This window comes from Streptomyces sp. A5-4 (assembly GCF_051131715.1).
Classification (GTDB): domain Bacteria; phylum Actinomycetota; class Actinomycetes; order Streptomycetales; family Streptomycetaceae; genus Streptomyces.
In genome coordinates this window covers 6580738-6635892 of record NZ_CP178591.1, presented here as the reverse complement: position 1 = coordinate 6635892, position 55155 = coordinate 6580738, and the positions used below count along the sequence as shown (strand labels likewise).

At 69.6% G+C, this 55155-nt stretch carries 68 protein-coding genes (2 of these 68 cut by a window edge); 44 read left to right on the top strand and 24 right to left on the bottom strand.

What is annotated here, in order from left to right; all coding sequences use genetic code 11:
• From ACLLJJ_RS31175 to ACLLJJ_RS31165, 3 genes are all read right to left on the bottom strand, one after another.
• Nucleotides 1–765: the 5' portion of a DUF317 domain-containing protein gene (locus ACLLJJ_RS31175; RefSeq protein ID WP_185298062.1), read on the bottom strand. It extends 57 nt beyond the left edge of the window; only the first 765 of its 822 coding nucleotides appear in the window; the start codon lies at nucleotides 763–765; the stop codon falls past the left edge of the window.
• 15 nt (nucleotides 766–780) lie between these two features.
• On the bottom strand, nucleotides 781–1071 hold the full coding sequence (locus tag ACLLJJ_RS31170; protein ID WP_185298063.1) for a hypothetical protein: 291 nt from the start codon (nucleotides 1069–1071) through the stop codon (nucleotides 781–783).
• 99 nt (nucleotides 1072–1170) lie between these two features.
• Entirely contained in the window at nucleotides 1171–1524 is a 354-nt protein-coding gene (locus ACLLJJ_RS31165; RefSeq protein ID WP_185298064.1) for a DUF317 domain-containing protein, read from the bottom strand.
• Nucleotides 1525–1748: 224 nt separating this feature from the next.
• On the opposite strand from ACLLJJ_RS31165, the gene ACLLJJ_RS31160 reads away from it, so the two are divergent.
• Complete coding sequence (locus tag ACLLJJ_RS31160) at nucleotides 1749–3062, top strand: hypothetical protein (RefSeq protein ID WP_185298065.1); 1314 nt, start codon at nucleotides 1749–1751, stop codon at nucleotides 3060–3062.
• 150 nt (nucleotides 3063–3212) lie between these two features.
• Nucleotides 3213–4736, top strand: a complete 1524-nt coding sequence (locus ACLLJJ_RS31155; protein WP_258049748.1) for a gamma-glutamyltransferase — start codon at nucleotides 3213–3215, stop codon at nucleotides 4734–4736.
• A 187-nt stretch (nucleotides 4737–4923) separates the two neighbouring features.
• Here ACLLJJ_RS31155 and ACLLJJ_RS31150 read toward each other — a convergent pair whose 3' ends face one another.
• On the bottom strand, nucleotides 4924–5154 hold the full coding sequence (locus tag ACLLJJ_RS31150) for a hypothetical protein (protein WP_185298067.1): 231 nt from the start codon (nucleotides 5152–5154) through the stop codon (nucleotides 4924–4926).
• Nucleotides 5155–5725: 571 nt separating this feature from the next.
• Between ACLLJJ_RS31150 and ACLLJJ_RS31145 the strand changes: the two genes are divergently transcribed.
• Nucleotides 5726–7015 (top strand): tyrosine-type recombinase/integrase, encoded by a 1290-nt coding sequence (locus tag ACLLJJ_RS31145; RefSeq protein WP_219732120.1) that lies wholly within the window; start codon nucleotides 5726–5728, stop codon nucleotides 7013–7015.
• Nucleotides 7012–9489: a site-specific integrase gene (locus ACLLJJ_RS31140; RefSeq protein WP_258049749.1), complete on the top strand. Its 2478-nt coding sequence runs from the start codon at nucleotides 7012–7014 to the stop codon at nucleotides 9487–9489. Before ACLLJJ_RS31145 ends, ACLLJJ_RS31140 begins: the two co-directional genes overlap by 4 nt.
• A 110-nt stretch (nucleotides 9490–9599) precedes the next feature.
• Here the strand turns inward: ACLLJJ_RS31140 and ACLLJJ_RS31135 are convergent, their stop codons facing one another.
• From ACLLJJ_RS31135 to ACLLJJ_RS31040, 20 genes are all read right to left on the bottom strand, one after another.
• Nucleotides 9600–10229, bottom strand: a complete 630-nt coding sequence (locus ACLLJJ_RS31135) for a class I SAM-dependent methyltransferase (protein ID WP_185298068.1) — start codon at nucleotides 10227–10229, stop codon at nucleotides 9600–9602.
• Nucleotides 10230–10312: 83 nt separating this feature from the next.
• Complete coding sequence (locus ACLLJJ_RS31130; protein ID WP_434597422.1) at nucleotides 10313–10567, bottom strand: GFA family protein; 255 nt, start codon at nucleotides 10565–10567, stop codon at nucleotides 10313–10315.
• A 290-nt stretch (nucleotides 10568–10857) separates the two neighbouring features.
• A complete protein-coding gene (locus ACLLJJ_RS31125; RefSeq protein WP_185298069.1) occupies nucleotides 10858–11913 on the bottom strand; it encodes a SpaA isopeptide-forming pilin-related protein in 1056 nt (351 codons plus the stop codon).
• A 36-nt stretch (nucleotides 11914–11949) separates the two neighbouring features.
• The gene (locus ACLLJJ_RS31120; RefSeq protein WP_185298070.1) at nucleotides 11950–12747 is read right to left on the bottom strand and encodes a DUF317 domain-containing protein; all 798 of its coding nucleotides are present in this window, start codon (nucleotides 12745–12747) and stop codon (nucleotides 11950–11952) included.
• 59 nt (nucleotides 12748–12806) lie between these two features.
• Nucleotides 12807–13295 (bottom strand): hypothetical protein, encoded by a 489-nt coding sequence (locus ACLLJJ_RS31115; protein ID WP_185298071.1) that lies wholly within the window; start codon nucleotides 13293–13295, stop codon nucleotides 12807–12809.
• Nucleotides 13296–13325: 30 nt separating this feature from the next.
• Nucleotides 13326–14198 carry a DUF317 domain-containing protein gene (locus ACLLJJ_RS31110; RefSeq protein WP_185298072.1) on the bottom strand — a complete coding sequence of 291 codons (873 nt, stop codon included), beginning with the start codon at nucleotides 14196–14198 and terminating at the stop codon, nucleotides 13326–13328.
• Nucleotides 14195–15421, bottom strand: a complete 1227-nt coding sequence (locus tag ACLLJJ_RS31105; RefSeq protein ID WP_185298073.1) for an ATP-grasp domain-containing protein — start codon at nucleotides 15419–15421, stop codon at nucleotides 14195–14197. Before ACLLJJ_RS31105 ends, ACLLJJ_RS31110 begins: the two co-directional genes overlap by 4 nt.
• 47 nt (nucleotides 15422–15468) lie before the next feature.
• Entirely contained in the window at nucleotides 15469–15771 is a 303-nt protein-coding gene (locus ACLLJJ_RS31100; RefSeq protein WP_185298074.1) for a hypothetical protein, read from the bottom strand.
• Between the two features lie 36 nt (nucleotides 15772–15807).
• Nucleotides 15808–17043 carry an MFS transporter gene (locus ACLLJJ_RS31095; RefSeq protein ID WP_185298075.1) on the bottom strand — a complete coding sequence of 412 codons (1236 nt, stop codon included), beginning with the start codon at nucleotides 17041–17043 and terminating at the stop codon, nucleotides 15808–15810.
• Complete coding sequence (locus tag ACLLJJ_RS31090) at nucleotides 17040–17552, bottom strand: regulator (RefSeq protein ID WP_185298076.1); 513 nt, start codon at nucleotides 17550–17552, stop codon at nucleotides 17040–17042. The genes ACLLJJ_RS31095 and ACLLJJ_RS31090 overlap by 4 nt, the downstream gene beginning before the upstream one ends.
• Nucleotides 17549–18400: a winged helix-turn-helix transcriptional regulator gene (locus tag ACLLJJ_RS31085; RefSeq protein ID WP_185298077.1), complete on the bottom strand. Its 852-nt coding sequence runs from the start codon at nucleotides 18398–18400 to the stop codon at nucleotides 17549–17551. The genes ACLLJJ_RS31090 and ACLLJJ_RS31085 overlap by 4 nt, the downstream gene beginning before the upstream one ends.
• Before the next feature lie 43 nt (nucleotides 18401–18443).
• Nucleotides 18444–18854 carry a hypothetical protein gene (locus ACLLJJ_RS31080; protein WP_185298078.1) on the bottom strand — a complete coding sequence of 137 codons (411 nt, stop codon included), beginning with the start codon at nucleotides 18852–18854 and terminating at the stop codon, nucleotides 18444–18446.
• Nucleotides 18855–18864: 10 nt separating this feature from the next.
• Nucleotides 18865–19314 carry a hypothetical protein gene (locus tag ACLLJJ_RS31075; protein WP_185298079.1) on the bottom strand — a complete coding sequence of 150 codons (450 nt, stop codon included), beginning with the start codon at nucleotides 19312–19314 and terminating at the stop codon, nucleotides 18865–18867.
• Nucleotides 19311–19799: a hypothetical protein gene (locus tag ACLLJJ_RS31070; protein WP_185298080.1), complete on the bottom strand. Its 489-nt coding sequence runs from the start codon at nucleotides 19797–19799 to the stop codon at nucleotides 19311–19313. Before ACLLJJ_RS31070 ends, ACLLJJ_RS31075 begins: the two co-directional genes overlap by 4 nt.
• 105 nt (nucleotides 19800–19904) lie before the next feature.
• A complete protein-coding gene (locus tag ACLLJJ_RS31065) occupies nucleotides 19905–20249 on the bottom strand; it encodes an SH3 domain-containing protein (protein ID WP_185298081.1) in 345 nt (114 codons plus the stop codon).
• 147 nt (nucleotides 20250–20396) lie between these two features.
• Entirely contained in the window at nucleotides 20397–21116 is a 720-nt protein-coding gene (locus tag ACLLJJ_RS31060) for a hypothetical protein (protein WP_434595858.1), read from the bottom strand.
• A gap of 24 nt (nucleotides 21117–21140) precedes the next feature.
• Nucleotides 21141–21842 carry a hypothetical protein gene (locus ACLLJJ_RS31055; protein WP_434595856.1) on the bottom strand — a complete coding sequence of 234 codons (702 nt, stop codon included), beginning with the start codon at nucleotides 21840–21842 and terminating at the stop codon, nucleotides 21141–21143.
• Nucleotides 21843–21861: 19 nt separating this feature from the next.
• Entirely contained in the window at nucleotides 21862–22347 is a 486-nt protein-coding gene (locus ACLLJJ_RS31050) for a hypothetical protein (RefSeq protein ID WP_434595854.1), read from the bottom strand.
• Nucleotides 22344–22904, bottom strand: a complete 561-nt coding sequence (locus ACLLJJ_RS31045) for a DUF4913 domain-containing protein (RefSeq protein WP_185302565.1) — start codon at nucleotides 22902–22904, stop codon at nucleotides 22344–22346. Before ACLLJJ_RS31045 ends, ACLLJJ_RS31050 begins: the two co-directional genes overlap by 4 nt.
• Before the next feature lie 251 nt (nucleotides 22905–23155).
• A complete protein-coding gene (locus ACLLJJ_RS31040) occupies nucleotides 23156–23911 on the bottom strand; it encodes a DNA-methyltransferase (protein WP_434595853.1) in 756 nt (251 codons plus the stop codon).
• A gap of 510 nt (nucleotides 23912–24421) precedes the next feature.
• Here ACLLJJ_RS31040 and ACLLJJ_RS31035 point away from each other — a divergent pair.
• The 40 genes from ACLLJJ_RS31035 to ACLLJJ_RS30840 all read left to right on the top strand — a co-directional run.
• The gene (locus ACLLJJ_RS31035; protein WP_434595851.1) at nucleotides 24422–25555 is read left to right on the top strand and encodes a C40 family peptidase; all 1134 of its coding nucleotides are present in this window, start codon (nucleotides 24422–24424) and stop codon (nucleotides 25553–25555) included.
• A gap of 147 nt (nucleotides 25556–25702) precedes the next feature.
• Nucleotides 25703–26017, top strand: a complete 315-nt coding sequence (locus ACLLJJ_RS31030) for a DUF6112 family protein (protein WP_185298087.1) — start codon at nucleotides 25703–25705, stop codon at nucleotides 26015–26017.
• Nucleotides 26017–26703, top strand: coding sequence for a hypothetical protein (locus tag ACLLJJ_RS31025; RefSeq protein WP_185298088.1), 687 nt, complete (start codon nucleotides 26017–26019; stop codon nucleotides 26701–26703). Before ACLLJJ_RS31030 ends, ACLLJJ_RS31025 begins: the two co-directional genes overlap by 1 nt.
• 36 nt (nucleotides 26704–26739) lie before the next feature.
• A complete protein-coding gene (locus ACLLJJ_RS31020) occupies nucleotides 26740–28110 on the top strand; it encodes an SCO6881 family protein (RefSeq protein ID WP_185298089.1) in 1371 nt (456 codons plus the stop codon).
• A gap of 81 nt (nucleotides 28111–28191) precedes the next feature.
• A complete protein-coding gene (locus ACLLJJ_RS31015) occupies nucleotides 28192–29664 on the top strand; it encodes an SCO6880 family protein (protein WP_185298090.1) in 1473 nt (490 codons plus the stop codon).
• 129 nt (nucleotides 29665–29793) lie between these two features.
• Nucleotides 29794–30258 (top strand): DUF6238 family protein, encoded by a 465-nt coding sequence (locus ACLLJJ_RS31010; protein WP_185298091.1) that lies wholly within the window; start codon nucleotides 29794–29796, stop codon nucleotides 30256–30258.
• 28 nt (nucleotides 30259–30286) lie between these two features.
• Complete coding sequence (locus ACLLJJ_RS31005) at nucleotides 30287–31801, top strand: VirB4 family type IV secretion system protein (protein ID WP_185298092.1); 1515 nt, start codon at nucleotides 30287–30289, stop codon at nucleotides 31799–31801.
• Nucleotides 31802–31816: 15 nt separating this feature from the next.
• Nucleotides 31817–32377 carry a hypothetical protein gene (locus tag ACLLJJ_RS31000; RefSeq protein ID WP_185298093.1) on the top strand — a complete coding sequence of 187 codons (561 nt, stop codon included), beginning with the start codon at nucleotides 31817–31819 and terminating at the stop codon, nucleotides 32375–32377.
• A 119-nt stretch (nucleotides 32378–32496) separates the two neighbouring features.
• The gene (locus ACLLJJ_RS30995) at nucleotides 32497–32673 is read left to right on the top strand and encodes a hypothetical protein (protein WP_185298094.1); all 177 of its coding nucleotides are present in this window, start codon (nucleotides 32497–32499) and stop codon (nucleotides 32671–32673) included.
• Nucleotides 32663–33616, top strand: a complete 954-nt coding sequence (locus ACLLJJ_RS30990; RefSeq protein ID WP_374940072.1) for a hypothetical protein — start codon at nucleotides 32663–32665, stop codon at nucleotides 33614–33616. Before ACLLJJ_RS30995 ends, ACLLJJ_RS30990 begins: the two co-directional genes overlap by 11 nt.
• Nucleotides 33617–33650: 34 nt before the next feature.
• Nucleotides 33651–34418: a hypothetical protein gene (locus tag ACLLJJ_RS30985; protein WP_185298095.1), complete on the top strand. Its 768-nt coding sequence runs from the start codon at nucleotides 33651–33653 to the stop codon at nucleotides 34416–34418.
• 51 nt (nucleotides 34419–34469) lie between these two features.
• Nucleotides 34470–35012: a hypothetical protein gene (locus ACLLJJ_RS30980; protein WP_258049752.1), complete on the top strand. Its 543-nt coding sequence runs from the start codon at nucleotides 34470–34472 to the stop codon at nucleotides 35010–35012.
• 290 nt (nucleotides 35013–35302) lie between these two features.
• Nucleotides 35303–36100: a hypothetical protein gene (locus tag ACLLJJ_RS30975; RefSeq protein WP_185298096.1), complete on the top strand. Its 798-nt coding sequence runs from the start codon at nucleotides 35303–35305 to the stop codon at nucleotides 36098–36100.
• 102 nt (nucleotides 36101–36202) lie between these two features.
• Nucleotides 36203–36949 (top strand): hypothetical protein, encoded by a 747-nt coding sequence (locus tag ACLLJJ_RS30970; RefSeq protein ID WP_185298097.1) that lies wholly within the window; start codon nucleotides 36203–36205, stop codon nucleotides 36947–36949.
• 27 nt (nucleotides 36950–36976) lie between these two features.
• Nucleotides 36977–37150: a hypothetical protein gene (locus ACLLJJ_RS30965; protein ID WP_185298098.1), complete on the top strand. Its 174-nt coding sequence runs from the start codon at nucleotides 36977–36979 to the stop codon at nucleotides 37148–37150.
• A 58-nt stretch (nucleotides 37151–37208) separates the two neighbouring features.
• Complete coding sequence (locus ACLLJJ_RS30960; protein WP_185302568.1) at nucleotides 37209–38372, top strand: IS701 family transposase; 1164 nt, start codon at nucleotides 37209–37211, stop codon at nucleotides 38370–38372.
• A gap of 151 nt (nucleotides 38373–38523) precedes the next feature.
• Entirely contained in the window at nucleotides 38524–38967 is a 444-nt protein-coding gene (locus tag ACLLJJ_RS30955; RefSeq protein WP_185298099.1) for a hypothetical protein, read from the top strand.
• Between the two features lie 47 nt (nucleotides 38968–39014).
• Nucleotides 39015–39809, top strand: coding sequence for a glycosyltransferase family 2 protein (locus ACLLJJ_RS30950; protein ID WP_185302569.1), 795 nt, complete (start codon nucleotides 39015–39017; stop codon nucleotides 39807–39809).
• 16 nt (nucleotides 39810–39825) lie between these two features.
• Nucleotides 39826–41016 (top strand): hypothetical protein, encoded by a 1191-nt coding sequence (locus ACLLJJ_RS30945; RefSeq protein WP_185298100.1) that lies wholly within the window; start codon nucleotides 39826–39828, stop codon nucleotides 41014–41016.
• 24 nt (nucleotides 41017–41040) lie between these two features.
• Entirely contained in the window at nucleotides 41041–41493 is a 453-nt protein-coding gene (locus tag ACLLJJ_RS30940) for a hypothetical protein (RefSeq protein ID WP_185302570.1), read from the top strand.
• Nucleotides 41494–41576: 83 nt separating this feature from the next.
• Nucleotides 41577–42674, top strand: coding sequence for a hypothetical protein (locus tag ACLLJJ_RS30935; RefSeq protein WP_258049753.1), 1098 nt, complete (start codon nucleotides 41577–41579; stop codon nucleotides 42672–42674).
• 27 nt (nucleotides 42675–42701) lie between these two features.
• The gene (locus ACLLJJ_RS30930) at nucleotides 42702–42830 is read left to right on the top strand and encodes a hypothetical protein (protein WP_434597418.1); all 129 of its coding nucleotides are present in this window, start codon (nucleotides 42702–42704) and stop codon (nucleotides 42828–42830) included.
• Entirely contained in the window at nucleotides 42818–43972 is a 1155-nt protein-coding gene (locus tag ACLLJJ_RS30925) for an MFS transporter (RefSeq protein WP_185302571.1), read from the top strand. Before ACLLJJ_RS30930 ends, ACLLJJ_RS30925 begins: the two co-directional genes overlap by 13 nt.
• A gap of 49 nt (nucleotides 43973–44021) precedes the next feature.
• Nucleotides 44022–44519 (top strand): hypothetical protein, encoded by a 498-nt coding sequence (locus ACLLJJ_RS30920; RefSeq protein WP_185298102.1) that lies wholly within the window; start codon nucleotides 44022–44024, stop codon nucleotides 44517–44519.
• Between the two features lie 100 nt (nucleotides 44520–44619).
• On the top strand, nucleotides 44620–45045 hold the full coding sequence (locus ACLLJJ_RS30915; RefSeq protein WP_185298103.1) for a hypothetical protein: 426 nt from the start codon (nucleotides 44620–44622) through the stop codon (nucleotides 45043–45045).
• Nucleotides 45042–45896: a relaxase/mobilization nuclease gene (locus tag ACLLJJ_RS30910; protein ID WP_185298104.1), complete on the top strand. Its 855-nt coding sequence runs from the start codon at nucleotides 45042–45044 to the stop codon at nucleotides 45894–45896. The genes ACLLJJ_RS30915 and ACLLJJ_RS30910 overlap by 4 nt, the downstream gene beginning before the upstream one ends.
• Nucleotides 45897–45909: 13 nt before the next feature.
• The gene (locus tag ACLLJJ_RS30905) at nucleotides 45910–46605 is read left to right on the top strand and encodes a hypothetical protein (RefSeq protein WP_185298105.1); all 696 of its coding nucleotides are present in this window, start codon (nucleotides 45910–45912) and stop codon (nucleotides 46603–46605) included.
• 23 nt (nucleotides 46606–46628) lie between these two features.
• Nucleotides 46629–47387 (top strand): hypothetical protein, encoded by a 759-nt coding sequence (locus ACLLJJ_RS30900; RefSeq protein ID WP_185298106.1) that lies wholly within the window; start codon nucleotides 46629–46631, stop codon nucleotides 47385–47387.
• 58 nt (nucleotides 47388–47445) lie between these two features.
• The gene (locus tag ACLLJJ_RS30895; protein WP_185298107.1) at nucleotides 47446–47853 is read left to right on the top strand and encodes a hypothetical protein; all 408 of its coding nucleotides are present in this window, start codon (nucleotides 47446–47448) and stop codon (nucleotides 47851–47853) included.
• 113 nt (nucleotides 47854–47966) lie between these two features.
• The gene (locus ACLLJJ_RS30890; RefSeq protein ID WP_185298108.1) at nucleotides 47967–48128 is read left to right on the top strand and encodes a hypothetical protein; all 162 of its coding nucleotides are present in this window, start codon (nucleotides 47967–47969) and stop codon (nucleotides 48126–48128) included.
• Between the two features lie 33 nt (nucleotides 48129–48161).
• On the top strand, nucleotides 48162–48551 hold the full coding sequence (locus ACLLJJ_RS30885; protein ID WP_185298109.1) for a hypothetical protein: 390 nt from the start codon (nucleotides 48162–48164) through the stop codon (nucleotides 48549–48551).
• Complete coding sequence (locus tag ACLLJJ_RS30880) at nucleotides 48548–49351, top strand: DUF317 domain-containing protein (protein ID WP_185298110.1); 804 nt, start codon at nucleotides 48548–48550, stop codon at nucleotides 49349–49351. The genes ACLLJJ_RS30885 and ACLLJJ_RS30880 overlap by 4 nt, the downstream gene beginning before the upstream one ends.
• Before the next feature lie 29 nt (nucleotides 49352–49380).
• On the top strand, nucleotides 49381–49737 hold the full coding sequence (locus ACLLJJ_RS30875; protein ID WP_185298111.1) for a hypothetical protein: 357 nt from the start codon (nucleotides 49381–49383) through the stop codon (nucleotides 49735–49737).
• On the top strand, nucleotides 49728–50546 hold the full coding sequence (locus tag ACLLJJ_RS30870) for a DUF317 domain-containing protein (protein WP_185298112.1): 819 nt from the start codon (nucleotides 49728–49730) through the stop codon (nucleotides 50544–50546). The genes ACLLJJ_RS30875 and ACLLJJ_RS30870 overlap by 10 nt, the downstream gene beginning before the upstream one ends.
• A 309-nt stretch (nucleotides 50547–50855) precedes the next feature.
• Entirely contained in the window at nucleotides 50856–51137 is a 282-nt protein-coding gene (locus tag ACLLJJ_RS30865; RefSeq protein WP_258049756.1) for a hypothetical protein, read from the top strand.
• Nucleotides 51138–51139: 2 nt separating this feature from the next.
• Nucleotides 51140–51910, top strand: a complete 771-nt coding sequence (locus ACLLJJ_RS30860) for a DUF317 domain-containing protein (RefSeq protein WP_258049757.1) — start codon at nucleotides 51140–51142, stop codon at nucleotides 51908–51910.
• 34 nt (nucleotides 51911–51944) lie between these two features.
• Nucleotides 51945–53732, top strand: coding sequence for a type IV secretory system conjugative DNA transfer family protein (locus ACLLJJ_RS30855; RefSeq protein WP_185298114.1), 1788 nt, complete (start codon nucleotides 51945–51947; stop codon nucleotides 53730–53732).
• A gap of 46 nt (nucleotides 53733–53778) precedes the next feature.
• Nucleotides 53779–54165, top strand: a complete 387-nt coding sequence (locus tag ACLLJJ_RS30850) for a hypothetical protein (protein ID WP_434597413.1) — start codon at nucleotides 53779–53781, stop codon at nucleotides 54163–54165.
• Between the two features lie 301 nt (nucleotides 54166–54466).
• Nucleotides 54467–55060: a hypothetical protein gene (locus ACLLJJ_RS30845; RefSeq protein ID WP_434597412.1), complete on the top strand. Its 594-nt coding sequence runs from the start codon at nucleotides 54467–54469 to the stop codon at nucleotides 55058–55060.
• Nucleotides 55057–55155, top strand: partial view of a hypothetical protein gene (locus ACLLJJ_RS30840; protein WP_434597410.1) — the 5' portion only. The gene runs 171 nt beyond the window's last position; 99 of the gene's 270 nt are visible here — the first part of the coding sequence; the start codon lies at nucleotides 55057–55059; its stop codon lies beyond the right edge, outside the window. The genes ACLLJJ_RS30845 and ACLLJJ_RS30840 overlap by 4 nt, the downstream gene beginning before the upstream one ends.

The following is a 55155-nucleotide window of genomic DNA, read 5'->3' as shown; positions in this document are numbered from 1 at the left end:
CAGGACCGGTGCGGTCGAGCTGAGGGAGGTGGCGAACGCCGCGACGAGGTCGTGGGGCACGCTGGCGCCGAAGGACACCGCCCACAGGCAGGGCGTGCCGAGCACGGGCTCGGCCCATGCCTGCCATCCGGCCAGGGCCGCCTCGTCCACCTGGCTGGTCAGGGCATGCGGGTTGGCGTCCTGGATGAGGGGCGGTACCTCGCCAAGGCTGAGGTACGAGCTGAACGTGGGGTCCGTCGCTCCGCCGGTGGGCTGGTCGATGTCCCGGAGCCAGCCGTGCGCGGTGACGGCGTCGAGGACCAGCTCGGGGCCGGCGAGCGAGACGGCGGGCTGGTCGCGGGCGTCGAGCGCGACGAGGAAGTCGGCCAGAACTTCCCCGGGGACGTCGGAGGTGAAGTACGCCGACCACGCGGCGAGCGGGCTGCTCGTGTCCGCGCGAGCGGAGACCTGCCAGGCGATCGGCAGTTCCCCCAAGTGGAACGGCTCGTCCGCCAGGACCCACTGGGCCCAGCTCAGGGTGTCGGGGCTGATGTGCAGGACGGTGCTGCGCAGGACCTGCCGGGCCTCCGGGGCCTCGTCCGGCTCGTGTCGCCCGCGGACGATCGTCAGGCTCGTCCAGCCGAGGCCAGCAAGCGTGTCGGCGACGGCGTCGTAGAGGCGTCCGTCGTCACCGGCCAGGTGCCGGGGGCCTACCCAGTACGCGGACTGGGCGCTGGTCGGGGTGGACGGGTCGAGGGGGAAGTCGGGGTACAGGGGCGCCTCCAAAGGCTAGGTATGGGTCTACTTGCCGCCGGCGGTACGGCGGGCGCGGCGCGGGGGTGCCTGGACTGGGCCGTGCCAGGTCAGGGCGACGGCGACCTCGGGCGGCAGATGACCGAGCTGCGCGTCCGTCTCCCGCCCTTCGGCGAGGTAGACGACGGGCTGACCGGTCTCGTCCACGGACTGCACGACCCGCTCCACCTGGTGGGCCATCGGAAAGAACGGGTTCATCGCAAGGCGCACCGGCAGATCACGGTCGCAGGCGGTCAATAGGTCGATGAGATCGCCGACGGTCATTTCCGTGTGCGGCATGGACAGCCTCCTTGTGTGGGGGAAAGCGGTGAGCGGTGGAACTGTCATTCCCACGGCATTCCTGAGCACCGCCGAGACTTCCAACTCGAGTCTCTGACGTCAGACACGCCGGGAGGTTTCCAGCACGCGCGCCACTGCGGCGGCGACGACTTCGGCCGGCGTTTCGGTGTCGAAGGACAGGTGGTAGCCGCGTACCTTGGCCGTGCCGGTGACGGCGACTTTCCATCCCTCGCCGTTGGTGCCGGGGCGGCCGATCGGAAACCAGCCGAGATAGAAACGGCCATCACGGCTACTAACGTGCACGTCCGCACGGTCGTCCACGATCAGGTGGAAATCCTCGGCGGAGAACTGGTCCAGGACGAGCGTGGGCTGCCCCGGACCAAGTCGCCAATCACGCAGACGCAGGGCTTTGGTGGTGGTGGAAAATCCCGGGCTGACAGGCACTACGGTCACGAGCAATCACCTCTCTGACCTGGTGTTTCTTGCAAGGTCGTCTACGTTGACATGCCCCTGCCCGCGTTGGCCAGTCTTTCCGCGATTTTTCCTGTCTGCCCCCGGCGAACTGCTATTCCAAGTCACTTCGCGTCGAACTCACGAAGTCACCCCACGGGAAACGGGTGGCCGACCGGGGGCCTATGGGTGCATGCTGGCCCGTTTCCCATCGTGAGGAGAAGCAGATGGACATCCGGCCCCTTGAAGATTTGCGCGCCGCGGACGATCTGTCGCTGGCGTTCAACCCCTATGGGCTCGGCGGCCGTATGAAGCCCGAGGACGCTGCGGAGTTCCAGCAGCGTCAGATCGCCGACTGCGACCTGGCGGCGGGTGTCGCGGCTGGAACACGCGACTCCTTCGAGCGGCTGCGCACCGTCTTCGCATATGGCGTGCTGTGCTACGACGTGTACACCATGGTCGGCGACCAGGCGCTCCTCATCTACGAGCAGGCGTTGCGCGACCGCTTCATGGAGTGGTGCGCCGGCACTATCACCTTCCGCCTCACCCAGGGCCCGGACGTCTCCTACACCGTCACGTCGTACGACGACGTCAAGAAGCACGCGGGCAAAATGATGCGAGAACGGGCGAAGCTGGTCGTAGCCACCCACGCCATCGACTTCAACGGAATGCTGCACGGGCTCCGTCTGTGGGCGCGTGCGGCGGGTCTGCTCCGCGGGCGGCGCAGCCGCGGGGTCGAGGACGCGCTCGCCAAGCTGCGTAACTACGTTGCCCATCCCTCCGGCCACCATGTCGACACCCCCGTCGAGGCGGCCCGGACCGTGCGGGATCTGGCGGAGCTGATCAACCAGCTGTGGGGGCAGGCCACTCCCAATGGGCGCCTGTACCCGGCCCCTCTGCGTCGGGAGATCGTCGTGCTGAGCTGGAACGGTTCCGGGCGGGCGCGGATGGAGCCCGCCAGCTCTCTCACCGCCCCCGACCTCATGGAAGATCAGGAGGCCGATGCGTACCAGCACGTCGTGGTGCGGGCCATCCCCTTCGTATCGGGCAGTCGCTGGGATGACGCTCACTGGGCGGAGTTCGACACTCGCTACGAGACCACACGGTTCCCGACGGATTACCTGTGGGGGCCGGGCACCCGAGAGGAGGCCCGGGTGTGGCTGGAGCAGGAGCGCCCCGAGGGGGACAGCGTCGACTTCACCGACCGGGTGTTCCTCGTCCAGGACCACGAACGCCTGATGCCGCCGATGCGGCCGGCGGTAGCGGCTGGGCTGCCCGACGACAAACGCGTCGGGGTCTGGCATGCCGTTCGGGCCGACTTTCCCGACGACGCCTTCGCGCACGTCCGAGGCTCCGGGGACCGCAGCGCCGGCCATGCCCGCCGCCCCGGTGATTGTTCTGCCTGTTCTGCTGAGGTCCTTGGACTCGGCTCCTACGACGAAGCCCTCCACGCTGCAGCAGCCGCTCTCGGACCGATCCAGGCGGTACGGCTGCCCTCCGTCCGGCTGCCTCCGTCGATTTTCTGGCCCGACCGACCCTGAGCGGCGCAACGCGGCGAGGCGGACGGCAGGCCGACAACATCCATCGCCATCGGACATGGCCGCGACTGCGCCATGGCGACGGGAGTCAGCAGATCGGCGGCCCGTTGCACGGCGCCCGGAAGGGTCCAGACCCGTGCCAGAGTGATCCTCATGATCCCTGCACACATCGTCGACGAGCCGCCGCTCACCTACGCCGACAGCTTCGACGTACCGGTCCTGTTCCGTAACGGACCCGCGAACAAGCCCAAGAGGCAGTGGCGCACGGCGAAGCATGAGGCGTGGAGCGCGTCGGACGGGTTCCCGGCAACTGACGGCTGGTACGCCCCGACCACCACGTGGCGGGAAATCATCAAGGCCGCCACCGAGGTCGGCCGCGACGTCACCCCGCACCTGCAGAACCAGCCCCGGTACGCGCATGGGGAACTCGTCGCCCGGGTCTCCCCGCTGTACGCCTACCTTGGCGCGCACCCCGTCACACCCCGGCACCCCATACCGGGCGCAAAGGGCCAGCGCCTGACCCTGAACCCGGTGTACGAGCACGGCACCGAACGCACTGCGAAGAACGCCGCCGCCTACCGGCTGGGCATGACGATGACCGAGTGGGCGTGCCGCTCCCTGCTGGGACTCGGACAGACCCACCACCTCGAACTCGGCGGCCCCATCCCCGCCCTGAGCGGCACGTTCAAGGACCCGAAGAGGACGCTGCCCGACCTGTGGGGACGGCACGAGGCGGAAGAGATGTACTGGCTGATCGAGGCCAAGGGCGGCAGCGTCGGCGTCGGCGAGCTCCGCAAGGGGTGGGCACAACTGGAGGCCGGCAGCAAGATTCTCGGCTCCTACAAGCACCGCATCGTCCTGGTCGGGGCGTCCGTTCGGCCCGGAGACGACCTCTTCCTCACGATCGACCATGACCTGTACTCCGGCGAGCCGCCCCTCCCCCCGGCCGGATCCGGCGCTGACGACGCAGCGGTCGGCCCCGGCAACCTCGAAGACCACCTCGGGGACAGCGACGATGCGCTCATCGGTGCGGCCCGTGCCCAGATGCTCGCTTACCTGGCGCTGCGCTCCGCTCCCTCCTCTCAGTTGCGCACGGTACCGGTACCGGCCGACCGCGCTTCCCGCCACCGGCGTTCCGGGCTGACCACCCCCTTGGAAAACGACGACCTCACCCTTTCCATGCGTGCGGACGCCCGCGGAGCGGCGCTCCATATCGAGTCGCACACCCTGCGCGCCCAGATCCGCTCCTGGGGGCTCGACGACTTCCTCACCTGCCGCATCCCTGGAACCGAGGTCCACCTCGGCATGTCCAGAAAGCTGTTCGCCGCCTGCGCACGCCTCCACGAAGAAGATCTGGCCATCTCCCAGCGCACCCCGGGACTGCGCGCCGAGGATCAGCTGGCCCTCGACCAGGGGCTCAGCGACGAAGACCAGGAAGTACAACGACTCACCCAGCGAAGGATCTTCCGCGAGCAGCAGGAGGAAGCCCGCCCACGGCTGCGCCCCCTACTCCGCGACGCCTACGAGCGGGGAACGACGAGCGACTGGAGCGACCTGCTGCGCCGTCCCCAGGAGCCGAAGCTCGACCTGGAAGGCGACGAGGGTCTCCTCGAAGCAGCCACGCCGGAAACGTACCTGGCCGTCAGCCGCTACGACCTGCCTCCCGCACGCACCTAGTCCGGCCCGGGCGGCGTCCGGGGTGCCGCGTCTGTGGGTGGTCTGCCGTGTGGACGGGCACCGGCCGTGGCGCATCAGCGTGGACGTGCTCCCCGACCAGGATGTCCTCGCCGGCATCGGGTAGGCGGGGCCGGCTCGGACGATGGCGACTGCTTGGCAGCGCAGCATTACCCGGCCGGCCCATGGTCTAGCAGGCTTCGGCAGTTCCGCCCTCGGGCCTGAAGAAGGCAACGACGGCCCTGCGCAGCTGCGTAGCCAACTTGCGGGCGTCGCGTAGGTGGCTGCGTGCTGCTTCGGCTTCCTTGTACGTCTTGGTCACCCCGCGCAGCGTTCTCGTCACCTTCTCGCTGAACTGGGCGAGACGCTCGAGAAGCTCGATGCATGAGGACACGATGGAGGGGCGGGGTTCTGTAGCCATGCGATCAGTCTTATCGCCTGTTGGGCGTCTTGTCCGGGACTTGCGTAATGAGACGCCCTCAGCCCGAACGGGGTGGGAGCATCGCCCTGAATAGGCGTTAGGACGGCAGCAGGTAGCGTCGGAAACGGTTCGTCCGAACCGTTTCCGGGATTTCCGGTCGAGCCGCGGTAAGGCGTTCAGGAACTGGTTCGGTCGAAGTGTCAGAGCTCCCAGTCCGCCGAGGCAAAAGGTGGCCTCGCTGATCGCAGATGAGGGCTGCAATGCCCGCGGGGACGCGCCGATCTCGTACCGGGGCTCAGCGCAAACCGTCATGTCCGGCGCTGCGGGTCGGGCGCGAGCGTGATAGCCATCCAAGGCGCCGCCTCCTCGCGGTAGCTGTATCCGACCGGGGCCAGTTCAGCGCTGCGGGAAAGACTGAAGATCGCAACCATGATCATGTCCGAGCCGTCCGCGACGGAGGTGAGCTGGGTGCGGCAGCGCTGGCAGGACCCTCGATGAAGCGTCGGGCCTGTTAACCGAACTAACTCAGCTGTCTTCGCAGGTCAGAACAGGTATCTGCTAGCTTCCCGATGTGCTTGATGAGCAGCGGTCCGGAAGGGACCTGAAGAACTTTGTCCTGCCAGAGTTAGGCCAGTTGCTGAAGACGGGAGATCCCTGGGAGCCGTACAGGGTGCTGGATGGACGCGGGAGGCCGGTCGAGCCCGCTGCGCTCTACCTCAAGGAGCTGATGGCGAGGGACAGCTCGCCGTTGACGCCACGTTCGTACGGCATGGATCTGCTGCGCTGGTTCCGGTTCTTATGGGCGCTCGGGATCGAGTGGGACCGTGCGACCCGGGAAGACGCCCGGGACTTCATGTTGTGGATGAAGGTGGCGGACAAGCCAAAGCGTGTCCATTGGCGCCATCGCGGCAAGGCTCTCTCCAAGGTCCCGCCGCCTCGCATTGACAGGCCGACACCGGGGACGCCGAATCCGGTGACTGGTAAACCCACGGTCGGGACCAAGTACTCGCCGGCAACCCGTGCTCATTGCGAGACGGTGCTGCGGGAGTTCTACAACTTCCATCTGGATGGAAACACCGGTTCGTTGCTGGTGAACCCCTTCCCGTTGGCCCGTGGGCGCCGCTCGTCCCAGCTCGGGACACAGCGTGATGGTGGGCAGAAGCACCGGAACCGACGCACGGGCCTCTACCGGCCGACCGTTCCGCAGCGGGTCCCGCGGCGGATTCCTGACGAGATGTTCACCAAGGTCTTTGCCGGGCTCCGCTCTCATCGTGACCGCGCCTTGCTGGCCTTCTGGGTCGCTACTGGCGCCCGCGCCGAGGAGCTGCTCACGGTCAAGCAGGGCGGCGCGGTTGTCGGCGAGCAGACCGTCAGTGTGATCCGCAAGGGCACCCGCGACTACCAGGACCTGGCCACCACCCCGGACGCGTTCGTCTGGCTGCGGCTCTACCAAGAGTCCGCCTGGAAGAAGGGCGTCCCTCGAGGCCGTCACCATCCGCTGTGGTGGACGCTGCGGCGCCCATGGCGGCCGCTGGAGTACGACGCGGCACGCATGATGTTCAACCGCGCCAACGATCTCCTGGGCGCCAACTGGACCCTTCACGATCTGCGGCACACGGCGACGTTCCTCATGCTCGATGACCCGAACATGCCGCCGGTCTACGTGCAAAAGATCCTCGGCCACAAGTACCTGTCGACCCTGGACATCTACAACCGTCCGACCAGGGACGACGTCATCAGAGCCGGCCTTGCCCACCACGCCCGTCAGGAGAAGCGACGCGAGGAGACTCCTGTGCCTGTTGACGAGCCGTCCTACAACCCCGATTCCTTGTCCATCCTCTTCGGCCGGGACGCGTCATGACGAGCACTGCGACCCACGTCGGCTCGAGCTTCGTTCCGCGGGTCACAAGCATGGTGGGCGCCGAAGCGCTCACGCTGATGAACCGATTCCCGTATCGGGAACGACCAAGCACGTGGGAAGCGACCTCGGTCACGCGTGAAGAGGTCCTTAAGCGGCTGATTCGCCCACCGCTACGAGCTGTGGAACCCAGCGCCCAGGCGAATCGGATGTTCGGGGCCCGTCTCCTCCTCGACTGGCTAATGACTTTTCCGGGAGAAACCTGGCAACAGCGCTGGCAGAAGAGCCCTGCCCACGGCCAGCACATTGCGTCGCAGGGGTGGCGGGATGCCTTCGCAGCCTGGGCCCGCCCGGAAGGGCGAGTATCTCGCCGTGAAACGCTCCTCGTCGGGCTGCTGGCGCTGCTCTGCGCGGATGCCGTCAGACCCGACCCGGAATTCCTCATCGGGTCAAGATCGCGGCATCTTCGGCCGGCTCTGGAGACCACACGCGACCCCGAGGGGTTCGCCCGCTTGAGGGCTTCACTGCCGACGAACATCTCGGCTGCGAATATCTCGTCCGGACTGAAGACCATCGCGGAGATCTTGGCCTGCCGAGGCGGTGCCATCGAGGACATCGTCGTCGGCGATCTGCTGCTCTGGCAGAGCAAGAATCCGAGCAACAGCAATGGACGAATCCAGCTCGCCTACACCTGGCTACGCGACTTGGGTCTCTTTCCAGCAGACGCACCGCACACACTGTTCCGGATCTCGAACCGCACCGGGCAACTCACCCCAGCGGACCTTGTCGACCGCTACGAACTGCAGTGCCGTCCGATCCGCGACCTCTTGGTCGCCTACCTCTCCCATCGGTCCGTAGGGCTCGACTTCACGACACTGCAGGCGCTCACGATCTCGCTGGCGCTTCGGTTCTGGGGCGACCTGGAGCGGCATCATCCGGGCATCGACTCTCTTCGGCTTCCTGCCGAGGTGATCACTGCCTGGAAGGTCCGCCTCGCCACGAAGACCGTCCGCAAGCGTCTGCCCGACGGATCATTTCGTGAGTTCACAGAGCCACGCCGAGGTGCAATCGGGATCAAAACCCAGGTCAGAGCCTTCTACCTGGACCTGGCGGAGTGGGCAGTGGAAGACCCCGGCCAGTGGGCTGCCTGGGTGGCGCCCTGCCCGATCAGCGAAGCCGAGTGCTCGGGAAGAAAGGCTGAGAAGCAGCTCAAGGCCCGCATGGACCAACGTACTCGCGAGCGCCTGCCGGCGCTGCCCACGCTGGTGAAGACGGCTCACCGCCTGCTGAAAGAGGCCACGATGCGTCTCGATGCACTCAACGCTGCCCCGCTCGGTTCGGATTTCAGCGTGCTTGGTGAGACGTTCAGGGTTCCGCGCTTCAGTAAATGCGCTGACGGGCGTCCGATCCATGCCTGGGATGCGAAGGGCACCCGGCGCTCGTTCGCGGGTGAGGAGCGCAGCGCATTCTGGGGGTGGGCTGCCATCGAGATCTTGCGGCAGACCGGCATCCGCATCGAGGAACTCCTCGAGCTGGGGCATCACAGCATCGTCACCTACAAGCTCCCTACCACCGGACAGACCGTTCCACTCTTGCAGATCGCCCCGTCGAAGACGGATCAAGAGCGACTTGTCTTGGTCACGCCGGAGCTGGCGGACGTGTTAAGCACGGTCGTCTCTCGAGTCCGAGGCTCGGACGGAAGAGTCCCTGTTCTTCGTAGCTATGACCACTATGAACGGGTCTGGAACCCGCCGATGCCTCTCCTGTTCCAGGATCGCTCTGGTGGCTACCTGCGTCCGCTGTCACGAGCGACGATCCGTCGGGGACTCGACGTCACCTTGTTGGCCTCAGGTCTGACGGACAGCGCGGGTGACCCCCTCATCTTCCAGCCCCACGACTTCCGCCGGATCTTCATCACGGACTCCATCCTCAACGGCCTGCCACCTCACATCGCCCAGGTCATCGCTGGTCACGACCACATCGGAACGACGATGGGATACGCCGCGATCTACCCCACTGATGCCATCGAGGCACATCGAGCGTTCATCGCCCGGCGCCGGGCTCTGCGGCCTGCCGATGAATACCGCACCGTCACACCTGAGGAATGGGGAGAGTTTCTCGGACACTTTGAGCGCCGCAAGCTCGCCCTGGGCGACTGCGGCCGTGCATACGGAACTGACTGTGCTCACGAACACGCTTGTGTCCGATGCCCCGTCCTGATCGTCCACGCGACAGAGCGTCCCCGGCTTGTCGAAATCCGCGACAACCTCCTCGCGCGCATCTTGGAAGCCGAAAGGGAAGGCTGGTTCGGCGAGATCGAGGGGCTGCAGAGCAGCCTGACCCACGCCGAGGAGAAGCTTGCCCAACTCGACGCCCAGATCTCCCAGAAGCAGGAGTCTGTCGACCTGGGGATTCCTACCTTCCGGGAGATCGCTGCTCGTACCAGTGGGGTGGCAACCCCGCCGGGGCCTGCGTGACTGAATGGCATTACTCCGGCGTGCTCAGCGGACACCGCCGCAGAGCGCGGCGCTTGGACGGCTTCAGCCACGGATAATCTACGCCTCCTCGGCCCCACCACGGGCCAGTTCTACGGGCTGCGGGCCAGTAGGTGGGTGTCGAGGAAGCCCCGCTCTGACGCCGGGTCGTGGAGCAACCGAGCCACCATGACGAGTCCGGCCCCGGTCAGCAACTCGGCAAACTGGTCCGCCGGCCAGCTATAGGCAGGCGCCACCTTGTGGTCGAAGCGGACAGGCTCCGGCCCCTCGGTTCCGAAGAAGGACGCCAGGAGCAGGCCCCCTGGTGCCAGGACACGCACCAGCTCATCGAGTAGCGCGGGCAATTCTTCAGGCGGGGTATGGATCATCGCGTAGTGGGCCAACACTCCACCAAGCGCGCCGTCCTCGACCGGCAGGGCCTCCATTCGTGCTTCGTCGAACCGCAGCCCCGGATGGGCCCGCCGGGCGTGGGCGACCATAGCCGGGGAGAGGTCAAGCCCGAAGGAGTCCAACCCCAAGTCGTGCAGCATGGCCGTCAAGTGGCCGGGTCCGCACCCGACGTCGGCTGCCCGTAGGTTCCCCGTGCCACGCACGAGCTCGGCGAAGGTGCCGATCATGTTCCGCGCGAACGGCTGCGTCTCCAACCGATTAGCGAACAGCGATGCATACAGTTCGACGACCCCGTCGTAGGCCGTCCTGGTCTCGTCCTGGTATTTCCACACGGGGAGGAAGCTAACACCCGCGCCGTTCACAGCAGTTCTCCGGCCCCATACCGGCCCCCTTCCCCGCAGGACTGATCGTCCTGTCACTGACCACGGGACGCCTCGGTAGTTCGGAGAAGCCAAGTGGAGAAGTACGTCGGCGCACCTACCGGGCCCGTCCACTTCAGAGCGTCCCTGTGGAATCCGACCCACGCCATCGCCGGCGCTCCGGACAGGCGCGTGCAGTGCTCGCAGGAGCAGAGGTGGGGGTCGTTCGGAATACCGGTCGCCTGGTACGCGTGGTCGCCACACTGACAGTGCCCGGTCCATAGGTCGGGGACGACGATCGACTCGGCCATGGGTGGCTCCTCTGGTGCGAGAACTCTGATTTCCTGCGGCAGCTTGCCGCACCTCTGCACGCTCGCGCTGGCGTTCGGTATTGCCCGACACCAAAGAGGCGGCAAGTCCACCCCTGACGGTGAACGCGCGTACGAGTCTTCACGGTTCGGCGATACCCAAGGGCCATGCATGGGCGGGCGGGTGAATCGGCCGCATTGCACACCGCCTCCGCTCGCATCGGATACGCATCCACGACAGAACCCCCGGGATCGAATGATTCCGGGGGCTCTGCGTCATACCGTGAGTAAGGTCAGCTCTCGCTAGGTCCGTCGTCGGTGGAACTGTCCGTGCGTCGGCGGCGAGCCGCGATGAGGGCGGCGCTGCCCGCGACGACGAAGAGTCCGCCACTGCCGAGGATCCACGGGGTCGCGTCGGCTCCGGTATGGGCGAGGGAGCCGGTCGGGGTCTTCGGCGTCGTTTCCTCGGTCGCGGTTGCCTCCGGGAGAAGTGAGGATTCGGCGTCCGGTGTGGCGGAGTCGGCGGGGGTGGGCTGCGCCCCGTCTGAGGGGATGTCGGTCGTCTTGTCCGTCGGCTTCTCGGAGGGGTCGTCGGGCTTCGGCGTGGGCTTGTCCGTCGGCTTCTCGGACGGGTCGGGCTTCGGTGTGGTTGAGGTCTTGGCGTTGGTGACGGTCACGGTGACCGGGGCACCGGGGCCTGCGGCGAAGGTCTTCGCGGGCTTGTAGAGGTCGTAGCCCTGGGGAGCCTTGACCTGCTTGACCCAGAACTCAGTCTTTCGGCTGGTCATGGGCAGCTCACCCGTGGCCGTCCCCTGCGACCCGGTAGTGAGGGTGAGCAGCGTGTCGCTGCCCGTTCCGATGTTCACGGTGGAGCCGGGCAAGAGCTTTCCCGTCTTGTCGTCCTTGGCCTGGAGGAGGACCTTGGCGGCTTTGAACGGGTCGGTGATCGTCAGCCGCGCGGTCGCGCCTGGGGTGACGATGACGTCTTGGTCGGCAACGACCTCGTGGAGCGGGCTTCCGGAAAACGTTTCCTTCAGCCGATAGATGCCGGGAGGGAGGTCGGGGAAGGTCAGCTTCCCCTGTGCGTCGGTCTTCCCGCGCCCGGTCTCTTGACCGGTGGCATCGAGGAGGAGGAACGCCGCGCCCGACAGAACGTCCCCGGCGGTGTCCTTCTTGGTGATCGCGATGCTGCCTGCGTCCGGAGCGGGGGTCTCGATGGGAGAGGTGGAGGCGGAGGGTGTCGGCTCGGACGGCTGGGCGGATGCGGTTGGCGCCCAGGTGAGGGTGCCGGTCACCGCGGCGGCGAGGGCAGCCGATCGGACGGCGCCGCGGACGATACGAGCATGCACAGGGAAGGGGCTCCTTGATCAGGTGGGGTGGAGAAGTCATCGAGGACGGCCGGCAGCCGAGGCTGCTGGCGGCGGGGCGACGGGTGAGTAGCTGGGCGGTTGCTTGGTTGTCGGGTTGGCGACGCGGAGGTGCTGGCGTGTGGGGAAGGCGATGTCCTGGACGGTGCGCTGCAACGGTTCGGTGGAGATCAGCGAGGCGGTGAAGGCCGCGACGAGTGTCGGGGGCGTGCTGAACGAGAAGCGCGCTTGCCAGTGCGGTCTTGGCTTGGGTCCGCTCCAGGCCAGCCATTGAGGTCCGGCGGAGCCGAGGATTCCGTCGGCCGCATACCAGTGCCGCACGGTGCCGTGCCCATCCGGGGAGCGGAAGGTCTGGGTGCCGTCGGTCTTGATGTCGTGGCTCCAGCCGCGGGCGAGCAACGGTGTGTACGCCTCATGCGGTGCCGTTGTGTCCGCGAACAGCCGGTCGTGGTCGCTGTCGCGGTCTTCCAGGTAGAGGTCGAGAAGGCGGGCGTGGAGGTCGTGCAGCAGCTCGATGGGGGTGGTGGCGTCGAGCGAGATCCGCCAGACCGCCGATTCGAATGGGCGATGGTTTGCAGCGATGGTCCACGTCCCCTTGTCCAGACTTGTGGGGTGCGCGGCGAAGCGGGTCCACAGGCGCAGACACGGGCTGTGGGTATAGGCCGTGTCCTCATCGAGCTGGTGCAGTGCCCAGTTCTCGTCGAAGGGGAAGGGCCAGGCCGTCTTGAGGTCCATAGGACCGGGGCCGGCGAGATGGCGCGGGAGGATCTTCACGGCCTCGGCTGAGTCGAGGCCGCCGAGGGGATCGGGAGACATGCAGGGGCTCCTGCCGGGAAGCCTGCGCGGAACGCTGGGCGGTGGGTTCGGGCTGAGGATCAGCGCGCGCGGCCACCACTGAGAGTGGCGGGCGGGGAGGGAACCGTACGGGCTGCGCGGCCCGCAGATCGGCCCGACGCTGACGCGGGCCAGGCACCGGGGAACCAGACTGCGCTGTACTGCTCGATGGCGTCGCGCAGCCCGGTGGTGACGGCGCCCTCCCACGGTGGCTGGCCGGGGCGGTGGTACGTGTCGAACGTGCCGTACTGCTTGGTGCGCACCATGGTGCGCTGGGCTTCGTCTCGGCGGTGGAAGGTTCCGTGGTCCACGAAGCTGAGGGCCACGGCGTCGATCTCTCCGCGGTCCGCGTGGATGATCGCCAGGCGCAGGCCGCCGTAGGTGTCCGCGTGGATCGTTCCGGTAAAGCCGATCCGCAGACGCAGGGGTGCGCCCGGGGCTGGGGTGGCGTAGTAGGTGTTGCCCACGACGGCGTGGTCGGTGAAGGGGAGGCACAGTTCGGCGAAGAACTCGGGGGCCTGCAGGGACAAGAGGTCTCTCCGGTCGGGGTCGTGCTGGGGTTATCGGCGCGGGCCGGGCAGGGCCGGGCGGCTGGTGGTGCTCCAGCGCGGGACGCTGGGAGGCGGGAGGGCGGCCGGACGGCGTGATGAGGCGGCCCGTTGGAGGTCGAGTGGGGTGGGGGCCGACGGCTCTGAAGGCAGGATGGGAGTGAGGTGGGCCATGCCCTTGATGTAGCTGTAGGTGTCCTGTCGCCACCGGGGAAACGGTGCCGGGTCGGATACGCACTGGGTGACGGCGGCCAGCAGGGCGACTGGGGTATCGGTACTGGCGGTGGCGTACCAGGCGGGCCGGTCGATGGACTTGCCGACCCACAGGTGCCAGCGGGCGTCGCGTGTGGTCAGCTCGGCTTCTGGATCGAGGTCGCCGGTGGTGACCTCCATTCCGGCCAACCGGTCCGGCGACTGAACCGCGAAGATGCCCTGACGGCGACGCTCTATCTCCCAGCCCTGCTGGAAGAGTGGGCCCACGGCTCGGGCGGGGTCGTGCTCGTCGGTCCGGGCGTCCGGCCGGGCGAGGTAGGCGTCCGGCCCCTGTTCATAGGCTCCCGCGAGTGCGGTGGTGAAGGCTTGCACGAATTCGGTGGGGGTTCGGTCGTTGAAGCAGACGCCCCAGGCCGGCGGGCCGAACGCGTCCTTGTAGGCGTTGATGCGCCATAGCCCGTCGTCCTCACCTTCGGGGAGGTAACCCAGGCGCACGCGCCGGTCGGGGGCGGTCACGTAGGCGTTGCCGAGGTCGTCGTGCTGGAGGTCCCAGCCGAGGCCCAGGAGCGGAGCGAGGGCGGGGTCGCCAATCCCGGTCGTAGAGGCGAGATAGCGCGGGGAGACGAAGACATCCCCGTCGATGGCGAAGCGCGGATCGCTCTCCGGGGTCATCGGTCGACCTGCGTGGTGACGGTGATCTCGTCGGCGGCCGTGTCGAGCCGGTCGTTGACCTCGGTAGTGTCGCGGCCGGTGACGATGTAGAACCCGGCCCTGGCAGTGAACAGGTCGCCCTCGGGCGGCAGTAGGAGCGGGTCGCCGACCTTGCGGATCCACTGGACCTGCCGCAGCCAAGGGGTGTGGGCGGCGAACGGCTGGTTGATCTGCCGTTCCGTGAGGGTGCCGGAGGCCGCCGGGTAGAGCATGCGGATTCCCGCAGCCTGCTGACGGCTGGGGGTGATGTCCGGGTTGTGCCCGCAGGCGAGGGCGGCGGCGGCCCGGGGAAGGTCGATGCCGGTGGCAAGGCGGACGAGGTGGCCGATCATGTCGCCGCCCAGACGTGCGTTCACCTCGATCAGCCGGGGCTGGCCGTCGACCATGCGCACCTCGACGTGCTGCACGCCGTCGGTGATTCCCAGGGCCTTGACCGCGGCAGCGGCGACCGGAGCGACCTGGGCGAGGAGCGGATCGCGAGCATCGACGGTGTGCCCGGTCTCGTCGAAGTACGGTGCGGGCCCGAGACTTTTACGGGTCACCGCGACGGCAGTGGTTACGCCACGGTGGGTAACGCATTCGACGGAGACCTCCGGCCCGTCGAGGTACTCCTCGACCAGGACGGCGGTGTCCTCGCGGCTCTGGCTCGCCCCTGAGGCGAACGCGAAGGCGGCGGGCAGTTCCTCAGGCTGGTCGATGCGGATCACGCCGATGCTTCCAGCGAACGCGGTGGGCTTGATGACGGCCGGATAGCCGATGGTCATCGTCGCCAGTCCGGCCTCCAACAGCGTCTGGGCCTTCATTGACGCGGCCGACGGCACCCCGTGGCGGGCGAACAGGCTGCGGGCGGTGGCCTTGTTGCGGCAGGCCCGCATCACCTCCACAGGGTTCGCCGGCAGGCCGAGTCCGCGGGCAAGGCGGGCGGCGGGGACGAGGTGCCACTCGTCCCAAGTGACGGCACCGGCGAGTTCGTGACGTGCCGCCAAGGCCCGGCCGGCCGCCAGCAGGGCGGTGTCGTCATAGAGATCGACGACGGCATGGTCGACGATGTACGGCCTTTCCCACGAGGGCTCGGTGCCGGTGAGCAGGACGACGTCGTAGGCGGCGGCGACCTGCTCAAGACAGTACGAGCGATACGTCTCATCGCCAGGAGAAACGACGAGGACGAGGGGGCGTGCGGACAAGAAGAGGTTCTCCGAATCGGTGGACAGCAGGACGGGGGGAAGAGCTGTCAGTCGGCGCGGCGGCGCCGTAGCTCGAACGCGCTGGCCCACTTGGGGTGTGCGGCGACCAGCTGCCGGGCGTAGAGGGCGGTGAAGTTGTTGTTCAGCCCGGCCACGCCGTACGGGAGCTCTCGGCGCAGGTCCTCGAAGAGGTTCTTGAGGCCGACGCGGGTGGCGCCGGTGGCGAGCTGGCGGGCGGTCATACGCTCCAGCGCGCGGTATACGTGCGGGTGTTGGGCGTGGAAGGCGTGGAACTGATCGGTGATGGTGCGGCTGCGCGCACGGGTCGCTCCGGAACAGGCAAAGGACATGGGGAAGTTCTCCACAAGCTGGGGAAGAGCAGCGGGTCAGGAGCGCAGGGCGGGATCGGTGCGCAGGCGGGCGAAGGCGAGGAACAGGCCGAGGGCCTGCAGGGCGGCGCAAGCGGTGATGACGTGGCCCAGCGCGTCGGGCGGGGTGAGCGCTGTGAGTACGCCGGCGACGGGGAAGGGCAGCAGGAGGATGAGGATGGTGGCGGAGAGGGTGCTACCGAACCGGTCCGGGGGAATCAGGCGGGAGCGCAGCGTGCGCAGGACCACTGTCATGCCGCCCTCTGCGGCCATCAGGATCGCGACCAGGATCAGGTAGGAGAGGTAGTCGGGCGCCTGGGCTGCGGCGAGGCAGGCGAGTGAGGCGACGGCGGCGCAGGTGGCGCCGACCGGCCACAGGCCCAGGCGGTCGATCGCGAACCGGCAGATGGTGACGCTCAGGAGCGTGGCTGCTGCGGCGGCGGACCAGATGAGGCCGACGGCGGTGGTGGACTGCCCGTAGTGGTTGACGACGATCACGGGGCCGGCGGCCTGGAGGAAGCCGGTGGCCAAGTTGGAGAGAGTCAGGCCGGTTACCAGCCAGCCGAGGGCCGGCAGGGAGCGGATGGTGCGCCAACCGGTAAGCAGCCCCGCGCTCGTGTGATCCTTCGGGGCGCGGGCCGGGGCGACCGGTGAGGGTGGTGTGCGCAGCGCGAGCAGCGCGGCGAGCAGGGAGAACACGGTGATCACGGCGAGCATCTGGGGAGGCCCGGCGAGCAGCAGGAAGCCCGCTACCGCCGGGCCCGTCAGGGTGGCGGTCTGATCGATGCCGAGCAGGACGGCCTGGACACGGTGGGCTCGCCCCCCGGCTCGGCGGCCGGCGGCGGCGCCTGCCGTCTCGGCCGCGATGTACGAGAACTCGGTGAGAACGCCGGTGCTGGCGGCGAGCACCATCACCGTCGCACTGGCCACCGTGCCGGACGGGTGGAGATAGAGGGTGACCGCACCGGCGGCGAGGACCACTGCGCGGCCGAGGGACGCGAGGAAGAAGACGACCGACGCGCCTCGCCGGTCAACGATGGCTCCGGCCCAGCCGAAAGCGGCCAGTCTGGGTATCCACTCCAGGGCGAACGCCAGGCCCGTCAGCGCGGCGGAGCCCGTCGTGGCCAGGACCAGGAGCGGGATGCCGTAGGTGGACATGGCGAACGCGAGGGCATCGACCGTGCGGGGCAGATAGATCCCGCGCAGCAGTCCTGCGGTGTGAAGGGCGTGCCGGGGGGTGGTGCCACCGCTCACGCGACGTGCTCGGGCTCAGGGAGCAGGGGGACCTGCGGGTTGGCGTTCAGCCACTGGGCGAGCAGAGCGCGCGCGAGGCCAAGGTCCGCGTCGGGCTCGGGCGGGCTCTCGCCCGCCCGGCGCTGGGAGCCTTCGGCCGGGTCGGCCCCGAGCATGGGCGCCAGGAGAGCGAGGGTGTGCTGGAGGCGGGTGGTGAAGTCGCAGATAGGGGTCGGGTAGGCGTGGCGCCGTGCCCACCGGGCCATGGCGTCGTAGATGTCGGCCAGTTCCGCGCCGGACGTGGTGAGTTCCAGGCCGACCCCGGGTCCGACCCGGACGAGAGCGTGGGCGCGGGCCGCGTCGGTGGCCCGGCGGAGGCGGTGCGCGGAGAGGTCATGGAGTGTGCCGGCCAGCCTGCGCGGCGGTATCGGCCCGTTGTCGTCGATTTCGCTGATCAGACGGATCAGGGCCGTCGAGGACAACAGCGTGAAGGCGTTGCGGAGTTCGGCGGGGGTGAAGGAGGCGTTCATCGGCGCGGGCCTCCCGCCGGGAGTGCTGCCTTCGGGCGGGCCGCCGCGGTGTGCGAGAACAGATCCGGGTTCTGCCATGTCAGGCGGGGGTTCTGCCCAGTCCGGACAGGCGGCGGCGACGGGGCGGGAGCCGGGAGCCTCGATTGGTTGCTGACCCACGTCCGCGGACCGGCCGTTGCCTTCGGGCTTCCCCAGACGGGGTGTTGGGCGGCCCCTGCCAGGGGTCGCCCGGCCGACCACGCGGACAGAGCCCCGAAGAGGGGACCCAGACCGTGGCCTGCGACCGACAGGCGGTAGGGCTGCCCCATGCCGTCGGTGTCGACCAGGCCGTCAGCGACGAGCTGGCGCAGCGGCGGGTACACGTTGGTCCAGTCGCTGCTGGGCATGACGATGTTGGCCAGTGCCCGGCCGCTGACCTGCTCGCGGGATTTCAGCACCCACAGGAGGGCGGCGGCGTGCCGCCGGGTGAGCAGGGTGAGGCTGTCCTCGATCTGCTCGATCGCGGGCAGCGGGTGATCCGCCTTCTCCAGGTGCGCCTCGGCCCAGGTGACGATCATCGGCAGTACCGGCAGGAGGGCTGCGCCGCGCTCTGTGTGGCCGTAGGTGACGTGCCGAGAGCTGTGTTCGGTGCGCTGCACGAGGCCGGCGTCGCAGAGCGACTTGATCTTGGGGTGGAGCTGGCCGCTCTGCAGCCAGGAGACTTTGACCGCGATCTCGCTGTAGCGCTGTGGGGGGCCGGAGAGGGCCAGCAGGATCCGCACGTTCCAGCGCGGGGTGATCATGGCGAGTGCCTCGGTGACCCGGGCGATGTCAGCGTCGGTGTCGGGGGGCAGACCGGTGATGGCCAAGGGAGGAACTCCTGGATGCGTGTAAGGGGGTTACCCGCGGGGCTCAGCGGCTCCGTGCAGTGCTCACGGCCGGAGCGGGTGGGGCGGGAACGGCTGGCGCGGGTACCGGGGGCGGAGCTGGCGCGGTGACGCGGGCCAGGCTCTGGAGAACGGCGGAGGCCGATTGGGCCTGGATGTCCCGGACAGCGACGGCTTCGGCGATCCGGCGGGTGCCGTCGAGAAGGTGGGAGACCTCGTGGCGTCCGATCTGCCGCTCGGGGTGGACGAGTTGGGCGAGGCGGTCGCGGTGGAAGTCGATGCTGCGCTCGGCGAGGGCGAGGCCGTCGTGCATGCCGAGCAGGGCGGAGAGCATGCCGGGCGGCTGGTCCTGGGCGTGGGCTGCGAGGTCGTCGAGCGGTGAGCCGTACAGGTCCGCGATCCGTCCGGCTATCTCTGTGGACGTGAGGTGGGGCAAGCGGGGGCTTTCACGGTCGGCGGGACCGGGCCGCCCCGGCACGCTGCGGTGCCGGGGCGGCGACGGACGGCGGCGGGGTGGTGGCGACCGTCGCCTGCGTCAGGCGGACGGGCCGGGGCTGCTGGTCGGGCGGTGGCATCGTCCGCAACAGCTCGCCGAGCGCGGCGCGGTAGCCGTCGCGGGCATCGAGCGAAGCCTCCAGCCACTGCGAGTCCATCCGCAGGTCGTCCGCTGACAGCTCGTTCATGTCGCGCCCTGGCGCCATGGCTTCGTGCACGCGGTCACGGACACGGGCGACCTGTTCCTCGGCCAGGACGAGGAACGACCGCAGCTCCAGCACACGGGTCAGCGCGGGCGTCGCACTGGGGCCGACCGCCGTCGCGTACAGCTCGGCGACCGGGGCTGCGAAGGACCCTTCGATCTGGTCGTCAAGGGTGCTGGATTTGAAGCGGACGCTCACAGCGCGCCCCTCCCCGCCCGCAGGACGGGCGCGGGTGCAGGTGCGACCGCCGGACGCTGCGGAGGGCTGGTCTGCACCGCCGGGCCCTTGCGAGTCCCGCGGCTGAGACGGGCGAGGCGTTCAGCGGCGAGGCCCTGCTTCCCCGGAGCGGCCGGGTCGAGAAGCCACCGCACGACCATGGCCCGGCCGTCGCGCGCGGTGACGGCTGCGTTGACGCGGTGGGCGAGGCCCATCGTGGGGTCGTCGACCTCGCTGGGCTGCGACTGCAGCGCCCCGAGCAGGTCGTTCTCCGCGCGGTCGAGAGCGGTCTGCGAACCGACGAGAAGCCCGTGCCATTTGACGACATCGGTGGCGTCGGGATGAGCGGTCGGCGCGACGGCGACGGCGGCCTTCAGCTGATCCATGCCCATCTCGAAGTGCGCTTCGATCTGCTCGGTGAGCACGCCCACGACATCCTCAAAGCCGTCGTATATGTCATCGGGCAAGGGGGAACTCCTTTCCGGGTGGCGCAGACACCTGAGAGTTCAGGGGAATCGCCGGGCGATCAGTCAACTCAGCTGGGCAATCAGCGGGTTGCGTTGCTCCAGCTGTCAGTCGAGGCACATTCGGACGTCGCGGAAGACGTAAGTGCCGGAGACCCAGCCCTTTACGCCGGTGGTCTTGTCCGTGATGTAGAGCCAGTTCCCGCTCTTCTTGGCGACGCTGAAACGGTGGCTCTTGTAGAGCACCCCGACCGCCGTGGACTTCGTGGTGGCCTTGGACCGGATGGTCACGGCCTTGGCGTGGACCTCGTACGGGAGCGGCGGGAGGGACGAACAGCTGCTCGCACGGACGGCGGAGGCGACGGGGGCCGCGCTGGCGGTGGTGGCGGAGAGCATCGGCAGAGCGAGTGCTCCGAGTATCGCGGCGGATATGGCAATTCGGGTTGAGCGCATGCGGAAGGAACCTCCGTGCAGGCATAGGGATGGTGTGGAAAGGCGCCGCGTGTTGTTCCGGCGGCTGGATTAAGAGTCCGGAGATTCGCCGGTTTGGCTAACCGGCGATCGTCGGCTATGTTGCGGCGCGCCTGTCGGCTTTGCGGCTCAGTGCGAGCGGCCGGGAGGGCGCGGAGCGGGAGACTTCGGCAGGGCAGCGGGACGGGTGGATGACACTCCTGGGCGGACCGGTGGCAGGGGCCCGGCCGTGCCGCTGATCCGCTCCTGACACCACTGGACGGCCTCTTCGGCGGAGGCGAAGCCGCCCTCGCGCAGGGTGTGCGTCCACGCCTCGGAGTCGACTTCTTCGATCACGACGCGGAACGGGGAAGAAGCCCGCCCATCCAGGGCGCGCAGGGCCGCGACGGTGACCATGTCGTCCGGGCTGTCGTTGGTGTAGGAGTACCCGCACGCGAAGTGGTCTCCGTCCCCCATGAGCCGGCGCTCCAGGGCCCGTGTGGCCTCGTCGGCTGGCGGGGGGCCCAGGTCGGGGTTGAGGTCGATGGCGTCGGGCGGGCAGCCGCGGTTGATGAGCAGGGACTGCGCCATCGACGGCAGGGGCAGCGGAACGTATTCGAAGTGGAAAGTCCGGGCAACCAAGTCTCGTTGGAGGTGGAGAGCGGCGATCTGTGGCTCTCCGGGAATCCCCCAGGTGACCGAGCTGTCGTGCAGGACGTAGAAGCTGTTCCCCCCGGAAGGACTGTGGTGCTCAGCCAGCGGGAGGAGCATGTCCTGGTTGAGGGAGACCGCGTACAGGAATGCTTCCTCCACCTGGGGGTCTGCGGGCTCGAAGTCATCGAGTCGGAGGTCGAGTTCGGGTAGGGGCATAGATCTCCTCGTGGTCACCCGGAGTCAGCGGCGGGGTCGAGTGGGGGCCGCGGGCCAGGTGCCGGGCCTTGGCGGTGCCGGTGCCGCGAAGGGCTGGCGCCTGCGGCTGCCGGCCAGGGCGGTGCGGCCCGCGTCGGTCAAAGCGACGGGCTGCCCGGCCGTCACGGAGTGGTCGGGATCCCGGGAGACCAGGCCGGCGGCTTCGAGCCGCTCCAGGTGGGCGTACGCGACCCTGGTGCCGGAGGCTGTGGGTACGGACATGCGCCCAGTGATCAGGTGCGTGTGCACCTTGGCGCCGCCCGCGATCGACAGCAGCGCCGCCTGGTCGGCGGCCGACAGCCGCTCCGGGACCTCCGGCTGCGATTGCTGGGCCGTGACCTGGATCGGCTCCAACGCGGCCAGCACCTGCCGTGCGGCCAAGTCGCGCACGTCGGCAGCCTCCTCCAGCTGGTCCACGGTGCGGTCGATGCGCTCGAACAGTGCGCCGTCGACGGGAAAGTCGCCGCTGGCCAGGCGGTGAAGGAGGGTGCGGTGGAAGGTCACCCCGGTCTCGGCCCTGGCCAGCTCCCGGTGCCGGTCGACCAGGTCGGTATGCGGTTCGTCGAGGATGCCGCGGTCGCGGTAGGCCCAGAGGGTGTCGACGTCCTGGCCGGTGACGACTTCGATGCGGTGGTCGAGTTGCGTTACGGAGCGCCGGGCTGCTGCCGGCAGGGGGTCTGGGGGCATAGGCGGGGGCTCCGTACGATCAGCGGGTGTGACCGGGCGAGGGGTGGTGCGCGGGGTGGGGAAGGCCCGGCATCGCGGAGGGCGGCGGGCTGGGCCTCGGCGCGGCGCTGCGGGGGGTGAGCTGCGGGGGGCGGGAGCGTGCCGCGTGGGTGCGGGCGCTCAGCGGCCGGCGGGCCATGCCCAGGCGGCGGCCGACCTCGTCGTAGATGTCGTTGCCGGCACGGGGCCGGACCGCGACGACGTGGATCTCTCGCCGTTGCGGGGAGCCCTCGGAGGCCGAGCGGAGTCCGTAGACAACGCGCCAGTCCTTCCGGGAGTCCACGACGATCTTGCGGTAGCCCTCCAGGTCGCCCGTGAGCCGAGGCCCGAAGCGCTCCGCGTTCACGACTTCCTGCAGGTAGGAGAGTGTGAGATCGCGGATGTCGCCGGGTGCCTGGAGGAGGTCGGTCAGGGCTCGGGGGTCGAAGCTCAGGCCGAAGGCCGGCTGCTGATGCCCGCCGGTCATGACGTCGGCTCGTCCGGCTCCGCGGGCTCGGCAGGCGCCGACGCGTCGGCTGTCGCCTTCTCGGTGCGCGCCGACGGCGGCGGGCCGGGAAGGAGCCGGTGGGCGGCACGGTCCGGGGAGGTCATGCAGGCCGACAGCGGCCCGCCCGGTGAACGGATCGCGGCGACGGCGTGGGTGAGGAAGTCGCGGTGCCACACGAACAGCCCTGACAGGCCGGCCTCCGGGTCTTTGTGCTGCTGGTAGGCCAGCCACAGGGCATGCAGCCAGGCCACGACGTCGTCGTGCTCCTGCCACTGCAGGCACCAGGGTGCCGCGGTGGTGACCTCCGCCCCGTAGACCGGCAGGAGGAAGTCGTCGACCCAGTCGGACAAAGCGTCAAGCTCGTCCTCGCGTTCCTCGCCGTCCAGCTCCATGATCGGGCGGGGCTCCGGTGGCGCGGCCGAGGGCGGTCCGCCGAAGCCCGGCATCCCGAACGCCGCGAACGGCGACGGGCTGCCGGGGTCCGGCGCCGACGCCAGACGGTCGAGCTGCTGCTCGTGCTGGGCCTGCCGGTCCATCAGCCGCCGGACCGTGGCCTCTACCCCCTCCGAGTCGGGATCCAGAACTCGGACTGGCTCCAGCTCCCCCTCGGACGAGGGCTCTACGGGTTCAGGCATGAGGAGAATGGCCTCCTAGAAGGCATGGAAATGGGGATGCAGAAGTCACGACGAGTGGATCGCTCGTCGAGCCGCAATAAATGAGTGGCGGGCCGTCGCTCTGAGCCAGAGAGCGATGACCAAATCCGCAGTCGAGAGGTGCGGTTGTAGCGTCAGGTGGTGAGCACCATGGCGTCCCGGGTGAGGGTTTCGCGGATCGTCTCGGTGAGCCGGTCGGCCGCGATCGACGCGTAGTGCTCGGTCTTCTCCACCCCGATGAAGTCGCGGCCTTCCAGCAGGGCGGCGACGCCTGTGGATCCGGAGCCGGCGCAGAAGTCCAGCACCGTGCCGCCCGGCGGGGCGATCTGCACCAGCTGCTGCATCACGGAGACGGGCTTCTGGGTGATGTGCTGGCGCTTGGACCCCGACGGCTGCGAGGCGCTGTAGAGACCGGGCAGATAGACCGGATTCTTAGCGGCGTCGATCTTGCCCTTGGCACCCCAGACGATGTACTCGCAGTCCTGGCGGAACTTGCCCTTCTGCGGCCTGGCCTGCGGCTTGTGCCAGGTCAGGACGCCCAGCCACAGCCACCCGGCAGCCTGGAAGGCATCTGTCGTAGCGGGGAGTTGGCGCCAGTCGGTGAACAGCAGCGCTGTGCCGCCGGTCTTCGTCATGCGGTGCGCTTCGGTCATGATCTGGGTCAGCCAGAGCGTGTACGAGCGCTGGTCCATGTTCTCGCCGGTGAAGTCGGGCAGGGAGTGCTGTGCATCGGCGGAGGTGTACTTCTGCTTCGCGGAGCGGCTCGTGCGCTCCTTCGCAGTCCGACCGCCGGAGTTGTACGGCGGGTCGGTGATGACGGAGTCGACGCAGTTGTCCGGCAGGCCGGCAAGGACGCTGAGAGCGTCGCCCTGGTGCAGGGAAAAAGGCAAAGAGGAACCCCAGTTCAGGCGTGGAAACACGGAAGGGAAAGCCCGTCTCGCAGGCGAGTCCCCGCAGGCCGGAATGGGGCATAGAGATGCCCGGGCCACAGATCGGGGAGAGCGAGGGGGAGTCCAAAAACTGTAGAGGTGAAATCGCCGACGACCAAGAAGTGTGGGCGGAGGGTGCGGTTTCCGATCCCTCGCGCCTACTTTTTGGTCAACCGCCAATTCGGGCCTACTGTTTTTGAACCGCCCGGCGCACACCGCCGCTGGCTACTTCCCACCATGCCTCTCGGAGGTTTCCCCTGCCCCGGCACACCTAGCTCTCGGCCCGGCCATGCGCGGCGAGCGGCAACTCGCCCGCACTGGCCTCCTCGATCGCCCACCACCGGCTGCCGCGCCCTTCCACCACGCCCTGCGTACGCGGCACGCCGGACACCGCACCCCGAAGGACACGTCCATGACGTCTCTCTACCCACCCATGCCCGTAATCGCTGACACGCGAGCGGTCCGCGCCGGTTGAAGGCGCTCGCCGCCGGCATCGGCGTCGTCTTCCTCTCCCCACTCCTGCTCGCCGGAACGGCCATGATGGTGGCCTCCTCCGCCGATGCCGTCCAGACCGCAGCGTTCTCCAGCGGCTGCCTGACCGACATCGATTCCGGCGAGGTCGCCAAGCAGGTTTCCAAGATCCTCGACGGGGCGTCCGGCAAGGACGTCAAGATCAAGGGCCTGGACCTGCCGGCCGAGCAAGTCCCCAACGCGCAGACGATCGTGGCCAGCGGCATCAGCCTTGACGTGCCCAAGAAGGGCCAGATCATCGCGCTCGCCACCGCGATGCAGGAATCGCGCCTGCGCAACCTCAACTACGGAGACCGGGACTCGCTGGGCCTGTTCCAGCAGCGCCCCTCCCAGGGCTGGGGCACGGCCCAGCAGATCCGCGACCCGGTCCACGCCTCCGAGCAGTTCTACAAGCACCTGCTCAAGGTGAGCGGCTGGCAGCAGATGACCGTCACCCAGGCGGCACAGGCCGTCCAGAAATCTGCCCTCCCCGACGCGTACGCGCAGTGGGAGGGCCTGTCGACCGCGCTGCAGAAGGCCATCGCCGCCACCTTCCCAGGCGCCGGCAAGGACAAGGTCGACAAGGCGCCGGACAAGGTCAAGGAGCCGACGGCCGACACCACCGGCTGCGCTCCGTCCAAGGACGGCTCCGGCTTCGGCCGCATACCCGAGGGGAGCGTCCCGAAGGGATACAAGATCCCCAAGGACGCCGACCCGAAGGCCCGCAAGGCGCTGGACTGGGCGATGCACCAGCTCGGAACCCAGTACCAGTGGGGCGGCAACTGCACCGACTCGCACGGCCCCGACCCGATGGGCCGCTGCGACTGCAGCTCGCTGATGCAGCAGGCATACGCCCACACCGGCGTCACCCTCACCCGTACTACGTACACGCAGGTCAACGAGGGCAAGCCGGTCTCACCGAGCAAGCTCCAGCCCGGTGACCTGATCTTCAGCCGCGGCACCGCGAGCCGTCCCGAACATGTCGGCATGTACATGGGCGAGGGCCTCGTCATCGAGGCGCCGCGCACATCGAAGCCGGTCCGGATCACCCCGATCAAGGACTGGGACATTTTGGCCGCCCGCCGCGTCCTCTGACGCCGCCTCTCCCGGACACCGCCCCGCCCGGACAGCACCTCCGGGCGGGCCTGTGCCGCGGCCGTCTCCCGCACCCCGAGCGCTACCTCCCCCCTTCCCCGCCGGCCCCTCGCCTGGCCCGCGTACGCAAGGAGCCCCACCACGCCCATGCCCTTTCCCCTCGCAGACCGCGTCATCCAGCTCGCCTACGACCCAGGCATCAAGCCCCAGGGCGGCGGCCTGCCCGGCCTCGCCGTCCTGAAGAACGTCGTCAACAGCATCAACATGTTCGGAATCATCGCCGTTGTCGGTGCCCTCGCCGTCTCCCTCGGCGTGTGGGCCTGGGGCCACCACACCGGCGGCCACCAGGCCGAAGCCAACGGCAAGAAGGGCGCCGTCGTCGCCGCCGGCGCCGCCCTCGGCCTGGGCGCCGCGAACGGCATCGTCGCGTTCTTCTCGGCCCTCGGCTCGCAGGTCCAGTAATGCAGAAACGATTCCCCTCCGTCTCCTTGTCCTCCTACCGCATCGGCTGGTCGGCCAACAAGCGCATCGCCATCGTCGCGATCGTGGTCACCGCCCTGCTCGCCATCGCCGCTACCGTCGCCTGGCTGAGCGGGAGCAACGAGCAGGGCCAGGAACACGCTTCCCCGTCCCCGGCGAGCAGCCCTTCCTCCTCCGAGGCCGCCCCGAAGCCCGCCGCCGGATCGGGGTCAGTGCTCAAGCCTCCGCAGATCGCCGAGCCCGTCGAGTACGCCAAGGCCGCGGCCCAAATGCTGTGGTCCTACGACAGCCGCAACACCAGTCGTGACCAGCAACTCGCCGGTATGCGCGCGTGGATGACCGAGGAGACCACTTACGCCGACTGGGCGTCGGTCTCCGGCCAGGTCCCCGACCCGGTCCTCTGGTCGCGCATGGCCGACCAGGACCAGCACGCCAGCGCGTCCGTCACCGAGGGCCACTTCCCCTCCGCGTTCAAGGCGGCCCTGGCCGACGACCCGTCCGCGATCACGCAGGCGTACATCTACGTCGTCACCGTCAACGGCAAGCAGCAGATCGCCTGGAAGAAGGGCGGCGGCGGAGCCGAAGAGCGCGCCGTGACCCTCGCCGTGCAGTGCCGCCCCGACCACGACTGTTCCCTGGCCGCCATCGCTCCGAACGTCACCCAGTGACCCGCGCCTGACACAAGAAAGGAGGAACGACTCCCCGTGGGTTTCTGTGACTTCCCCCTGGCAGACAAGCTGTGCTCCGTCGGTGACGCCGTCGACTTCGCCTCCGACCCCGGCAAGGCCATCGGCGACTGGCTCGCGAAGTCAGCCGGCGAACTTGCCGCCGCGGCTGCCGACTTGGCAGCCAAAGCGGTCAACACCACGACCAACGTCGACTTGAACGCCGACTGGTTCCGCGACAACTACGAGATGCTGCTGCCGCTGGGCCTGGTCCTTCTCGTCGCGACATTCTGCGCGCAGCTCGTCAGAGCCGCCATCAAACGCGACGGGCAGGCCCTCACCCAAGCACTGACCGGCACCATATCGGGCGTGATGTTCGCCTTCTGCGCCATCGCCCTGACCACCGTCGCCATCGAGGTGGTCGACGCCATCTCCAACGGGCTGTTCAAAACCGCGCACCTGAACATCGAGACGGCCGTGCGCCGCATCGTGAAGGTCAACCAGATCGCCGGCCTGTCCGGGCTGGGCTGGCTCCTCCCGGTGGTCACCGGGCTCGGCGCCGCCGCCGGAGCCATCCTCTACTGGTGCGTGATGATGGTCCGCAAGGTCGGCATCCTCGTCATGGTCACCCTGGCGATCTTCGCCGCAGCAGGCGGCGGCTGGGAGGTCGCACGCCGCTGGCGCAAGGGCTGGATCGAAGCCACCGCTACCCTCGTGGTCTCCAAGCTCCTGATGACCGTGATCTTCGTTCTCGGCATCGCCGCCATGGGCAAGACCGAGGCCAAGGACGGCGTCGGCGCACTCGCCGACGTCATGGCCGGCATCGTGATCATGGTCTTGGTGTTGCTCTGCCCCTACGCCGTCTTCAAATTCGTGCACTGGGCTGCCGACGGCACCGACGGAGAGTCCATCCACCGCGCCGGTGGTGCCGGAGCCCAGGTCGCCAAGCAGCACGCCGAGAAGGCCGCCCGCAAGGCAGCCTCCGCAGCCGCCACCGCCGGAACCGGCGGCGCGGCGGCCGGAGCGGGAGCAGGCGCAGCCCCGCAGGGCCCCGACGGCGGAGGCGGCTTCCCCGGCGACATCGCCTCCAACCCCACGGAGGGAGGCGGCGGCAAGGAAGGTTCACTCGGCGGCACGGGCGTCTCGCCCGGCGCAGACGCCATCGAGTCCGGTGTAGAGAAGGCAGTCCAGCCCCCGCCGACGAGCGCCTCCGACGACACCAGCGGCCAGGTGGGCGGCAGCTCCGGACCCGGCGGCTCCGGAGCGAGCACCGCCTCCGGTCAGGAGGGCGGATGGCAGTCTGCCCCGCCGACCACGACCCCGCCACCACAGGGCGCACCGCCGTCCTCCGGCTCACAGAACGCCACCACCGGAGGAGCGGCTCCACCGCCGCCGCCGAGCGGCCTCTGATCCTCTGTCCGCTTACCGGGGGCGGGACGCACTCCACGCCTCCCGCCCCCGGGCCCCACCAGAGCTCCCAGGACCTGCCACTTGACTGACCTCTCCGCCGCCCCGGTCACGGTGAAATTCCCGCACCGGTCCCGCCGCGGCATCCTCCTCGGCCTCTCCTTTCCCCAACTCATACTCGTTTCAGGTGCGTTGGCACTGCTGTTGGTGACGGTGGTCTCCACCGGCCTGATCGGCGCCGTCGCCCTGACCCCGCTGTGGGCTGCAACCGGTGCGCTCGTCACGATCCGCCGGCACGGCCGCTCACTGATCGACTGGGCGCCGATCGTCGCCCGCTACGCCCAGCGCCGGCGCGCCGGCCAGACACTCTGGCTCGCCCGGCCCGTCACCCGGCCCCGTCAAGACGGTGTCCTCCATCTGCCCGGCACCGCGGCCTCCCTCAAGGTCGTCACGCCCGGCGACTCAGCCAACGGGGCCGCAGCCGTGCACGACCCGCACCGCCAGACCCTGACCGCCATCGCCCGCGTCACCAGCCGCGCCTTCGTCCTGCTCGACCCCGCCACTCAGAACCACAACGTCAACAGCTGGGGACGCGCACTGGCAGGCATCGCCCGCACCGGGCACATCGCCACCGTCCAGGTACTGGAGCGCACCGTCCCCGACAGCGGAGACACCCTCACTCGCCACTGGGCCCAGAGCGGTCAGCCCCAGGCCCCGGTCGCCGGACAGATCTACTCCGAGCTGGTCGCCTCGGCCGGCCCCGCCGCCGCGCCGCACGAGACCTACCTCGCCATCTCCCTCGACCTGAAGGCCGCCAGGCGCCTGATCTCGCAGGCAGGCGGCGGGTTGCCTGGCGCGTTCACCGTCATGGAGCAGACCACCGCGTCCATCGCCCAGGCCGCCCGGAACTCCGGACTGATGGTGGCGGGGTGGCTGAGCTCGCGGGAGATCGCCGCCGTCGTGCGCACCGCCTACGACCCCAAGGCCCTCGCCGCACTCCAGCAGTGGTCGGAGACCGGCCGCGCCGAGGCGGACCCCGCAGCCGCCGGCCCCGTCGTCCAGTTCGAGGAGTACGACCGCCTCGCCACCGACTCCGCCCGCCACGCCACGTACTGGGTGGAGAACTGGCCGAGGACCGAGATGGGAGCGGGCTTCCTCCACGGGATCATGTTCACGGCCGGAGTACGGCGCAGCCTGTCCCTTATATACGCGCCCCAGGGGCTCGAGTCCGCACTGCGGGACGTCCAGCGGAAGAAGGCTGCGATCATCGCCGACGCGAACGAGCGCGCCCGCAAGGGACAGGTCGACAGCGAAGAGGACTCCGTCGAGTACGCCGACGTCAAGACACGAGAGCGTCAGCTCATCGCAGGACACGCCGACGTCGCCCTGACCGGCCTGGTCACCGTCACCGCCGAGACCGATGCCCTCCTCGACGCCGCCTGCGCACAGATCGAGACCCACGCCGTCACCTCGGGAGTCGACCTGCGACGGCTCAACTACCAGCAGCCCGACGCCTTCGCGCTCACCGCACTGCCCCTCGCCCGGACCGCGCTGTGACCGGGGCACAGCTCACCACCGGTGCCGCTCCGCACCTGGTGGATGAGGTCTTGGCCAAGCCCGCCGCCAGTCGATCGCACTGCGGCGACCGCCACAGCCCCTGTCTCCCGGCAGGAAGGACCGCCACCTTTGACCTCTCCCACGCGTCCGAACGACGCGCATCCCTATCTCCGGGCAGCGAGCGCCGGAGTCCGCCACCACACCCGCGCCCTGGTGCAACCGGGCGTCGCCCCGGCCAAGCCAGTCGACCGTGTGCACCTCGACGTACTCCACGCTCACCTCACCGCCCTGCACCAGCTCCTCGACCGGCTCGCCGAGACCGCCCGGCCGCCGCACCCCGCCGCAGGCCGGCACCTCACCACCGCGCACACGCGCCTCTGGCAGGCCACCACCGAGATCCACTCCGCCTTCCACCTACTGCCCAGCCACACGGCGCCAGAGAGTACCCAGACGAACGAATGCCATCCGGAACGGCTCCCCGACGGACCACCCGTGCTGACTATCTGCCAGCGCCACCTCACTGCCGGACACGTCATCCGGCGCAAGACCACTCCCACCGATCTCCGCTCGCACACCACGGCCTGCGTGCGATGAGCACCACCCGCAGAATCGAGGGCCCCTGATGAACCACCGGCCCGCCCGTCGAGCCCGCCGCGCCAGCGCCAGCCCCCTGTTCACCCCCCACGGAACGGACCGGGCCAGCCGCAAAGAGGCCCGCCGCCAACTCTCCGAAGCCACCGCCAAGGCCCGTGCCGAAGCAAGCACTCATCCGGCAAGCGGCACTCCCGCCGAGAACGAGACTCCCGCCGCGCTCTACCCCCCGAGCGGACGCCCAGGACCCGCCTCGGCCCGCAAGAACCGGCTGAAGCTGCCCGCCCACCGCATGACGACCGCCGTGGCCGCCGGCGCCTACCCCTTCCTCGCCGAAGGGGGCCTCGGCGCCGAAGGCATCTACATCGGCCGAGACGTCCACGCCGAGGCATCGTTCGTCTTCGACCCGTTCGCCCTGTACGGCAAAATCGAAGGTTTCACCAACCCCAACATTTTGCTGGCCGGCGTGATCGGCCAGGGCAAGAGCGCCCTGGCAAAGAGCTTCGCATTGCGTTCGGTCGCCTTCGGCTACCGCGTCTACGTGCCGTGCGACCCCAAGGGCGAGTGGACGCCCGTGGCCAACGCGTTGGGGGGCACGTCCGTTGCCCTCGGCCCCGGGCTCCCCGGCAGGCTCAACCCCCTGGACGCGGCCCCACGCCCGGAGAGCATCGCCGAGGCCGACTGGGTCGGTGAGATTCGCAAGCGGCGCCTCCTCCTCCTCGGCTCCCTCGCCCGGACCGTCCTCGGCCGGGACCTGCTGCCCATGGAACACACCGCCCTGGACATCGCCCTCGACACCGTCGTCACCCATGCCACCGACACCGGCCGCACCCCGCTCCTCGGGGACGTCGCCGCCACCCTCAACAACCCCGTCGCGCTCGACGAGGCCGCCGGGATGATGTCAGGACGACTCGGTGACGCAGCCCGAGACCTGGCCCACGCCATGCGGCGGCTGATTCACGGTGACTTGGCCGGCATGTTCGACGCCCCCTCCACCGTGGCCTTCGATCCCAACGCGCCGATGCTCACCATCGACCTGTCCCGACTCGGCGGCTCCGGCGACGACACCGCGCTCGTCCTGGCGATGACCTGCGCCTCCGCCTGGATGGAATCCGCCCTCACCGACCCCAACGGCGGGCGGCGCTGGATCGTGTACGACGAGGCATGGCGCCTGATGCGCCACGCCGGCCTCCTGCAACGCATGCAGGCCCAGTGGAAGCTGAGCCGCGGCCTCGGCATCGCCAACCTCATGGTCATCCACCGGCTGTCCGACCTGCTCACCGCAGGCGACGCCGGTTCGCAAGGCCGCGCGCTCGCCGAGGGCCTCCTCGCCGACTGCAGCACCCGCATCATCTACCGCCAGGAAACCGACCAACTTCACGCTGCGGCCTCGCTGCTCGGCCTGACGTCCGTGGAGATGGACGCCATCGCGCACCTCAACCGGGGCCGCGGGCTCTGGAAAGTCGCCGGACGATCTTTCATCGTGCAGCACCTCCTGCACAGCCACGAGCTGGCGCTCTTCGACACCGACGCCCGCATGCATTGAAAAGCAAAGGGGCTCATGAATCCCGATATCCAACGCGAACTGATACCCCGCGACGACACCCTCCAACTTATCGGAGCACTCGACGAGATGAGGGCCAAACTCGCTGGCTCCGCCGAACAGTGGCACCTGCTGGACGACACCGGTCACGTGCCCGCCTCGGCCTCATACGCCGACCTGATCCAGCACTCCGAAATCGCACAGTCCCTCGCCCACGGCGTTGTCCAAATGGTCGCCGAGTTCGCCCGGACCCCGCACAGCACGAATCGAGCCGGCAGCACCGTCCTCACCCACCTCGCGACGGCCGCCACCATGTCGAGCTACGCAGCCCCGCACTTCGCCGACACCGCAGAAGCCGCTCTGGCCCTACCCCAGTCCCGCGACAATCAGTTCCTGGAAAACCGCATGGCCGTGCACCACGCCACCGCCCGTGCCTATCTGCGGCGGTCGTCGGAATCGCTCCGTGACGCGGTCAAGGAACTCCACGCCCACCTCGACCTCCACCGCTTCTTCCCGACGTACACCCTCCAGGAAGCAGTAACGCCTCCGCCGCCAAGGCCGAGCACGCGCCACCGATAGCCCGCGCTAGTGCCGATGCCGGCGCCATACAGCCAAGGAGCACCCTGAACCGCCCCGCCCATTACAGCGACGCAGACTGGGCCGAGTACCAGCAGTGCCAAGCCGAACACGATGACCTGATGGATCAGGTCGCCGACCGCGAAGCGCAGATGGAACACGGCCTGATCGACACGTACGACGAGTACGAATTCGACTTCTCCCCGCTACCACCGCCGCAGCAACCGCCGCAGCCCGCACGCCGGATGCCGTCCCTGCGCCGTACGCGTGCCCCGCACGGGAGCAACCGTGCCCGCTGACGGCAAGGGCACCCCGTACGCCGTCCGCGCTGGTACGCGCGACATGCCGGGTGATGCTTCTCCGCTCGCTCCGCTCCCCGACCACCGCGATGTGCACACCTCTCGGTGGGAGGTGCTGTGGCAGCGCCACGCACACCTCACTACACCCCTGCGGCAGCGCGGGCTGGAGTGCGACATCGAGTTCGGCCTCAGTGCCTACATCGTCCGCGTGTCGCTCCCCGACGACAGCTACCTGATCATCAGCCCGCCGCAGGAGCCTCCTCCGGACCGTCTGCCGGGGGACCCGGAGGGGTGGATCGTGACCCGCCAGCACACCGAGCGCCATGAGCTGTTCGAGTTGATCTACGACTCGGCTCCCTCCACCGATCCCAGCGCCCCGGAGCGGCCCGAAGCACGCCACGGTGGCAGTGCCTCACACCTGATCGAGGCCGTCGACCAGCGGCTCATCCAGCTCGGGCTGCTCGCCGTTCCTCCCTCGTCGGCCGGAGACCCGCTCGTGTCGGCAGTCAAACAGCGCGGCGCTCACCAAGCCCAGCACGGTGCGGCCGGGAAGGAGCAACACGGCGCCTACCTCTACGGCGACGCTCTCCTCGCTCTCACCGACCGGCTCAACGGAACCGACTCGCATGTGGAGGCCGCCGAGCTGCTGCACCAGATCCTGGACCCGACGGACGGCCTGCTGGAGCGGCTCGGCGAATTCTTCGAAGCAGCCGGGGAGAAGGCAAAGGAAGCTGAGGAGGACGACGGCTTCGATCTGTCATACGACTTCGCGGACGCCGCTGCCGAGATCAGGAACCTCGGGGAGGTGCTGCACGTGGCCGAGGAACGGATGCGCTCCCTTACCGCACCCCCGCAGCCCCACCGGCCAGCAGCACTCTCGACCCACGCGCCAGCCCTGCCGCCTACCGCCCTTCCTCCCGCCCGTCCACGGCACACACGCTGATGCCGCAACCCATCCGCGTCGCACCCAGGAGCCCATGCCCACGCAACGCACCGACCTCTCCGCCTTCGCCGCCGGCCTCGCCGAGCGCCTGCCCGGCGCCTGGACCAGCACGTACCAGCGCCACGCGGAGTACAAGGACCAGTTCCCCACCACCAACCAGCTCTGGGATTCCGGCCACGTCGGCTACATCGTCAGCACGTACGTTCTCGCTCACGACGCCGTCCTGCATGGCCCCGAGAACCAGCGGCTCTACGTCAGCGACAGGCCCCGGAATCCGCGCCAGTTCGTCGTCGCCCCGCTCGAACCCGACGACGATGACCTCAAGCCCCATCACTTCGACGAGGTCGAGGAACCCCACGGCATCGCCGTCGCCAACGACCCCGCGCGTGCCGCCGCCGACGTCACCCGCCGGGTACTGCCCCGATACGAGCAGGCTCTGCACGAGCTGTTCCGCTACGCGGTGGACCAACCCGAACCCCCGCACCGCCCCGCCCCACCACAGGTCTCCCAGGTCCTCACCCTGACGATGTACGACGACGGAGCCCTGGGCGCTCCGTACAAAAGCGTGCCACCTGATGCCCGTACGACGCTGTACGACGCCGGCTTCAATTACCACCCGCACCAGGCAGCCTTCCTCCTGTCCGCCGAACTCGGCGAGAGCGTGCACGCACTCCGCGTCCAGGCCGTGGCCCAACAGCTCACCGCCAAGGGCATCGGCGTGAACCTCCGCCACTGCGCACCCCGCACCAGCCCCGGGCTTCCGCCTGCGCCACCGCAGACCGCCCGCGCGCACCACCGTTGATCCAGACCGCACGTGCCCCACGGAGTTCCCCTGCTTTCCGAATACGACGCCATGAGCCAACTGCGCGCAGTGGCCGAGCGCATCTACCGGGCGGCCGACGAGATGCCGCTCACCGGCATATCGCAGTTCCCCCGCGACAGCCTCGACGAACTGGACGAAAGCGCCCGCGAGATCGCCGGACTGTTCATCCACATCGCGACCGCCGCCGCGTACGCCGACCGTGAGACGACCGGCCGTCCAGGTCAGACGGACGAGGCAACTCAGCGCCGCGTCACCGCACTGACGCGCGTCGCGGGCACTGTGGGACGCGCCCTCGCCGACCTCGGTGAAGCCGTCGCCCACGCCGGCGGCCTGCACCAGGTTGCCCGCCTACCCCGCTCTTCGGAACGCGCCAAAACCGAGCGTTCCCTGCGCACCGCACTCGACGACCGGCTCGACAGCGCCCGCCGCCACCTCCACGAGGCGGGCCGCCAGCTCTACGCCGACACCGAACGGCTCACCCCGCCGCGCACCCCCCGCAGCGCCCAAGCTCCGTCCCCGGTACCCGTCGCCCCACGACCCGCCACGCCGACCGCCACCCCCCGCACTCACTGATCACCGACCTGAAGAACTCTGGAGCCCCCATCCGTATTGCCCGTCGCACCCTGCCGCTGCTCGGCTCCGCCGTCGCTCTCGCCCTGGCTCTGACCAGCTGCGCCAACGACAGCAACAGCCACGGCAACGAGAAGGGCCCCAGCGCCCGCACCACGCCGAAGCCGACGCCCGCCCTCAGTACCACCCAGGCCCGGGACGTCATCACCCACTACGCAAAGATCAACAACGAGGCCAACGCCACACGCGACCGCGCCCTGCTCGACACTGCCGAGGACGGCCCGCTGTACGCGATGTCCGTCTCGGACTACACCGAGACCGAGGGCCTGCCCAAGGCTGACCGCAAGCCGTACAAGCCGTGGTCCTACGACACCGCGAGCGCCAAGCTGTACATCCCGCGGCTGACCCCGGGACAGGACCGCTGGTTCGCTGCCGCACTCTCGGACCAGAAGGGCAAGGCACCCTCGCGCCTGGCCGTGTTCGCCGAACGACCCCAGAACAAGCGCTGGGAGCTGGTCTCCGTCGTCGACCCTGAAGGCAAGAAGCTGCCCGACGTCGCCCTCGACCAGGACGGCTACGCAACGGCCGTCGCCGCCAACGGCAACAAGCAACTGGCAGCCGGCGCTGACCTTCTGCGGTCCGCGGTCCTCGACAACTTCGCCACCGGCGGCATGAATACCGGCACGAAGGTCTTCGAGCCGACCGTGGCGAGCAAGCAGCAGATCGAGGTCCACGACAAGACCGGCACCCGGTACGGAGACCAGGGCACCACCGTCTTCGCCGGTGCCGCCAACCGCTACAAGGACGCCTACGCGCTCAAAACGAGCGACGGCGGCGCCCTGATCCTCTTCTCCCACACGCACACCCAGACCGACGCCGTCGCGCACTCCGGCCTCCAGATCAACCCCGGCAAGGACGACCGGGCCTGGCTCCACGGCGTGCCGCGCAGCTCCATCCAGTACACGTTCGTGTGCAACGACGCCGCCACCGTCCCCGCGAAGGCCGCCCCGTCCCGGCTCATCGGCTACACCTGCGCGCGCACCGACGCCTCCGGCCCGCCAGTCGCTTCCGGATGGTCGGACCGCGCGTAGGCCATCCCCTCACCCCAGGGCCGAATCGGGCCCGGCTTCCCCCAACCCTCCGGGGCCCCGCCCGCTGGTCCGGGCCCCGGACAGCAGCCCACGGAGATGCCCTTGCCCCACCACAACCTCACCGCATTCGTCCACGCCGTCGGCACCCGACTGCCCGGCCGCTGGCAGGCCGAAGCCCACCCCACGTCACTGGCAGAAGACCCGGCCAGCGACCGCATCTGGAACTCCGGCCCCCTCGCCTACACCGCGCACCGCAGCTCCCCGACCCACCGGTCGGTCCTCACCTCGGCCAGCGGAATCCAGCTGTACGTCACCGAACACCCCTCCCGAAAAAGCCAGTTCGTCGTGGCGCCGATGCTCCCCGCAGGGACCAAGCACGACCACACTGCCGGGGTCGCCGCCCCTAAGGCCGTCACGGTTCCCGCCGATCCGGTGCGCGCCGCCGCTCTGGTCCGCCGCCGTCAGCTGTTCGACTACCGCGTCGCATCGATGATGGCGCAGAGCAGAGCTGGCGCCGGACCACACCTGCCCGTCGACATCACCCTCGGCACCGACGGCAGGCCCCGCGTGACCACGGTCTACGCGCGCGCCCTGTACGAACTCCTGGGAAGAGAAGGCTTCCTCCTCGACCCCGCGTCCGGCAAGTGCTACCTGCCCGAGACCGTCGAGGACCCCATTCCCCGCACCCGCCAGGCCGCGCAGCGGCTGGCCGACATCGGTTTCAGTCCCACGTTTCCGGAAGGCGACAACAACGCTGCCTCCGCCAGCGGAACGCAGGGCTTCTCTCCGTCCGCTCCGGCCGGCCCGCCTCCGCTCACTCCGGCCCGCACGCACCGTGCACCGCGCTGACCGACTCCGAACGCCAACATCCCGACTGTGGAGACCTCTCTGTCCACTCGATCCTTCATCGCCCGCCCCACCGACCCCCTGCACTACAGCGGTATCCAAGTCCGCCTCGACGGAGTACCCAGCCACCACCTCCCCCTGCTCCTGACCGCCTACCACCACAAGTTCGGGCGCGACCTAGTACTGCAACCGCATGTGGCGTGACAGGGCGCCGTCTTGGTCGTTGGACTGACTGTGTGATGAATCGCTGACGGTCGCGCAGATCGAGAACTGGTCCGAGGGGATAGCCGATCTTCATGCTCGCTTTGCGGGCCGTTTCGGCAGGTCGGAGCCGCGTGAGCGGGCGCTGGACTACCTGAGTACGTTGCTCGCACCGCTGGAGAAGAAAAACGGGTGGACGCTGGCCGAGCAGGCTGGCCAGCGTCGCCCCGACGGTTTCCAGCGGCTGCTGAACTTCGCCGACTGGGACGAGAATGCCGTCCGTGACGACGTGCGTGACTTCGTCGTCGAGACGATCGGCGCCAAGGACGCGGTGCTGATCGGGGACGACACCGGCTTCCTGAAGAAGGGCGTCAAGTCGGCCGGTGTCCAGCGGCAGTACTCCGGAACGGCCGGCCGCACGGAAAATTGTCAGATCGGCACGTTCCTGGCCTACGCCTCCGTGAAAGGCCGGGCGCTGATCGACCGGGAACTGTATGTCCCCGCCTCCTGGACCGATGACCGCGAGCGGTGCAGGCAGGCCGGGATCGGTGACGAGGTGCCCTTCGCCACGAAGATCGAGCATTTCAAGTGGATGCTGCAACGCGTGATCGACGCCCGTGTCCCCTTCGCCTGGGTCACTGCGGATGAGGCATACGGCCAGGTCAAACACATGCGGGCCTGGCTGGAGGAACGGCACGTCGCCTATGTACTGGCCACCAAGGTCAACGACATCGTGACCACCACCGATGGTGCGGTCGCCGAGGTGCGCGACCTGATCACCGCAGTGCCCCGGCAGAGATGGAAGCGGATCTCCGCCGGAGCGGGCGCGCACGGTCAGCGGTTCTACGACTGGGCCCGGATCGCTGTCCGCCCGCAGTGGCAGGACGGCTTCGGGCACTGGGTCCTGGCCCGCCGCAGCATCAGCGACCCCGCCGAGATCGCCTACTACGTCTGCTACGGCCCCGCCACCTCCCGGCTGAAAGACCTGGTCAGAACCGCTGGCGCACGGTGGCAGGTGGAGGAATGCTTCCAGATCGCCAAGGGCGAATGCGGCCTGGACCACTACCAAGTTCGTCTCTACCGGGCCTGGTACCGGCACATCACCCTCGCGATGGCCGCCCTCGCCTACCTGACCGCCACCCGTGCCGCAGAAGCCACAAAAGGGGCAGCCGAGACGACGAGCAAGACCTCATACCCCTCAGCGTCCCGGAGATCCGCCGGATGATCGGGCACGTCGTCATCACGCCCCGCTGCCACGACAACGAGCACCGTCTCCGCTGGTCACACTTCCGACGCCGCAGCCAGGCCCGAGCCCGCCGCTGTCACTACCAACGCCGAGGCCAAAACCCACACATGCGGTTGCAGTACTAGAGGCCATGTCCTGCCACCTTGTCGACAATGTCGCCATCGGCTGGGACCAGCTGGGAACCGATCTCCTCGACGACGCCCCGCCCGCGCTCATAGCCGCGCTGACCGGCGGTGAGCAGTGGCCCAGCCGCCCGCTGAACCTGATCACCCCGAACGGGGCCCCACCGGTGCGCATGACGGTCACCGACTACACCGCTGACGCCCAGGACATGCAGTGGGGCTACATCCTGCACAGGGAAGGCATCGAAGTGGTCAGCCTGCTCCACGAAGACCTCGGCCCGCTCGTGGACTGGTCCACCGACCCTCGCACCGTCTTCAGCGACGACCCGGAGCACTGGTCCTCCCTCGATCCCGCACCGGTCATCCAGGCCGTCCGCAACACGGCGCCCCAGAACGCACCTGTCGCAGTCCCCGCGACGGCCAGCCCTCAGCGCACCGTCGCGCACCGCTAGTCGCCCCTTCGTCTCCGGAGACTCCTCTGCCCCCGCACGCCACGCCCCTGATCACCGTCATCATCGCCAGCCGCCTGCGGGAGGACCGGCTCGGCTACCTGAGCGCCATGCACGCCAGCCTCACCCGGCAGTCCGTTCCCTGGGAGGCGATCATCTCGCTCGACGGGGTCTCTCCCGACCGCCTGCCCGCCCCGCTCGCACAGGACTCTCGCGTCCGCACCCTTGCCCTGCCTCGCCCGGTCGGCGCCGCATGCGCCCGAAACCTCGCCCTCCCGCTGGTCCGCACCCCGTACTGCAACTGGGCTGACGACGACGATGAGTTCACCGACGACGCCATGTCCGTGCGGCTGAACACTCTGGAATCGGCCGGGGTTGGCTGGTGTGCCGGATGGAGTGAGGACCGATACCTGGACGGGACCACTCGACTGTGGCGGTGCCCCGCCCCGCCCGGCAGGCACGAGGCCGGCGATGTGTGGACGTACTGGAAGTCCCCGGCAGACACCATTCCGATCGGGCCGACGACGATCCTCGCTCGCACCGAACTCGTACGCGCCGCCCCGATGGGTGGCCTCGTCCAGGGCGAGGACTACTGCACGGCCGTCGGCATATCGAATCTCGCCCCCGGGATTCTGCTGCCCACCCCCGTGTACAGATACCGAAAGCACGCAGGCCAGCTCACGGCCCAGCCCGGATACGACCTGCTGGAGACGGCGGCCCGCGAACACGCCTGGCAGTACGGCCGCAGCCTGCGCTCCCTCCTCCGCGACCACCAGCCGACGCCCGCGCTCAGTGTCCGGCCGCCGGAACTTGCCGCAGGGCCGCCCGCTCGCGCGCGCCTCTGACCTCGGGACTACCCACATGACCAACCCGCCCACCGCGGAAATCATCCTCTCGACCAGCCACACCCACGGCCTCGTCGCCATCGCTGCCGGCGAGGAGTTCCTCCAGGCCCGTGACGCCCTGCAGGAAGCCGGGTTCAGCCGCCTGCCCGGCGGCGCCTTCGCCGCCCCGCTGAGCGAGGCACAGGAAGCCCGCGACACCGCCAGCGCCCTGGTGCACCGCGCGCACGAACACGGCGCGAGCATCACCACCAGCAGCCGCCCCTACCTCGGCGACACCGGCCAGGAGATCGCCGCCCGACTGCCCGGCACCTGGAGCGCAAAGGTGGAGATCTATCCCCGCAAGCACTGGCAGGAGGACATCGTCGGCTCGCTGTGGGACAGCGGAGACCTCCTGAAGGCCATGCTCGACGTCCATATCCCGTGTGCGGTGGTGCTGAACAACCATGCCGGCACCGAGCTGATGCTGATCGAACGTCCCGGGCACGCCAGCGGCTACCTGGTGGGCGCCTTCGCCACCGAGGAGTACGACGACAACTGGGACGAGCCGAACGCGCCGCGCAGCATCCCGCTGCCCGCTGCGACGGACCTCGCCGCACGCGCTGTCGCCCACACCTTCCTGCCCGCCTACCGCAGGGCCCTGCACCACCGGCGGCTCGACACCGTCATGACCGCACTGGACCGGATCCGTCCGGAGCACGAGACGCTGCAGGCGGTCAAGGAGTCCGGCCGGTTCAGCGAAGGCGTGCCGCTCGCCAACTCGCGCCTGCTGCCGGAGATGGAGCGTGCATTCGCCGACCACGCCTGGCTCTCCTTCCGTGACGTCCTGCAGCACGCCCCGCTCCTGCTCAGCCGGTGCCGGCCCACCGCGAGCCCTTGGCCCCAGGACGCTGCCGCGATGGCCCGGCTGCGCGACGCACTCGCCGGCAGCCAGGACGCGTGGGCGGATTTCAATGACCTGCGCACGGAGCTGTACTCCATCCCCGCGGTCCTGCCGGCCCACGAGTGGAGCCAGGTGCGCAGCACGCTCGGCACCGCCGTCCTACCCGCGATCGAGACCTGGCTCGCGGACAGCGAGGCGTTCGAGCGCCAGGCCCGCGCCGCCGTCCCCGGCGGGCAGGTGGCCCTGTCCGCGCCCAGCCCCCGTCTGCTCACCACCCGCCCGGCCCAGCCCCCTGCGTCCCGGCCAGCGGCGAACGCACACCTGTAAATGCCGTAGAGAAGAGGACTTCCCCTGTCTGACCAATTCCGCTTCGGTACCCACCCCGACCTGGGCTTCGTCGCCGCCGCCTCCCCAGAGTTGCCCCAGCACCTGGCCGAATGGTTCCTGACCCGCGAGCAGTTCGAGCCCGTCCCCACCACACCCGGGCTGTACCGGCTCAGTGAACCCGAGCGCGATGGCCACCGTCGAACACGCCAGGCCGTAACTGACCTTCGTCGTCAAGGATATGCAGTGCACGCCGACATCGTCCTTGATCCCGCAGCCTCGCCCGGCCCGCCGCGTCCGGCTCTGCCGAATGGGCTTCTGGAGCGCCGCAGCCGCCTCGCCCAAGCTGCTGCCGGCCGGACGACGCAGCGCGGTACGCCGCCCACCACCTCGCCGCCTTCGGCCCGTCCGATCCCGCCGAAGCCCTCCTACGCGCCGACCGTCCACCTGACGGCCTCGGGTGCCGGGCGGTCCCGGTGAAGCCCGGCAGCGAGCCGGCCCCCGCAAGCCCCGTCCCGTCGGCATCCAGCCTTGCTGGCCGAGCTCGTGACTTCCGACTGCGGATGGCCGTCATCGACCTCAAGGCCGAGACCGCGCTCGACACGACACGGGACCGCTACGGGCGCACCGTTCACCCGGGCGCCGCGGCAACCACCCGCGCCCAGCGCTACCAGGCAGCCGTCGAGGCATACACCACACATCTCGCCCCGTACGCCGACGCACTGCTGGATGCCGCCCACCGTGCTCTCGACGAGCTGCCGCCTGCCCGCCACACCACCGGGTGGCGCACCGTACTCGACGGCCTCGCCGCCTCCACCGCCGAGATCCGCCACGCCCTGGATCGGCCCGCCGCCCCCGGCTCGGCAGCCGAACATGCGCAGCACACGGCCCTGTGGCCTCACCTCACCGCCTGGGCGGACCACAGCGCCATCGCCGCCAACCTCGCCGACCAGCACCAGCAGCCCCAGACCCCGCTGACCGGCGACGAACAGCAGATGTGGACCGAGAGGGCCCGGGTCGCGCAGAGGCGAGGGGAACTGGATCTGATCGAGTCGTGGTTCGCGGCTGACGGCCAGCCGATCACCCTCGCCTACCTGGTCGAAGACGACGACTCGACGGTGATCGCTCTGCGAGGCGACCCGGACGCACCGGGCTGTCAGGTGATCGGGCACTACACCCACGAATACGAGGCCGGGCAGGCGCTGCCCGCCGCTGTCCCGCCCGGCGTACTGCGGGCGGACGTCTCGCGGTTCAACCGCCCGGAGCCCGTCCCTGAGATATCCCTGCAGGAACTCATCCGGGACGTCACCGAAGCACAGGCCGCCGGTGACGCATCCAACGCGCTACTCACCGCCACCCAGCACGGATACGACGCGGGCCCGATGGTCCGCCTCAAGGAACTCTTGGAAACCGCAGGCCAGTTCAGCTCCGCACTGGAGACCGTGCAAGGCCGGCAGATCGCCGCCCGCCTTGCCGCACTCGGCCGGCAGATCGACTTCCTCACCACCGAAGTGCACGAGGCCGCAGAGGACCTCGGCGCGACCGTCGCCGTCCTGCCGCCGCACCGCGTCCCTGTGCCACGGGCCCGCCCGCGTCCCGCCGTGGACACCACACCGCCCGTGCCACCGCCCCGAGCCGCCGCGACCGTCCGCCACCGCTAGGCGCCATTCCCCGAGAGAAAGCCCCCGTTGTCCCTGACCGCACCACCGGCCCCCACGCCGCGCATCACCTATGGCGCGGTGCTGGGCAGCCCGTACGTCGCCCGCCTGCTCGGCGGCACCTCACCGGCCGCCTCCCCAACGGAATGGCCCCCGTAGCCATCGTTTTGTGGGTCACCGCGACCGGGGGCAGCATCGCCTTCGGCGGACTGCTCAGTGCCCTGTACGGGCTGGCCTCCTCGGTGGCACAGCCGGTCAAGGGACGCCTGATGGACCGCCATGGCCAAAGCGCCGTGCACCTCCCCGCCGCCCTGCTCAACTCCGCACTTTTGGCAGCCCTGCCCCTGGCCGGCCCGCACGGTGGGCCGGCCCTCGCCACGGCGATCGTCGTCGCCGCCGGTCTGACCACGCCACCGTTGGAGGCCGGTCTCCGGGCCCTGTGGCCGAGCGTGCTGCCCAACCCCCGGCTGCGGCACGCCGCGCTCGCCCTCGACACCGGCACGCAGGGCGTGCTGTACATCGTCGGCCCGCTGCTCGTCGCCGCGCTCGCCTCCGCGTACGGGCCGTCCCTCGCGCTGGATGTCACCGCTGTCCTCGGCCTGGTGGGCACTGCCGTTGTCGCCTTCGCGCCGCCTTCCCGGCGTTGGTGCCCCGCACGGCCCGCGAGCGAGGACGCCGGCCGGGTACGCAGGCTGACCAGTCCCGGCCTGGTGTTGCTGTTCATCTCCCTCACCGGGGTCGGGTTCGCCATCGGAGGCATGAACGTGTGGGCCATCGCCATGGCCGAGCAGCACGGGCAGGACATGCTGTCCGGCATCATCCCCGCCGCGTTCTCGACCGGCAGCCTCCTGGGCGGTCTCGTCTACGGCCACCGATCCTGGGCCAGCTCCACCACCGGCCGTCTGGTCACCGCAGGAGCCGTGTTCCTGGCCGGGTGGCTCCCGCTCCTCGCGCTGCTGGGCCCGTCCGCGGCCACCCTCGCGGTCGCCGTCCCCGGCGCGTTGCTCACCGTGTTGGTGGCCTGCGCCTACCAGTCCACCGACGCGCTCGCTCCTGCGGGCCGCACCAGCGAGGCGTACGCGTGGCTGATCCTTTCGATCGGTGTCGGGCAGTCCACGGGCACCGCCCTCGCCGGACGCCTCGCCGACCACGCCCTCGCCGGCGCCGCACTCCCCGCCGCCGGCGCGGCCTTCGCACTCATCGTCCTGCTCGCGGCACGCCCGCACCTCGCCCCCGCCGGGCACATCGCCCGGCGCGGCCGACACCGGCGCCCGCTCTCAGGCCGACACAAAGCCCCCTGAGCAGCAGGCCAACACCCTTCTAATGCAACCTACTTGAGGAGAATCCTTTATGGCTGTCCGTACGCAGTGGACTGTCGAGCACTCGTGCTCCCACCAGGTCGTCCATGATCTTTCGAAGCGTCCCGCCGACAAGCGGGCCGGTTTCGCCCGCTGGCTCGCGGCCAAGGACTGCAGCGAATGCTGGAAGGCGGCTCGCGACGCCGACACCGAGTCCAAGGAAGAGTGGCTCGCCGCGAAGCGGGCCGAGGAGCAGCAGGCTGCCGTCGAGTGGGCGACGAAGTTCGACATGCCGCAGCTGGAGGGCCCGGAGCGGGCCTTGGACTGGGGTCAGCGGTCCCGTCACCAGCTGATGGTCTCCGCGCACGCCTCGCTGGTCGTCGAGGGGTCCTGGGACGAGGCGGACTGGGCGGAGCTGGAGGAGAAGGCCCGCTCGATCACCCGTGCTGGGTGGTGGATTGACCAGCGGGATGCGGAGGGCGCTGACCTGCTCGAACTCCTCGACGCAGCGGGCGAAGAAGACCGTGGGACGGAGAACCCGTTCCGGTGATGGAGGCGCAACATAGCCGGGAAACGCCGGTTAGCCAAACCGGCGATCTTCCGGACCATTGTTCCTCCCACCGCCACCCGCCTCGCGTGGAAGGAACCGTATGTCCCTGACCCCACCCACTCCGGTGTTCGCTCCGACACCGGACCCGCTCACCCCTGACCGGGACATCACCCACGCCCACTTCCGGGCCGGCGACACGGTCGTCGTCCTGAAGGGGGTCGCCGGGGGAGAACTGTGGGGAGACGCGATGCGCGTCATCACCCCGTCCTGGCACACCCCGACCGACGAGAACGGCTGGCGGCTGCGCGACGCGACCGGCGGCGCCCAGTCGTACATCACCGCCCACCCCCGTTACCTCGTCCACCTCTCCCGTCGCTGCCCGGACTGCCTGATCCACCTGCGCGCCATGGAGGACCGCCTCCTGCCGAAGCACACCGGGGACAACACGCTGATCGACTGCGGCTGGTACACCACCACCGCCCTCAACCAGCTGGTACACATCGCCGACGTTCGGGGCGGCCGGTGATTCCCCGTCTCCACGAGCGGGCCCACTCACCGCACGAGCCGCTCGCCGAGGCGCTGGGGCGCCCGGTGTCGCCGGACGAGGGACTCACCGAGCACACTGTCGTCGCCCACTGGCCGGGGCTCGACTACTACACCCTGGACGACGAGCAGAAGATCTGGACGTCCGTCGAGTGGACCGAACACCTCGAAGACCCCTATCTGGAATACCCGTTCGCGGCCAGCCCGCAGGATGACCGGCACGCCGTCTTCCACCTCAGTGTCCGGCTCCATCCCGACGACCGTGTGCTGGCCGGCCCCGAGTGGGCCGAGATCGCCCACCGGCTCGCCCGCGCCGCCGGCATCGAGGTCCCCGGTGACGAGAAGGGCTGCCGGTGGATCGCCCTCCAGGCCCAGCCCGGCCGCCTCGATCTGCTCGCCAACCTAATCCGCCTGGATGGCGCGTGGGCCCCCCAGCGTGGCGATGCCCTGCGGCGCCTCTCGGAGGAATCCCGCCGCATCGAGCAGGACCTGCGTCTTATCCCCGCACCAACTTCTCGGCCACAGAACGCCGACCGGCTCGTCCCCGTGGCGTCCACCCAGCTCGCGACCATCCTGTCGCAGCTCGCCGACGAGCAGTCCGGGCCGCTGGCCACGGTGCGCGGACTCGTCGAGCACACCGCTCACCGGATCGCACGACAGCCCGGCGCGGCCGGTGCCGCCACAGCGCATCGCCTGGAGCTCATCGCCCACCGGCTGCACTCCGTCCAGCAAGACCTGGACACCGCGGCAGCGCACCTGAGTGCCGCGGCCCGTCCCCGTGTAGCTGCCGCACCGCCTGCCGCAGCCCGGCACCCAGCACATCGATCGCCGTAGGAGAAACGTCTCTTTGCCCCTTGCCGACCGCTTCCTGGACATCCGCCGAGATCCGCACTCCGACGAGGTCCTCGCCCGCGGTGGAGACCCCGAGGCGCACAGCATCCTGCAGCGCACCGGTTTCGTCTCCGTCGTCCGCGTCCACGAGACCTACCACCGCGCCCCCACCGGTCTCGCCGAGGACGAGGAGTCCCGCCTCGCTACCGGCGCCGTCGCACGGCTTCGATCCGCCGGGTACCACGTCGACTGCGACACCGCCTTCGACACCCAAGCCCGCCCGCCCAGTTACCTGCCACTGGGCGCCACTGTCTCCCACCTCGCCGAGCGCATCCGCGCAGCCACCACGACCGAGGAGGTGGCCGACGCTCTCACCGAGCTGACCGCCGCCCACAACGGCATCCTCGCCGCCCTGGGCGAAGTCCTAGCTGCAACCGCCGAGTTCCATGACGAACTCGGCGAAGCAGCCGACCCGCATATCGCCAGGCGGCTGCGCTACCTCGCCGACGAGCGCCTGCGCTCCATCCGCACCGATCTCTGCGACACACGCAACGCGCTGGCCGACCGGCACGCCCCGCATCCCGGCCGCAGCACCTGCACCGAAGAGGTCTCCGCTGCCGAACGCGAGCGCTCCGCCGTGTGCGCCTGCCCGCCTCCGCCGCGCACGGTTCCCGCCCCGCCACCGCCGGTGGCCGCCGGACTGCGCCGCTGACCCCCACCTCGCCCAAGGACACCATGCACGATTACGAAGATTCCGAGCGCCTCGCCTCGTACGCCGACGTCCTCGCCGGTGAACTCCCCGGCGCCTGGACCAGCTCTTACCACTCGCCCCAGGACAAGGACGACCTCGTCGAACTGACCGAACGGGTCTGGGACCTGGACCTCGTCGCCGAGTCGCTCGCCGAATTCCCGCTCCAGCAGGCAGCCCTCCTGAGCCGCCCGGACGGAGCCCAGCTCGCCGTCCTCGACAGGCACGACGAAGGCGACGGCTTCCTCATCGCCGCCGTCGCCCCCCGCGCTCTCCCCGACGAGGCATACCGCGGAGTGCGCGAGCCCAATGGCATCGCGCTGACGGACGACCCGTTCCTGAGCGCCGAGACCGTAGCGGGCGACCTCCTCGCCCGCTACGACACGGCGCTCGCCCAGGTCCGCCACAACACCATCGGAGGCACCCAGCCGTCCCAGCCGGAAAGGGTCGTACTGACCTGGCAGCAGGACGGCAGCGTCGCCGCCGCGCCCGTCGGAGAAACAGCCGCCGCCGTCCTGGTGGCCAACGGCTTCGTCCAGGACACGCAGACCGGAATCCACCGCCTGAGCGGTGACGACACCACAGCGCAGGCTCGCGCTCTGCGCCAGATCGGCCCGCAGCTCGAAGCTCACGGTATCGGCACCGGCCTCCAGCACCTCTCCGGTCGGACCGCACCCGCCGCCACTCCGGCCGCCGTACCGCCGGCACCGGCTGCCACGCGTGTCCCGGCCCACAGGGCTCGCTGAAGCCGAGGAAGCAGCAGCTGCCCCCGCCCCCCGCCGAGGCTGAACTGGAGAACCTTCCATGGCCAATCTGGCCGACGAGTACGGCACCGACGTCGAGATCTACGTCAAGGCCCTGACCACGACCATCCACGCCGACACTCCCACCGGCGCCCCGGCCAAGCTCCACGACCTGCTCGAACAACTCGGCCTCGAACGCCAAGAGGTCCGTACCGCCGGGCCCGTCTACATCTGGCACGTTGCGCCCGAGCACCTCGGCGTCAACGAGCAGAGACGCCTTGCTACTCGCGCGATCCCCGCCCTCCTCCTGGCTGGCTACGAGGTCAGCTGCGCCGGCGAAGTCTTCGACGAGCCCGCCTACCAGCAGGCCGTGCGCGAGATCCGCACCGGGAAACCCAATCCTGCGGCGCAGCGCCCGGCACCGGCCGCATCTCCCTCGCACCCCGCACCGTCCCGCCGCACCCCGTGAAGCTGGCCGGGTGGTACCGGCTCCCCGCCGGTGTCACCCGGCCAGCACCGCCCGACCCATCGGAGAAACCTGTAGCACCCCCGCCCATCACGCCCCGCCTCAAGCCCCGCCTCGTGACCGCCCTGTTCCGCCGCTACCTGCGCGCCGTCACCGTCAGCAGCCACGACCGGACCAACCCACTGGCCGGCGGTCGCCCTGAGGCCGCGCTCGACGAAGCCCGGCGCCGCGACCTGTTCCTTCTCGTCGAAAGCCAGCGCATCCGCCACCACGACTAGCAGCCCGCCCGAGCCCATCCACCCAGGAGGCACATGACCGACCTGTCGTCCTACCCCGTACGCCTCGCCGAGGACATCACCGGCCTGCTCAGGACGCTGGATGACCACCTCGCCCAAGCCTCGCCCCAGATAGCCGCACAGATCCTCGGCAAGATCCTCGACCCCGACAACGGCGTCCTCACCGGGGTGACGGAGCTGATGGAAACCGGGTCGCGGTTCGCCCGGGACAACGTCCACCGCGGCGCTCTCCCGCCCGAGGTGTGGCTGGCCATGGGCCGCGCCGCCAACGAGTTGCACGACGTCGGCACAGACCTCAGCGATCACACCGACGCGCTGCGGCAGTTCGCGAAACCCCCGGCACCGGCCAGCACCGCGCCGCCGAAACCGGTGGCATCCGCCATGGTTGTGCGGCGGAGCCGGTGAAGAACAAGCAGTGGCAGGGCTGGGGAGCAGGCGAACAGGCCCAGCAGCACTACCTCATCGAGCCCCGCTCCCTCGCGGGCGGCGGCGATGTGCGCCACGTCTCCGAATTCCTGCGCGCCTCCGGCTGGCGGGACAAGTCGAAAACGGGCGGCCCCCTGGCCATGGAAAGCCCGGACCGCACCGTCCGCATCGCCTACGACCCCTACGTCCTGCCCGGCGGGTGGTCGATCCACGGCGCCGCGAGCGGCCACCAGGACGAGTGGTGGGCCGTCCTCGGCCGGCAGACGCCGGTGGAGATCGTCGCCGGTCTCACCGACGCCCTCACCCAGCCCCGCTCCGCGCACGCCCCCAACGTCTGGGCGCCGCTACAGGACCAGAACTGGAGCGACCAGCCCCACCCCGACCATGTAACCGCGACCAGTCCCGACGGCAACGCCTGGGTGCAGTACCACCAGAGCCCCGGCAGCGAGTCGATGTGGTGGGCCGGGGCGAAGGACGGCCAAGGCAACGGCTGGACCGCCCAGTTCGCACCCAGTACGCCGATGCACCTCGTGCAAGCCTTCTCGACCGCGCTCGCCAGCCCCGAGCCCGTGATGCGCCCGCTCGGCCGCGTCCCGCACAGCACACAGATCCGCACCACATCCGTCTCTGTGCTGCCCTCCCAGCTCAGCGCCTGGCAGCAGGCCCGGATCACCGCCGCCCGTGCCGCCACCTGGGCACGCAACACCACCCGAGGCAGCCGGCCCCGCACCACGGCCCGCCCCCACGCCAATGCCGGTGGCACCCGAACCCGCCGCTGACCTTTCGCCCCGCACCATCGAGGAGACCCATGCCCGCACTCACCCCGGACACCATCCGCACCGCGACCGAGACCCTCTCCCGCCTCACCGACTACCTGCTCGGCAATCCCCACCCCGAAGAGGCACTCGCCCTGGCCGAGCCCCTGCTGGATGAGCACACGGGCATACCCATGCAGCTCGCCGACATCCTGCGTGCCCTCGCCCGCACCGTGCAGGAGCACCCCGACACCCCCCGTAACCTGGAAGCCGACTTCCTGGTAGCGGAGTTGCGCGACGCGGCGTGGGAGCAGTCCGACCAGCACACCCTGCACTACGCCCTGGACGACCTGCGCGCCCTGGTCGAGAAGGCTCCCGCGAGCGAGCCGGAGTGCTGCTGGTGCCGGTGAGTGAACGGCAGCTCGCCGCCTTCGCCGCCAAGCACGCCGGGCAGATCCCGTTCGACACCAGCCCGCGCCACCTCGCCGGAGGAGGGGACGCGCGCCACGTCACCCACGGCCTGGCCGCCGCCGGATGGAAAGCCGTCTCCGACCCGCTGAGTGCCGAGATCGTCCTGCGCAGTCCTGACCTCCGCCACCACCTCAAGTTCGACCCGCAGTCCACCACCTCCGCATGGTGGTGGCTGCAGGCCGAGCACACCGACACCGAGCGAGGCTGGCACGCCGAGTTCGGCGAACTCCTCCCCGCCGAATTCCTCGCCGGCCTTACCGACGCGCTCATCTCCCCGGCACCCGCCTCGCATCCGGAACCCCTCACGGTGCTCAGGGCTGCGGGCTGGCAGGTCGGGCCGGACGACGCGGCGGTATCGCCGGACGGCATGTGCCACGCAGAGCAGCTTTCCCACCGGGACGCCCCGGCGTACTGGCGCGTTGAGACGTGCGAGCCGGGATACGGAACCCCCATGGGCCCGCGGATCTGGCACGCGTATTTCGACGCCAACACGCCCGAACACCTCGTGACCGCGTTCGTCACCGCACTCGCCGACCCCGCACCGCTCCAGCGCGCCATGTACGACCGCACCGCTCACTACAGCGCCGTGCAAGTGCCCAGCCCACTCACTCCGCAGCAGACGGTCGACGCGCACACCACCCGCATCGATTCGCTCCGCTCACACGCACGCGCAGCCCGCCGGCAGGCAACGAAACCCGCGACGACCCCGGCGACGACCAGTGCCGCCCGTCCGACCGTCCGCCGCTGAACCGACAGGACCCTGACCATCTCCGCCGATCACACCGCCCACCGCGAGTACCTCCGCCACCTCGACAGCTACCTGAGCGACAGCAAGCAGACCCTGGACGCCTGGGACGTCTACTCCGACGAACACACCGACCTCGACGGCTGGCCGCACGACGACCACGCCTACGGGCTGCGCGCCAGCCAGCGCGACGCCGACACCCACACGGCGTTCGAGCCACTGCGCACCAACGCCCGCCTCCTGCTGGGCACCGCAGAAACGCAGCTCGCCCACCTGCCCGCGAACACCGTACAGAGCCGCTGGGTCTACCAGTTGGGCGTCCTGCACGCCGCGCTCGAACGGCTCGAAGGGCTGCAGGAACAGTGGACGACGACCCTCGACACGCTCCCCGCCAACGCCCGGCCCGGGAGCCCGGTCTTCGACAACGCCCTCGCCGAGCACCACGCCGAATCATGGAGCTACCTCGACGACTGGGCCACCCACGGCCAGGCATTGCGGGAGATCAACTCCGCAGCCCTGAAAGCCCCCTCGCGTCTGGCGCCGCCACCGACCACGGCCCCCGTAACCGGCCGGGCCGCCCCGGTGAGGAAGTGAGTGTGCCCCCGCCCACCGAGAGTGTCGAGGTCGAGTTCATCACCCCGCGTCACCTGGCCGGGGGCGGAGACCCCGCCTGGGTCACCGTCCCGCTCCACCGCGCCTGCGGCTGGAGCTACGGCCATGACCCCCTGATGCCGCGCGTGCTGCTTTCCAGCCCCGACCAGAAGGCGCTCCTGCGCCTGGAGCCCGACCCCGACGGCCAGTGGTGGACCCTCCAACACGCCCCGGAGCCGGACCGGTCCGCCTGGTACGCGAGCTTCGGCGCCCGCACTCCCGTCGAGATCATTGCCGCGTTCACCGACGCCCTCACCGACCCGGCTCCGGCGGCGGCTGCCGACCCGTACAAGACGCTCCAGCAGGTCGGCTGGTCGCCTTACGGAGAGTGCGGCCTCGTGTCGCCCGACAACAAGGCGTACGTCGAGAGCCTGGGCACGCCGAAGGCTCCAGGGGCGTGGTTCGTCACCGTCACGCTCGGGCTGCAGAAGCAGGTGTGGCAGGCCCGATTCGGCGAGCACACGCCTGCGCACCTCGTCGCCGCGTTCACCGCTGCGCTCGCCGACCCGAGCCCCGTGCCGCGCACCGACAGCCTGCACGGCCTGGTGGCCCACGACCCCAACCTCATCGCCCGCACCCGCCGCGAGGTGCCCGCCGTGCAGGTCGCCACGGCTCTGGAAGAGCGTGTCCGCTCCCTGGCCGGCCGCCGCGCCGGACCTCCGGCGTGTCCTAGCCCGCTGCGACCGCCGCCTGCCACGAACGGCCGCAGCCGCTGACCCCTCCGTCCCCACCCCGGAAGCGCGTAGCCCTTTGCCCCCCTCCTCCAACAGCTCCACCGACGGGTACGACCTCGTCCTGCGCCTCCTGGTCGGAGTGCTCGCCGTCGTCGTTCCCCTGTCCCACCTCGCCTGGCTGTCCGGCAACATTGCCGCCTACCTGACCGGCATCACCTGGGCGCCGTACCAGCCGACCAACGCCCTGCTCCATCCCGAACGCCTATGGCCCCAGGCAGGGGAAACGTCCCTGCTCATCAGCACCCGTATCGTCCCCGTGCTCCTCCTCCTGGCCCTCGGTGCAGCGGCCGGCATCCTGTGGTCCCGGCACAAGAACCGCAGCGGCGGCCGGAAGAAGATCACCGACATGGCCAAGGCCCGGGACATCCAGCCGCTGATGGCCAAGGCGATCACCAACAAGGCCCGTTCGCTGCGCCCGAGCCTGAAGGACGCCAAGCACATCGACGCGAAGGACACCGGCATCCTGCTCGGCAACCTCCAAGGCAGCCGCCACGAGGTACGGATGGGCTTCGAGGACGTCGCCGTCGCGATCATGGCCCCCCGGTCCGGCAAGACCACGTCGCTCGCCATCCCCTCCATGCTCGCCGCCCCCGGCCCGGTCCTTCTGACGTCGAACAAGGCCGCCGGGGATGCCTTCACCACCGCTTACGACGCCCGCACTCAGGTGGGACGGGTTTGGACCATGGACCCGCAGCAGATCGCCCACGCAGCCCGCGAAATGTGGTGGAACCCCCTCGCCAGCGCGAAAACCCTCGACGGCGCAGGCCGGTTGGCCGGTCACTTCCTCGCCGCGAGTGTGGATGCGAGCGCGCAGGGCGACTTCTGGTCCAAGGCCGGCAGCAACATCCTGTCCCAGCTGCTCCTCGCGGCGGCCCTCGACGAGCGGCCGATCACCGACATCATGCAGTGGCTCGCCTTCCCCGCCGACCGCACCCCGCTCGACATCCTCCGCGACCATGATTTCGCCGCCGTCGCAGCCCAGCTCAAGGGAACCGTCGAAGGACCGCCGGAGACACGGGACGGCATCTACGAGACCGCCCGCCAGTACGCCGCCGCCCTGCTCAACACCGAGATCGCGGCATGGGTGACGCCGCAGAAGGACGTCCCCGAGTTCCGGCCCGCGCAGTTCGTCACCTCCACCGACACGCTGTTCCTGCTGAGCAAGGACGGCGGTGGCGGAGCCTCGGCATTGATCGCCGCCTGCGCGGACTCGGTCATGCGCGCGGCGACCGCCCAGGCCGAGCGCGCCGGCGGACGTCTCGACCCGCCGATGCTGGCGATCCTCGACGAGGCCGCCAACGTCTGCAAGATCAGCGACTTGCCGGACCTGTACTCCCACCTCGGCAGCCGCGGGATCATCCCGATCACCATCCTCCAGAGCTACCGCCAGGGCCAGAAAGTCTGGGGTGACGCGGGCATGGACGCCATGTGGTCCGCCTCGACCGTGAAGGTCATCGGGGCCGGCATCGACGACCCCGACTTCGCCGACAAGCTCTCCCGGCTCATCGGCGACCACGACGTGGAAACCACCTCCACCTCCCACTCCGACTCCGGCAAGTCGACCTCGGTGAGCATGCGACAGGAGCGGATCCTGCCCGCCGACGCGATCCGCGCCCTTCCCAAGGGCACCGCCCTGTGCTTCGCCACCGGCATGCGGGCCGCGATGCTCGACCTCCGTCCGTGGTACCAGGAGCCCGGCGCCGACGAGCTGTCCGCCGCCTCGGCCCACGCGTCCAAGGGCATCACCGCCCGCGCCATCGCCAAGCACGCTCTCCAGCAGGACGACTACGGCAGCGCCGCGTAGCTGTACCCAGCAACTGGAAGTCCTGTCCACCAGCCAGTACGCGGCCATGAAGGACGGGCACTGGAACCTCGCCAAACTCGCTGAAGCCTCCGCCCAGGTGTCGCACGCCGGAGCCCTGTGCGCCCGCGCCATCCACGCACGCACCGAGACGCTGCTCTACGAGGACGCCGACGAGACACCCGAAGCAAGCCGCACTGTCCTGGCCGAGGCCGCCGCGAAGATGGGCTTCGCGTCCCAGGTGTACGTCGGGCTGGCACAACAGCTCTCCCGGCGAACGCTCTCCGCCGCCGCCCAGCAAGAGGACCAGCGGCTCATCAAGCGCGCCCTCGCGGAGCTCGGAAGTCCCGGCCCCCCGTCTGCGGGGGCGCCCGCGGCAGAGAACAGTCTGCCCCCGCTCCCAGCGATACGCGGGGCCGCGCGGAGGAAACGGTGACCGCTGGACCAGGACGGCCTGCTCGGTGCGGTCACGTATGTGGGCACACACGCCTACACGCATGGCCTCGGCGTACGAATCGGCCTCAGCATCCCTACGCCGGGGGACATCCCGCCCGCGCCCCGCCGGATTGCAACTCCCGTTCCGAGCGGACCGCCCGGAACCGCAGCACCTCGTCGCATCCGCTGATCCCCGCATGTGCACCCGCCACTCAGGTCGCACGGGCGGCTGTCGCCCGCCTCTGATCTCTTTTCCTGCCGCCTCCTCCAGCCCCGACCGTTAGGGAGAACTGCCCGGCCCCATGACGACACCAGGCTCTGACCAGCAACTCTTTGAAGTGCCGACACCACCCACGCCACCCGAGCAGCTCCTGCTTCTCGCGGCGGCCTTCACCCGGCACAACGACGCCCTCGTGGCTCTCAATCTCGATGTCCCGCTCCCGGGAACAGCCATCGGCGGGCACCACGTCAGCTCCGCGCAGCGGCTGGCCCGTGGCACTCTCGCCGCGATCAATGCAGTCAAGAACCAGCCGCTCTACCACCACGTTGATACTGGCGACACCCTCGTGCGGCTCAACCAACTGGCATACCTGGCAACCGAGTCCGCCGACCATCTCATCGACGCCTCGGACATCCTCAGCACTGCGGCCAGGAAGGCAGCCGGCGTGGGTGACGAGCACGCCCATCCATCCGTCATCTCGGCGGCGAGCCGTCGCGTCAGGCTTGCCGGCGAGTTGACCGCGCTCGCCCCGAGGCATCGGTCGAGGCCGCCGCCCACGTCGCCACAGAGATGCGCCGCCGCAGCCGCCCTCTTCCAACAGCTAGTGAGGACGTCGCTCTGTCGGCGGCCCAGTACACCGCGCTGCAGGCCGCCGCCCGCGGGCACGTCCGCGTGACGGAGATGCTCGGGAAGCAGTACGTCCACAACCGCGACGGCGGAATGACGATCAGCACCATCCGCTCCCTCGAGGCCAAGGGCCTGCTGCAGCGC

Excerpts from the sequence above, each read along its gene's own strand:
- ACLLJJ_RS31150 (WP_185298067.1), bottom strand. The coding sequence starts at position 5,154 with ATGGCTACAGAACCCCGCCCCTCCATCGTGTCCTCATGCATCGAGCTT.
- ACLLJJ_RS30935 (WP_258049753.1), top strand. The coding sequence starts at position 41,577 with ATGGCCGTCATCGACCTCAAGGCCGAGACCGCGCTCGACACGACACGG.
- ACLLJJ_RS30915 (WP_185298103.1), top strand. The coding sequence starts at position 44,620 with ATGTCCCTGACCCCACCCACTCCGGTGTTCGCTCCGACACCGGACCCG.
- ACLLJJ_RS30945 (WP_185298100.1), top strand. The coding sequence starts at position 39,826 with ATGACCAACCCGCCCACCGCGGAAATCATCCTCTCGACCAGCCACACC.
- ACLLJJ_RS31110 (WP_185298072.1), bottom strand. The coding sequence starts at position 14,198 with ATGACCCCGGAGAGCGATCCGCGCTTCGCCATCGACGGGGATGTCTTC.
- ACLLJJ_RS31090 (WP_185298076.1), bottom strand. The coding sequence starts at position 17,552 with ATGAACGCCTCCTTCACCCCCGCCGAACTCCGCAACGCCTTCACGCTG.
- ACLLJJ_RS31000 (WP_185298093.1), top strand. The coding sequence starts at position 31,817 with ATGAATCCCGATATCCAACGCGAACTGATACCCCGCGACGACACCCTC.
- ACLLJJ_RS31025 (WP_185298088.1), top strand. The coding sequence starts at position 26,017 with ATGCAGAAACGATTCCCCTCCGTCTCCTTGTCCTCCTACCGCATCGGC.
- ACLLJJ_RS30895 (WP_185298107.1), top strand. The coding sequence starts at position 47,446 with ATGGCCAATCTGGCCGACGAGTACGGCACCGACGTCGAGATCTACGTC.
- ACLLJJ_RS31030 (WP_185298087.1), top strand. The coding sequence starts at position 25,703 with ATGCCCTTTCCCCTCGCAGACCGCGTCATCCAGCTCGCCTACGACCCA.
- ACLLJJ_RS30850 (WP_434597413.1), top strand. The coding sequence starts at position 53,779 with ATGAAGGACGGGCACTGGAACCTCGCCAAACTCGCTGAAGCCTCCGCC.
- ACLLJJ_RS31005 (WP_185298092.1), top strand. The coding sequence starts at position 30,287 with ATGAACCACCGGCCCGCCCGTCGAGCCCGCCGCGCCAGCGCCAGCCCC.
- ACLLJJ_RS30955 (WP_185298099.1), top strand. The coding sequence starts at position 38,524 with ATGTCCTGCCACCTTGTCGACAATGTCGCCATCGGCTGGGACCAGCTG.
- ACLLJJ_RS31130 (WP_434597422.1), bottom strand. The coding sequence starts at position 10,567 with ATGGCCGAGTCGATCGTCGTCCCCGACCTATGGACCGGGCACTGTCAG.
- ACLLJJ_RS30995 (WP_185298094.1), top strand. The coding sequence starts at position 32,497 with ATGGATCAGGTCGCCGACCGCGAAGCGCAGATGGAACACGGCCTGATC.
- ACLLJJ_RS30845 (WP_434597412.1), top strand. The coding sequence starts at position 54,467 with ATGACGACACCAGGCTCTGACCAGCAACTCTTTGAAGTGCCGACACCA.
- ACLLJJ_RS31160 (WP_185298065.1), top strand. The coding sequence starts at position 1,749 with ATGGACATCCGGCCCCTTGAAGATTTGCGCGCCGCGGACGATCTGTCG.
- ACLLJJ_RS30985 (WP_185298095.1), top strand. The coding sequence starts at position 33,651 with ATGCCCACGCAACGCACCGACCTCTCCGCCTTCGCCGCCGGCCTCGCC.
- ACLLJJ_RS31120 (WP_185298070.1), bottom strand. The coding sequence starts at position 12,747 with ATGTCTCCCGATCCCCTCGGCGGCCTCGACTCAGCCGAGGCCGTGAAG.
- ACLLJJ_RS31060 (WP_434595858.1), bottom strand. The coding sequence starts at position 21,116 with ATGCCCCTACCCGAACTCGACCTCCGACTCGATGACTTCGAGCCCGCA.
- ACLLJJ_RS31055 (WP_434595856.1), bottom strand. The coding sequence starts at position 21,842 with ATGCCCCCAGACCCCCTGCCGGCAGCAGCCCGGCGCTCCGTAACGCAA.
- ACLLJJ_RS30920 (WP_185298102.1), top strand. The coding sequence starts at position 44,022 with ATGGCTGTCCGTACGCAGTGGACTGTCGAGCACTCGTGCTCCCACCAG.
- ACLLJJ_RS31155 (WP_258049748.1), top strand. The coding sequence starts at position 3,213 with ATGATCCCTGCACACATCGTCGACGAGCCGCCGCTCACCTACGCCGAC.
- ACLLJJ_RS30980 (WP_258049752.1), top strand. The coding sequence starts at position 34,470 with ATGAGCCAACTGCGCGCAGTGGCCGAGCGCATCTACCGGGCGGCCGAC.
- ACLLJJ_RS30975 (WP_185298096.1), top strand. The coding sequence starts at position 35,303 with ATGTCCGTCTCGGACTACACCGAGACCGAGGGCCTGCCCAAGGCTGAC.
- ACLLJJ_RS31140 (WP_258049749.1), top strand. The coding sequence starts at position 7,012 with ATGACGAGCACTGCGACCCACGTCGGCTCGAGCTTCGTTCCGCGGGTC.
- ACLLJJ_RS31170 (WP_185298063.1), bottom strand. The coding sequence starts at position 1,071 with ATGCCGCACACGGAAATGACCGTCGGCGATCTCATCGACCTATTGACC.
- ACLLJJ_RS31045 (WP_185302565.1), bottom strand. The coding sequence starts at position 22,904 with ATGGACCGGCAGGCCCAGCACGAGCAGCAGCTCGACCGTCTGGCGTCG.
- ACLLJJ_RS30875 (WP_185298111.1), top strand. The coding sequence starts at position 49,381 with ATGCCCGCACTCACCCCGGACACCATCCGCACCGCGACCGAGACCCTC.
- ACLLJJ_RS31065 (WP_185298081.1), bottom strand. The coding sequence starts at position 20,249 with ATGCGCTCAACCCGAATTGCCATATCCGCCGCGATACTCGGAGCACTC.
- ACLLJJ_RS31050 (WP_434595854.1), bottom strand. The coding sequence starts at position 22,347 with ATGACCGGCGGGCATCAGCAGCCGGCCTTCGGCCTGAGCTTCGACCCC.
- ACLLJJ_RS31100 (WP_185298074.1), bottom strand. The coding sequence starts at position 15,771 with ATGTCCTTTGCCTGTTCCGGAGCGACCCGTGCGCGCAGCCGCACCATC.
- ACLLJJ_RS30885 (WP_185298109.1), top strand. The coding sequence starts at position 48,162 with ATGACCGACCTGTCGTCCTACCCCGTACGCCTCGCCGAGGACATCACC.
- ACLLJJ_RS30925 (WP_185302571.1), top strand. The coding sequence starts at position 42,818 with ATGGCCCCCGTAGCCATCGTTTTGTGGGTCACCGCGACCGGGGGCAGC.
- ACLLJJ_RS30900 (WP_185298106.1), top strand. The coding sequence starts at position 46,629 with ATGCACGATTACGAAGATTCCGAGCGCCTCGCCTCGTACGCCGACGTC.